This is a genomic window from Micromonospora sp. C28SCA-DRY-2, from assembly GCF_030519475.1.
GTDB lineage: Bacteria > Actinomycetota > Actinomycetes > Mycobacteriales > Micromonosporaceae > Micromonospora.
In genome coordinates, this window is record NZ_JAUMKD010000001.1 from 1019797 (window position 1) to 1074868 (window position 55072).

The window sequence follows — 55072 nt, forward strand, 5'->3', positions numbered from 1 at the left end:
CGGCGTCGACCGACCGCACACCCCTGGGCAGAGCCCGGTCGGCGCCGTCGGGGCCGGTCGCGGCACCGGCCAGGCCGGGCGTGGGCAGGCCGGCGACGTGCCGGGCCTCGGCCTCGACCAGTTCGGCGGTGGGCAGCACCCGGTAGACGACCTCGTCGTCGGCGAGGTCCACCGGCAGGCCGGTACGCGGCTGGGTGCAGCCGAGGAAGCTGGCCGCCTCTATTTGGAGCCGCACCAGTTGGTCGTGCCGCCGGAGCCAGGCAGCGGTCTCGGCGTCGTACGCGCGCCGCCGCCGGTCGTTCTCGCGCTCCGACCAGGTGGTGCGCCAGCGGGCTTCCGCCGGCGCCGCGTCCCGGATGGTGGCCGGTGATGTCGCCGTCACGTCTGGTACAACCGCTCGTCCCGTCGACAGGACACGCATGACGATCGATATATCCGCGTTGTTCCGGAAAGGAGAGAATTGGCCCCCGGCGACCGCGGAACCCGGGGCCGTCCCGGCTACGAGACGACGCGCCGGGGGTACGCCTCGGCCTCCCGCGCCCACTGCTCGGCGGCCGCGGCCAGCGCGTCGGCCGAGACCGTCAGCGGCAGCGGATACACCGCGCCGAGAGGCCGCCGCGGCATCCACGGGGGCAGCGACTCGTAGGAGAACTCGACGACCAGTTCCACCCGCCGGCGCCGGATCACCCGGCTCCGGAAGGTCAGGTTCGGCTCGGTGAACCGGACCACCGCCGGCGGCGCCGCCGGGTCGGCCGCGGACTCGGCACGCCACCGCAGCCAGCCGCTCAGCGCCGCCGCCTCGGCCACGGTCAGGCACGGCTCCAGGTGCGACCACGCCTGCCCGTCGGCGGTGCGGGCGTCCGTCTCGACGAGGAGCCAGTCGTCCCAGCCCTCGTCGGGGTGGACCGGCGGCGCCACACCCGGCTGGTAGCCGACCGGGCGGATCCTCACCCGGGCGCCGTCGTCGGAGCGGATCTCCATCCGCCCATCATTCCGGACATCAGGGCCGAATCGGAGCGAAATACTCTGGCCGGCCAACCCTGAGGAACGCCGGGTCCGGGGCCGGTACGGGAAGACCCCGATGCCACCACGCCGTCGCCCGGCAACGCTGGTGGACATGACGACCGTCCACCCCCGGACCTCCGCGAAGCTCGTCCCGGCCGCCGCCCTCGGGGCGCCGGCGCTCCTGCTCCTCTACGGCCTGCTGCGCCTGGTCGACGGGCTGGACGGCCACCATGGACCGGGCTGGGCGTGGAACGTCGGGCACACCCTCTTCCTGGTGGCGTTCGTGCTCTTCGCCGTACTCCTGGTCGGGCTGCGGCGGCTACTGCGCCGGGCCGCGCCACGGCAGCGACCGCTCACCGAGGTCGCGACGGCGCTCGGCCTGGCCGGCGCCGCCGGGTTCCTCTGGGTGATCCTCGGCGACCTGTTCCCCCGGCTCTCCGACGCCGCGCCGCTGCCGGACCCGGCGATGCTGCTCGGGCCGCTGCTGTTCCAGGTCGGCATCCTCACCCTGCTGGTGCAGGCGGCGAGCGTCCGGCCGCGTCTGCTGCCCGGCTGGAGCCCGGTGCTGGTGCTGCTCGGTTTCCTGCCGATCGCGGTCAACCTCGACCTGCTGCCGCTCGGCGCGGCCCTCATCCTCGTCGGCCTGCTCCCGCTGCAGCGGCTCACCGAGCCGCGCCCTGCCGAGCGTGATACCTGAGAGTCATGGCGATGCCTCAGGGTCTCACGGGCGGCGACAGGTGGCCGCTGACCCGACCGGCGGGAGCCGGCCGGCGGCCCGTTCAGGTCCAGACGGTACGGCGCACGCCCCGGTGCCCGGCGCAGGCGTCGCGCTGCCCGCCGGCCAGGCTGACCGCCCCGTCCCGGCACTGCACCAGGTAGCCCCGCCCGGCCCAGAACTGCGGCACGCAGTCGAACCAGTCGCAGACCTCGGCGTCCGGCTTGCGGATCCGGTAGCCGCCGCAGAAGTCGTACCCCATCGGGTTCGCCGGCGCGCCGCAGAGCCGCTCCCCGGAGGTCGTCCTCGACGGTGCCGGCGCGGGTGCCGTGGTGCGCTTCGGCTTCGGCTTCGCCGTCGGGCCGGCCGCGGCGACCGGCGGCACCGACGGGCCGAGCCGCGGCGCGGCGGTCGGCGCGGGGGTGGCCGCGGCCGCCACCTCGGGGCGGGTCGGGTCCGACGGGTCCGACTCGATGAGCGCGGCGGGCACCAGCACGGCGATGGCCGCCGCGACCGCCACGGTGCGGCGGCCGCCGGGCAGCATCGCGCTGAGCCGGGCCTGCGCCGGCGTGGCGATGCCCGGCCGGATCGGTTTGAGCTGCGCGTGCTCGGCGATCAGCTCGTCGAGCTGCGCGATGACGGCGTCGCGCTGCTCGATGGCGTCGGCGAAGGCCAGGGTCAGCTTGAACCGGAAGTCCGCGGCGGCGTCAGCGGGCAGCATCAGCCCGGAGGTGCGCCGGCGGTCCAGCACCTGGATCAGCGTCACCGGGGCCGCCGGGTCGTGGGCCAGGCCGGTCATCCGGCCGTACGCCCAGTCGCGCCGGCCGCGCCCGCCGAGCAGCACCAGCCGCCGGTTGGTGATCACCGCCATGCCGGCGTCGGCGACCCGGATCCCGTCGGGCCGGCGGGGCCGCAGCGGCGCGGCGTCGGCGGCGACCGTCAGGTCGGGGGCCGGGAGCACGCTGGTGTGCCGGACCTCGACCAGTTGGGCGGCGGGCAGCGCCCAGAGGACCACCTCGCCGGGGCCGAGCTCCAGCGGCAGCCCGGCGCCGGCGGCGGCCGATCCGTGGAACTCCTCGGCGAGGCTCCGCAACCGGCGCAGTTCGTCGTCGCGTCGCCGCCATGCGGTCTCGGCGCCTCGGTACGACCGCAGCCGCCGTTCGTTCTGCCGGTGCGCCCACCGGTACCGCCATGTGGAACCCGTCGAATCAGTCCTCGCCACGCCGACTCCTTCGCCGCGCAGACAACCAACCGGGGTGTCACACGTGTTAACTCCGGCGGCGTCCGGCCCGGACACGCCACTTCGGGCGAATCACCCGATCGGCGGACCAATTTGGACGACAAGTCGATTCTGGTGCGTGGCTTCTACCCCTTCGGGCGTGTCAGCGGTGGCGGCCCTCCGAGATCCGGTAGGTGCGCAGGTTCGGGTCGGCCCGCAGCTGCGCCTCGGTGTACTTGACGGTGTCCCAGCCCTTGCCCGAGTAGAGCCGGGTCTGGTCGGCGTACCAGGGCGAGTTCGGGTTGGTCGACTGCGAGTAGGTGAGGATCTGCCGGCCGGACGGCCCGTCCGGGCCCAGCTCGACGGCCATCACGAAGGAGGAGCCGTGCACCACCTTCGGGAAGCCGACGCCGGGGCGCAACGGGTTGATGATCATGTTGAAGATGCCGGCCTCGGCCGGTCCACCGTGGATCGGGATACGCTGGTCGCCGCGCGGCTCGGTCTGGACGTCGCCGAGCCGGGCGTCCAGCGGGATGCCGGCGAGCCGGCGGACGGCGTCGGCGAGCGCCCGCAGCACCCCCGCGTCGGCGGTGGCCAGCCGGGCCGGGGTGTGCACCGGATCGGCGGGGTCGAAGGCGTCGGCGAACCGGATGCCGCCGGCCAGGGCGAACTCGGTGAACAGGTGGGCGCCCCGGCTGCCGGTGTCGGCCCGCAGGTCCCAGCCCCGCAGCGCGGCACAGGCGTCGCGCAGGTCGACGGTGGTGCCGTCGGAGGCGGTCGCGGTCGGCTGGGCGGTGCAGAGCGCCACCAGGTCGTCGCGGACCAGTTCGCCGCCGTACACGCGGTTGCCGAACACCGTCTGCCAGAGCCGGCCGGTGGTGAACCGGGTGCCCGGCAGGTCGTCGGTGCCGGCCAGGCGCCGCTGCACCTGGTCGAGCCCGAGCCGGGTACGCAGGCTGCGCTGGCTGCCCTCGCGGCCGATGATCCGGGGGTAGCCCACCAGCGGCGCCTCCGGGTTGGCCAGCCAGTGGCTGTCGTTGGAGTTGGTCACGTAGTCGGTGCGGAACCGGATCGGCAGGTTCGCCGGGCCGAGGATGCCGGGCACCGCCGCGTCCGGGTCGGCGCCCAGCGCGCACGCCGACCGGGACCCGTCCAGGACGGCCTGCCCGCTGCTGGCGTAGAGCGGCTGGAACGGCGCCGGGATGCAGGCGGCGGCGAGGTCGTCGGTGACCCGGGGCACCACCGAGTGGTCGGCGTAGAGCGCCTCGCCGCGGGCGTCGGCGGCGATCACGTTCACCCAGGGCAGGAACTGGTAACGGTCCAGCACCCGCTTCAACTCACGGACCGTCTTCGCCCGGCCCATCTGCAACCAGCCGTCGAAGGCCCGGTTGTTGGTGGCGTTCACGTCGGTCACGGCGTACGCGGCCTCGGTCGTCCAGTCGAAGCTGCCGGGCACCACGACCACCGGCCCGTAGTGGGTGTCGTGGAAGGTGCGGCTGACCGGGACCGTGCCGCCGGCCGGGTTCGGCACCTGCACGGTGACCGTGCGGGTGGTCATCTTCCGCGGCCGGCCGTCGACGTAGTAGGAGGTCGGGTCGCCGGGCACCAGGGCGAGGCGGTGCCAGACGAAGCGGCGGGCGGTGGAGACGGTGTGGCTCCAGGCGATGGTGCGGTTGTGCCCGATCTCCACGATCGGGTCGCCGATCAGCGCGGCGCCCTCCACGTCGTAGCGGCCGGGCACCTTGAGGTGCATCCGGTAGAACCGCTCCGCCCCGTCCCAGGGGAAGTGCGGGTTGGCCAGCACCATCCCGCCGCCGTGCGTGGTGGCCCCGGCGCCGAGCCCGTAGGCGTTGCTGCCGACCCCGGCCGGCGCGCCGTCGACCGAAGCGAGCACGGCGGCGGCGCCCGGCGCGTCCTGGGCGGCGGCCGGGCCGGTGGCGGTCGGCGGGGCGGCGGCGACGATGCCGTCGAGCAGCGCGCGCGAGCCGGCGCGGATCATGCTGGCCCAGGTGGTCCGCCACAGGTCCAGTTCGGTCAGCGGGCGTACCCACGGCTTGGCCCGGCAGGCCGGGTCGGTGAGGTTCGCCGCGCCGCCGACCCGGCGCAGGTAGTGGTTGTAGCCGGCGACGAAGCCCCGGATCTGGTCCCGGACGTCGTCGGACGGCGAGTGCACGCCGTCGCGGCGGCCGTCGAGCAGCCGCTCGACCGCGCGGTCCTCGATCGCCTTGCGGAAGAACAGGTCACTGCGCACGTTGGCGTCGGTCGGGCCGCTCGCGCCGAACCAGCGGGACCGCTCGCCGCTGACCGTGACCACCTTCTCGGCGATCACGCAGAGGTTGTCCTCGGCCTGGACGTAGCCGACGCCGAAGCCGAGGCTGCCGAAGGTGTGCGCGGTGATGTGCGGGACGCCGTAGGACGCCCGGCGGATCTCGGCGGAGTAGCCCCGCCCGTCGCGCTGCTTGCCGGCGGCCGGCGCCGACCCGGCGACCAACCCGGACACGACCATGCCCAGGGCGGCCACCGCCGCACCGAGGCGAAGAGCTGGACCGGTCACGCCATCCTCCCCCGCCGGACGTCATCGTCCAGAAACATTCACGTTGCTCGGCATTCTCACCCCGGTCGGGCCCTCGCGTACACCCCCGATCGGGAGCCCGTCGCCGATTGACCGTGCCCGCGGCCGCCGTTCGCTTTCCCGGCACGGGGCGGCCCGGCGCTCGGTAACGTCAGCCACAGCCGGTGACGCCGGCGCGGGCGGAAGGGGTGAGCGCCGGTGACCGAGACGGGTGGCCGTCGCGACGCCGTGATCGCCGTCGACATCGGCACCGCCAGCGCCAAGGCGGTCGCCTACGACACCCAGGGCCGCCAGCTCACCCAGTACGGCTCGCCGTATCCGCTGGACGAGCCGCAACCCGGCTGGGCCGAACAGGACCCGCTGCGGATCCACGCGGCGGTGCTGGAGGCGATCGGGGCGGTGGTGGCCGACCTGGGGCGGCCGGTGGCCGGGCTGGCGTTCAGCACCGCGATGCACAGCCTGATCGGGTTGGACGCCGACGGCGAGCCGATCACTCCGTCGATCACCTGGGCCGACGCCCGGGCCAGCCGACAGGCCGAGCGGCTGCGCGCGGTCCCGTCCGGGCTGGCCCTGCACCGGCGTACCGGCACCCCGGTGCACCCGATGGCGCCGCTGCCCAAGCTGCTCTGGCTGGCCGAGCAGGAGCCGCAGCTGTTCGGGCGGTCGGCGTACTGGGTGGGGATCAAGGACTGGGTCCTGCTGCGGCTCTGCGACGAACTGGTCACCGACCACTCGGTCGCCTCCGGCACCGGGCTGATGGACATCCACCGGCTGGCCTGGGACGCCGAGGCGCTCGGCATCGCCGGCATCACCGACACCCAGCTTCCCCGGCTGGTCTCCACCACCGCCGTGCTGCCCGGCCTGACCCCCGAGGCGGCCGAGGCGACCGGGCTGCCCCGGCGTACGCCGGTGGTGGTCGGCGCCGGCGACGGACCGCTGGCCAACCTGGGCCTCGGCGCGGTGTCCCCCGGGGTGGTGGCCTGCTCGATCGGCACCAGCGGCGCGATGCGGGTGGTGGTGGAGCACCCGGGCGTGGACCCGCTCGGCGGGGTGTACTGCTACGCGCTGACCGAGCGGCGCTGGGTGGTCGGCGGGGCGATCAACAACGGCGGGGTGGTGCTCGACTGGGCCGGTGACGCACTCGCCCCCGAGCTGGGCGAGGACGCCGAGGACGAGCTGCTGGCGCTGGCCGCCCGCGCCCCGGTCGGCTCGGGCGGGCTGATCATGCTGCCGTACCTGCTCAGCGAGCGGGCCCCGCACTGGAGCGCGCTGCCGCGCGGCGCGTACGTGGGGCTGACCCACGGCCACCGCCGGTCGCACCTGGTGCGGGCCGCGATCGAGGGGGTCTGCCAGCAGCTGGCGCTGGTGCTGGCGTCGGTGCGGGCGGCCGGCAACGAGGTGCACGAGGTCCGGGCCAGCGGCGGCTTCGCCCGCAGCGGCCTGTGGCGGCAGATCCTCGCCGACGTGCTCGGCATGCCGGTGCGGTTCCCGGCCGGGCACGAGGGGTCCAGCCTCGGCGCGGCGCTGCTGGGCATGCAGGCGCTGGGCCAGATCGCCTCGATCGACGTGGCCGCCGACCTGGTCCGGATCGAGCAGACCGTGCAGCCCGACCCGGCGGCGGCCGCCACCTACGCGACGCTGCTGCCGCTCTTCTCCGAGCTCTACGACGCGCTGGTGCCGACGTTCACCTCGCTGCGCCGGCTGGCGCCGGGCCTGCCGCCCGAGCCGGCACCCACCCCGCCACCGCTGTGAGCGGCCGACGGGCGCGATGGCCGGGCGTCAGGTCGCCGGGTCGGCGTCGAGCAGCCGCTGCGCGGCCGCGCGGGCGTCGCGCGCCGGTTCCGGACTGCCGACGATGGCAGCGGTGACCATCGCGCCGTTGGCCAGCACCAGCAGTTGCGCGGCGAGCGCCGGGGACCGGCCGGCCGCGGCGACGAGGGCGGCGAGGTGGTCGGCGACCGCCTGCTTGTGGGCGCGGACGATGTCGACCACGTTCGCCGACGCCGGGCCGAGTTCGGCGAACGAGTTGATGAACGCGCAGCCGCGGAAGTCGGGCTGGCCGAACCAGTCGTACAGGTAGTCGAAGACCGCCAGGACGCGCTCCGCCGGCGTCGCCCGAGCCGAGGTGTACGCCGAGATCTGCTCCCGGATCGCCCGGTCCCGCCGGCGCAGCACCGCCTCGACGAGGTGCTCCTTGGACGGGAAGAGCTGGTAGGTGCGCTTGAGCGAGACCCCGGACGCCTGCCGGATGGCGTCCATGCCGACCGCCTGGATGCCGCGCTCGTAGAAGAGCGCGTCGGCCGCGTCGAGCAGGCGCGCCTCGGCCGTCGTGTGGTCCATGTCAAAGCCCCTTGCGCGGAGAACAGTCGTTCTCCTACGGTAGCAGGCAACCGGAGAACGAACGTTCTCTCGATGTCTAGGAGTTCGGATGTCCCCCTTCGTCACCCGTCACCGCACCGTCACCCTCGCCGGCCAGCAGGTCTTCTACCGGGAGGCCGGCGACCCGTCACGGCCCACGCTGGTGCTGCTGCACGGCTTCCCCACCAGCTCGCACATGTTCCGGAACCTGATCCCCGCGCTGGCCGACGAGTACCACCTCGTCGCTCCCGACCACATCGGATTCGGCCGGTCCTCGGCCCCGCCGGTGGACCGGTTCGAGTACAGCTTCGAACGGCTCACCGAGATCACCCTGGCGCTGCTCGACACCCTCGGCATCGAGCGCTTCGCCCTCTACCTGCACGACTACGGCGCCCCGATCGGCCTGCGGATCGCCAGCCGGAACCCGGACCGGGTCACCGGGCTGGTCGTGCAGAGCGGCAACGCCTACACCGACGGGTTCACCCCCTTCTGGGAGGTGCTCTTCGCGCACGCCAAGGACCGGGCGACCCACGAGCCGGCGGTCCGCGACCTGCTCACGGCGCAGGCCACCGAATGGCAGTACACCCACGGCGTGCCGGCCGACCGGCTGGACCGGATCGCCCCGGAGACCTGGACCCTCGACCAGGCCGGCCTGGACCGGCCGGGCAACAAGGAGATCCAGCTCCAGCTCTTCTGGGACTACCAGTTCAACCTGGACGCCTACCCCGACTTCCAGCGCTACTTCCGCGAGCACCGGCCGCCCACGCTGGTCGCCTGGGGCCGCCACGACGAGATCTTCGGCGCCGCCGGGGCCGAGGCGTACGCCCGGGACCTGCCCGACGCCGAGGTCCACCTGCTCGACACCGGCCACTTCGCGCTGGAGACCCACGGCGACGAGATCGCCGGCCTGATCCGCGGCTTCCTGCGCCGGGCCCGGTAGCCGGATGTCCGCCACCACCCTGCGCCCGCCGGTCACCGGTCGGCGGGCGGCCTGGGGCGCCGCGCTGAGCGCGGGCGCCATGCTGCTCGGGGCGACGGTCCTGCTGGCCACCGTGGAGGCAGTGACCGGGCTGGACGTCTTCGCGCTGCCCTTCGTCGCCTCGGCGGCGGTGCTCGCACTGGCGCCCGGCGCGCCGCTGGCCCGGCCGGCGGCGGTGCTGCTCAGCTATCCGCCGTGCGCCCTCGTCGCGGTGGCGGTCACCGCGGTCGCGGGCCCGTCGGTGTGGACGGCCAGCGCGGCGGCGGTGGCGTCGGTCGTCACCATGCTGCTGCTGCGGGCGCCGCACGCGCCGGCCGCCGTCTGTGCCGCCTTCATCGGCCTGACCGGCCCCGGCGTCGGCTACCCGCTGCACACCATGCTGCCGGCGGTGCTGATCGTGCTCGGCGCGGCCCTGCTCGCCGGGCGACTGCTGCCCGGCTACGGCTACCCGCCGTCGCGGCACTGACCTGCCGGCCCTCGGCCGGCCCCGACCGGGCGCTGGCCCGGCCGGGGCCGGTCAGGGGGCCTCGACGGCGGCGATCCGGTACTTGTGCACCTCGGCGCCGAGGATCGCCGCCACCTGCGCCTCGGCCGGACCGGAACCACGGAAGGCGAGCAGCAGCTCGTCGGAGTCCCAACGCTCGTAGACGTTGATCCGCCCCGGCTCGACCGGGTCGCCGCTGATCGCGAAGTCGACACAGCCCGGCGCGGAGCGCGCCTGCCGGATCGTCTCGACGCAGGACGCCAGGTAGGCGCCCCGCTCGGCCGGGTCGACGTACAGGCTGCCGGCGACGATGACCATCGTGGACCTCCTCGGAACGGGTGACGACCCCGGTGATGGTCCCCCGGTCCGACCCCACCGCGCCGCCGCCGCACCCGGACGGGTGACGCCACCGGCACCGGCGCCGGCCGGCTTGACCGCTCCTTATCGTGCAAACGTGAGCAAAACCGACAAAAGGGCTTCATCTACCCGATGGGCACGGCGAGCGCTGTCCGCCCTGGTGGCGCTGACTCTGCTCGGGCCGGTGGGGCCGGCGGCGGCCGACGGTGGGCCGGCGGTGCCGCCCACCGCACCGCCACCCCCGGCGGCCACGCTGGCCTGGCTCGCCGTCCCGGGCGGGGTGTTCTCGGTGGACACGGCGGCGCGCACGGTGCGCTACCGCGGCTGCGCCGGCGACACCGGCCGGATCCCCGACCCCGGCATGCGGGTCGCCCGCCGGGTGGCCAGCGGTGAGGTCACCGTCGGCGCGACGACCTACGCGTACGACATCCCGCTGGTCGGGCGCGTGCCCGGGGTGGTGGAGGTGTTCCGCCCCGGCGCCCGGCCGGCGGCGCTGGTCGGCGCGGTGGTCACCGACCCGCAGCCGCCCACCGACCCGGCCGCCGGGCGGCGGCTGCTCCCGCTCACCGGGCAACTGGCCCGGGTGGTCGAAGGGTCCACCGCCAACCCGGCCGGCGTCGCCGTCCGCGACCTCTCCGGCCGGTACGGCCACCAGCAGGTCGCGGTCAACGGCACGTTCCGCCCCAAGGCGGCCAGCGTGATCAAGCTGTGGATCCTGGTCGAGCTGCTGCGCCGGGTGGACTGCGGGCAGGAGTCCCTGGCCGACGGGGTGCTGGTCACCCCGGCCGACGTGGTCGACGGCACCGGCGAGTTGCAGTACGAGACGTTCCCCCAGGTGGTCACGCTGCACCGGCTCGCCGAGTACATGGTGATCTACAGCGACAACACGGCGGCGAACGTGCTGATCGACCACCTGGGCGGATTCGGCCCGGTCAACGCGCTGATCGACGCGATGAACCAGCGCGAGACCGTACTGGCCCGCAAGATGCTCGACACCGAGGCGGCCCGGCGCGGCGAGGAGAACTACACCAGCCCGGACGACGTGGTCTCGCTGCTCGGCGCGGTGTGGGACGCCGAGATCCTCACCCCGGCGTCCCGCGACCTGATGATCGGTTTCCTGCGGGCGCAGACCCTGAACACCAAGATCCCCGCCGCGCTGCCGCCCGGCGTGCCGGTGGCGCACAAGACCGGGGACCTGCCCGACGCGTCGCACGACGTCGGCTACTACCTGATCCCCGGCTCGCAGACGGCTGTCGCCTTCCTCACCGGCGGCCCGATGGCCACCGGCGACGAGACGGTCCGCCGACTCGCCCGTACCGTCTACGACTACCTGGTGCCGCCCGGCGACGGGGCGTACGAGGAGTAGCTCAGACGCCCGGGATGTTGGCCGGCGGGTCGTCGCGCACCAGCTCGGCGGCCGGCTTCTCCACCGAGACGGGCAGGCCGAAGTCGGCGTACGTCAGCTCCAGCGCCGCCGCCCGCCCCGGCTCGGCGGCCAGCTCGATCCGGTAGCGGACCAGCCGGCCCCGCTCGTCCAGGGCGGCGGTGAACGGCACCGCCCCGGCCCGGTCACCGAGCACGGCGCCGACCCCCTCTCCGAGCACGTCTGCGCTGCCCCGCAGGTCGAGGGTGCCGGCGTACTCGCGGTCACCGGTCTGCCGTACCCCGCTCGGGGCTCGCAGCGTGCTGGCCAGCCGGGTGTTGTCCAGGCCCCGGCCGCCGTCGACCGGCACCTGCCACCAGGTTCGGCCGTCCCACTCCGGCACCCGCCGGTCGGGAGCGCTCACCCGCACGTAGGCGTCCGTCCCGGTGACCAGCCGCTCGACCTTCACCTCACCGGCGGGCACCTTCAGCGAGGTGGTCTCCAGGCCCCGCCGGGCGCGCGGATCCCAGACCAGCACGGTGCCGTCCCCCGCGGTGCCGGAGCCGACGGTCAACCGGTAGGACTCCCGGTCGACCGCCGCGGCGGCGTCGACCAGCACGGCGGCCGGATCGGCGCCCGCCGCCGGCCGGTCGGTGGACGGCTCGGACCGGCCGAAGGCGGCCCAGCCGCCGACGACCGCGGCGACGGCCAGGACGGCACCGGCGGCGACCAGCTTGCGACGGTTCACGGCGGCTCCTCGGGGGGTGTGCAAGCCCGCCGGCGGATCACCGATCGACGCTCACGACAGTGCGGCCCGGCCAGCGTAGCCGGGACCGCACCGGCGTGCTCACGCCCGGCTGATCGCGTTGGCGTGGATCGCCTCGCTGAGGTACGCCGTCAGGCCCGGCGCGATGGCCTCGTAGTGCGCGGTGAACCGCTCGTCGGCCAGGTACATGTCGGCCAGCCCGGTGTGGATCTCGTACGAGCACTCGTAGAACGACCGGCTGATGAGCTGGCGGTGCTCCTCGGCCAGTTCCATCGCCGCCGGGCTGTCGGCCGGCGCGCCGGAGGACATCAGCGCCACGATCCGGCGGCCCCAGTCCTCGTTCTCCGCCTTGATCCGCAGCCAGTCCTCTTTGGTGTAGCGGGACACCCGCCGGTTCGACTCCCGGTACGCCTCGCTGCCGCCCCACCGCCGCTCCGCCTCCTCGGCGTGCGCCTCCGGGTCGAAGTCGCCGAAGACCTCGAACCGCTCCTCCGGGGTCAGTTGGATGTTCAACTTGCTCGCCTCCATCGCGAACTCGATCGCCGTGACCATCTCCTGCAACCGCTTGATCCGTACGGTCAGCAGCTCGTGCTGGCGGCGCAGGTGCGCCGTCGGGTCGCTCGCCGGGTCGTCCAGGATCGCGGCGATCTCCTCCAGCGGGAACCCCAGCTCCCGGTAGTAGCGGATGTGCTGCAACCGCTCCAGGTCCGCGTCGTCGTAGCGGCGGTAGCCGGTGCTGCTGCGACCACTCGGCGAGAGCAGCCCGATCTCGTCGTAGTGGTGCAGCGTCCGCACGGTCACCCCGGCCAGACCGGCCACCTGTCCCACCGTGTACGCCATGGTTTCCCTCCCTTCCGGAAACCAGGCTCCGGCCTGCCGTTACGTGAGGGTCAAGTCCGATTCTGCGACGCCGGTCACCCCGACCGCCGCGGCTCGCCCGAGCCGAGCCGGCCCACCCGGCCTGTCGGGCGGCCGGCCAGCTCCTGCGGGCGCGATCTCCGCCGCCGGCTTGAGCGCCTCGACCACCGGCATCGAGCGCGGCCGGCCGCTCAGGTCCGGGCGAGCGCCTTGCGCAGCTGGGCCAGCCCCGTGGGGCGGCCGTAGCGGTAGCCCTGGCCGTGCACGCAGCCGATCGCCGCCACCGCGGCGTGCTGCCGCTCGGTCTCCACCCCCTCGGCGACCACCGACAGCTCGAACGCGCCGGCGAGCCGGGTCACCATCTCCACCGTCGCGTACGCCCGGGCGTCGGTGTCGAGCCGGGCCACGAAGGACCGGTCGATCTTCAGCTCGGTGGCCGGGATCCGGTGCAGGTAGCTCAGCGCCGAGTACCCGGTGCCGAAGTCGTCGATGGAGATCCGGATGCCCAGCTCGCGCAGCTGGCGCAGCCGGTCCAGCACCGCCTCACTGCCGTCGATCAGCGCCGACTCGGTCAGCTCGAGGGTGAGCGCCCGGGGCGCCAGGCCGGCGCTCGCGGTCGCCGCGGTCACCGTGGCGATCAGGTCCGGCCGGCGCAGGTGCGCGGCGGCGATGTTCACCGCCACCGTCGCCTCGGTCCGCCGGCCCCGCCAGGTGGCCGCGGCCCGGCACGCCTCGTGGATCACCCACCGGTCGATCGGCACGATCAACCCGGTCTCCTCCGCCAGCGGCAGGAACCGGGCCGGGCTGAGCAGCCCCAGCCGGGGATGCCGCCAGCGCACCAGCGCCTCGGCGCTGCGTACCGCCCCGGTGGCCAGGTCGACGATCGGCTGGAACTCCAGGTGCAACTGGCCCTCGTCGACCGCGCGGCGCAGGTCGGCGATCAGCTCCGCCCGGGTCACCGCCGACTCCCGCAGCGCGGGCGTGCAGGTCCGGTACGCGGACTTGCCGGCGGCCTTCGCCGCGTACATGGCGATGTCGGCGTCGCGCAGCAGGTCGGTGTGCGAGGCGTGCTGTGGGCCGTACTCGGCGATGCCGATGCTGGCCGACGGGTGCAGCCCCAGGTCGCCGTCGTCGTCCTCGGCCGGCTCCAGCGCGGCCAGAAGCCGCTCGGCCAGCCGCTCCGGCGGCACCCGCCCCTCACCGTCGACCAGCACCGCGAACTCGTCGCCGCCGAGCCGGGCGATCGTGCCGTCGCCGTCGACCGCCGCCCGCATCCGCTCGGCGACCCCGGTCAGCAGGCTGTCCCCGGTGGCATGTCCGAACCGGTCGTTGACCTGCTTGAACCCGTCGAGGTCGAGGAGCAGCACGGCGACCGGCCGGCCGTCGCGCAGCGCGCCGCGCAGCTTCCGGTTGAACATCAGCCGGTTGGGCAGGCCGGTGAGCTGGTCGGCGTACGCCAGCCGGCGCAGCCGGACCACCAGCCGCAGGTTCTCGTTGGCGGCCAGCCCCTGCCGCAGCGCGAGCGCGGCGAGCAGCGCCATCATGCCGTAGAAGACCAGGTGCGGGGTCTGCCCGGTGGGTTGGCGGGCCAGCACCACCGCGGCGATCGCCCCACCCACCGGCAGGTACGGCAGCGCCACCCGCCACCACGGCGGCAGCGGCGACTCGGCCTCGTCCGCGTGGTCGCACTCCGGCGGCGGCGGATACCGGGTGGCCACGCCGACCAGCAGGTAGCTCAACGGCCAGCAGAGGTCGATCGGGTGGCCGGAGAAGTAGTCGCCGCGCACGGCGAGCGAGACGTAGACGGTGTCCGCCACCGCCCGCAGGGTGAGGCTGGCCCCGATCACCGTCATCGGCCGCCACGCCGGCCGGGCCACCGCGACCAGGATGGTCAGCTGCATCAGGTCGAGCATCGGGAAGAGCAGCCCGAGCGTACGCAGCGGATCGGCCAGGTCGGCGGCGGCCACGTCGCGGACCACCACGACCCAGCCGATCGGCACCAGGGCGAGCCCGACGATCACCCCGTCCAGCACCGTCCGGGCCCGCCCCACGGCGGTCCGCGGGGCGGCGAGCGAGCAGAGCAGCGCGCCGGTGCCGGTGAGGATGCCCGCGGTGAAGATCGCCCCGACCAGGGGGGTGTGCGGCAGGTCGCCGCCGAGCAGCCGGTCGACCGTCCACACCGCGCGGCCGAGCGCCGCGAGCGCCATGGTGACCGCCAGCAGCGTCCAGAACCGGCGCAGCGGCGCCGGGTGCCGGCGGGCCGCCTCGCGGCAGGCCACCGCCGCCCAGCCGGCGACCAGCAGCGCGCCGACGTCGCTGACCACGGCCGCGGCGGGCAGCGCGGCGAACAGCCAGAGCGCCTCGCCGACCAGCACCGCGCCCGCGCCGAGCAGGCCGATCCGAGCGGTACGTGCCGACATCGGGCGGGCCGGGCGTCCCCACAGCGTCGGCGGTGCGGCGTCGGCCGGCGGGCCGGAGTCCGCGGGGCGGACCGCGGCGGCCGGCGCGGGGACGCCCCCGGCGGCCTGCTCGACGTGCTGTCGCGATCCGATCGCTCCGGCTCTCTCTCGTGCGCACCCTCGACGGCGAGGACCGGCCCGGCAAACCCGGAAAGCGTAGCCACGCGCTCAGCCGCCCCGCCAGAGCCGGACGGCCATCGGCACGCGTCGCGTGGATCTGCCCGGAACCGGAACGGACGTGCTCGCCCGGCGTCCCAGCGAGTTGGAGGCTTCGGCGTCCCGCACCAGCGCCGGCGCCCGCTGCCCGCCGGCGCGACGGTCCATAGCACACCAGTCGGGGGTACGAACTCGACGCGGTGGTGCGGGCACTCGGCCGGTGGGCTGACCGCACCGGGCGGTCGGCAACGAACCCGGTGACAACGGCAGCCTTGACGTCGGTCTCGTCGTGTTAGCTGACAGCAGATTGATCATCAGCAGGTCGGCGGCCTACCGTGGTGGTCGTGCATGAGGTTCACACGGGGGACGGACGGATCCTGGCGGTCGAGGAGTGGGGCGTTCCCGACGGAGCACCGGTGCTGTCGGTGTGCGGTAGTCCGATGAGCCGCCTGGCGCGGTATCCCGACCCGGCGCTTTTCGAGCGGCTCGGCGTACGGCTCGTCACCTACGACCGGCCAGGGTTCGGTCGCTCGACACCGAGACCGGGCCGTCGGGTCGCTGACGGTGCCGACGACATCGCGGCCATCGTCGACGCGCTCGATCTGGACCGGCTTTCGGTCGTCGGGGTATCTGGGGGCGGGCCACACGCGCTGGCGTACGCCGCCCGGTACCCGGAGCGGGTCGTCCGGGTGGCGGTGCTGGCGAGCCTGGCGCCCCGCGACGCCGCCGGCCTCGAGTGGACGGCCGGCATGGCCGACGGCAATCGCCGCAGCGCGGCCGCAGCCCTACAGGGCCGGGCGGCCGTCGAGGCGCACCTCGCTGCTGTGGACCATGGCGGGCCGGCGCTGTTGCCCGCCAACGACCAGGCCGTGCTCGCTAGGCCGGAGATCAACGCCATGGTCAGGGCCGCGTTCGCCGAGGCCGTCCGGCCGGGCCTCGACGGCTGGGTCGACGACGTGCACGCCCTCTTCGGGCTGCCGTGGGGCTTCGACCCGGCGACCGTGTCGCGACCGGTGCGGGTGTGGCACGGCGCGCTCGACCAGGCCGTGCCCGCCGCGCACGGCCGGTGGCTCGCGGCGCGCATCCCCGGCGCCGAGCTCGAGGTCCAGCCGGATGCCGGCCACGCCGGTCACTTCGACGCGACACCGGCCGTCCTCGAAAGTGGCCGGTAGCGGCGCCCGTCACCGCAAACGCAATTCTGAATCCAACGACTACCCTGCCTCACCACCCCACCCCCGCCACGCCAGGACGCGAGGTTGGCGGCAGCAACGGAGACCGAGACCGCCGGTCAACCTCATGATCGCAACTGGGGTCGGGGGGTGGTGGGTGGCCGCCTGGACGGGCACCGGGGGGTTTCCTCGGCGGTGGGGAAGGTGGCGGGCGGCAGGAAGGCCTCCGAGAGGGTGGTGTAGCAGAGCCGCTCCCCCGCCTCCGGCACGCTGCCGGGCGCCGCCGCCAGGCCGCGGCCCATCCCGCCGGAGAGCTCCAGCACCACCTCGGTCTTGCCGTCGGCGGCCGGGGTCACGAACACCACCCGGGCCTTCTGCGCCGGCCGGGTCGGCGAGTACAGCACCGCGCCGACCGGCACCAGCACCGGCTCGGTGGTGACCAGCTGGATCCGGGGCCGCAGCACCGGCCGCTTGCCGCTGTCGTCCACCCGCTTCGGGTCGGCCAGCGTCACCTCGCCGACGAACGCCTCACCGGCCAGCCGGTGCTCGGCCATCACCAGCGGGTCGTCGTAGGCGCGCTGCACGGCGCAGGAGGTCAGCGCCCGCTCCAGCCGGTGCAGCCGCTGGGCCGCCGCCACCGCGCCGTCGCGCCGGGGCTGCGGGCCGCCGCCCGCGTCGAGGTGCTCCGCGTAGCCGGTGAACGCGTCCCGGTCGCCGGCCCACCGGCCCTCGACCCGGGCGCCGGGCGGCAGCGCGCGCAGCAACCCCACGCCGCGCCACATCAGCTCCCAGGTGGGCGCGAGCTGGTCGCGCAGCAGCCGTTCCAGCTCGGCGTACGCGGCCGCGCGGGCCGCCGGATCCGCCTCGGCGGCGGCGTACGCGGCGATCGCCGGGGCGAGCCACCGGTTGTCGAACTCGGGATCGGTGGCCGGCCCGGCCGGCGGGCAGCGCGCCGGGTCCTCGGCCAGGGCCGCCGCCTCGGCGCCGGTGTGCCCGGCCGGCGGGTCGATCCAGCCGAGCAGCGCCGGCAGGTGCAGGTCCTCCACCGCGCTCTGCCCGGTCGCCCAGTGCAGGGTCAGCGCGTCGGTCATCGCCACCAGCGCCGACGAGCCCGGATGCTCGGCGCGCTCGGCGAAGAAGGTCAGCCAGCGACCCAGCAGCGGCACCGACGGGTGCACCGGATGCTCGCCGTCGGTCCGGCGGAACCGGGTGGCGCGGCCGAGCAGCCGCAGGAAGGTGATCCCGGCCGGGTTCGGCACCAGCAGCTGCGGCGCGTCGACGTAGCGGTGGCGGACGTCCCGGCCCCGGTCCACCGCCACCGCCTCGGTGGCCCCCCGGTGCCCGTCCAGGTACGGCAGCAGCACCGCCGCCAGCTCGGCGGCGAACGCGAAGCGCTGGTCGCGGTTGCGGGGCTGCGGCACGATCAGCAGCCGCGTCTCGTCCGGCGCCGCGCCGACCAGCATCGCCAGCGGGGCGTTCGCCTCGCCGGCCATCGCCAGCGGCACCAGCACCAGCGGCCGTGGCGACAGGTGCAGGTGCCGTACGGTGGCCACCGGCTGCGCCACCCCGGCGGCGAGCGCCTGCGCCCGGGCCAGCGCGCGCAGCGTACTCATGCCGGCAGCCCGAGGGCCTCGGCGCGCAACCGGGCGGCGGCGCGCAACAGCGCGGCGGCCTCCGCCTGCTCCGGCTCGGGGGTCCGCTCGCCGGTGGCGAGCGCCAGCACCTCCGGCACCGTCGGCACGCCGCCGAGCGCCTCGCGCACCGGCCGGCCCAGCGCGGCGGTCTGCTCCCGGGCCTCGTGCCGGCAGAAGTACGCCAGCTCGCAGGCGGCCAGGCAGTCCGGCGCGTAACGGGCCTCCACGGTGGACAGCGCGGCGGCCAGCGTCGCCGGCTCGGCGGTCAGGTCGGCGGTGAAGTCCTCGGGCACGGCCGCCAGCAGCGCGTCGATCCGGGCCATCCGGTCCAGTTGACGGCGCAGCACCAGCAGCTGCTTGCGCACGTCGAGCAGGCTCGCCACCGGCTGGTTGGCGAAGTCGCGCGGGCAGACCAGCACCACGTCGTGCGACACCAGCTCCGGGTCGTGCCCCTCGGCGGTGAGCAGCTCGCGCAGCGCCAGCACGTAGACGGCGGACTGGATCGCCGCGGCGGCCACCTTGCCCGGGTCGGCCTGCCCGTCGATCACCGGGAACGACTTGATCTCCACGACGTGGAACCGGCCGGCGAGCCGGGCCGCGACCAGGTCCGGCTCCAGGTACACCCGCCGGCCGGCGACGTCCAGGCCGAGCAGCGGGTGGTCGAAGAGCGCGGCCGGCTCGTCCGGCCCGGCCGGTACGGCGGCGGCGAGCACCTCCCGGGAGCGCCGCTGCCGGTCCGCCAGGTCGTCGGCGCCGAGGTCGGTCCAGTCGGCCCGGTCGCCGGGCGGCACGCCCAGCCGCTCCGCCACCAGCCGCAGCAGCTCCACGCCGCCGTCCGCCTTGAGCTGCGCCTCGAACGCGTTGCCCCGGGTGATGGCGAACCGGGACTGCCCGAACCGGGCCGGGAAGCCGATCCGCTCGGCCAGCTTCGGCTTGTCCACCCCGGCGCCGTCGAGGACGGCCCGCCGGGTGCAACCCGGGTTGCCGGTCAGCGCGGCGATGGTGCGGGCGTTGTGCCGCCGGGCCGGCACCCCGCCACGGATCGCCGCCAGTCGCTGCTCGCTGCTCGTCATGATCCGCCCAGGATAGGCCCGGACCGGCTCCGCGCCACGCGCGCCGCGACCGGGGTCAGCGGCTGTCGGCGGTGACCGGCACCGGCGCCGGCACGCCCCGCCGCACCAGCACGGCGACGAGCGCGGCCGCCACCAGCGCGACCCCGGCCATCGACCAGAGCACGACGCGCAGCCCACCGGTGAACCCCGGGTCCGCGAGCCGGCCGGCCGTGGTGCTGGCGACCACCGCCCCGACCACCGCGATGGCGACCGTCTCGCTGGCCAGCCGGGCGGTGTTGATCATTCCGGCGCCGGTGGCCGCCCGGGCCGGCGCCACGCTGCCGATCGCCAGCGCGTCGAGCAGCCCCATGGAGAGCCCCACCCCGACGCCGATGGTGAGCAGCGGCCCGGCCAGCGCGCCGGGATCGCTGTCCGGGCCGAGCACAGTGGCCCAGGCCGCGCCGACGGCCACCACAGCGACCGACGCGACGATCACCGCCGGGGCCGGCACCAGTCGGGTCAGCACCCCGCTGAGCAGCGGCAGGACCAGCGTCGGCGCGGTGAGCAGGATCAGCGTCGCGCCGGCCGCGGCGGGGCTGAGCCCGACCACCGCGGTCAGGTACGACGGCAGGTAGACCAGCAGCGGCACCAGCACGGCGACGATGGTGGCCGCCGCCAGGCAGATGCCGAGGAACCGGGGGCTGGCCAGCAGCGCCAGGTCGAACATCGGCTCGGCACGGCCCCGCTCGACCCGGACGAAGACCACCAGCAGCGCCAGCGCGGCGGCGAACGCGGCGACGATGACGGGATCGCCCCAGCCGTGCTCCGGACCCTGCACGAAGCCGAAGATGAGCAGCAGCAGCGCGGCGGTGAACGACCCGGTGCCCGGCCAGTCAATCCGCCCGCCCTCCGGCTGCCGGGACTCGGGCAGCAGCGGCACCAGGGCCAGCACCACCAGACCGGCCAGCGCCGGCGCGGCGAAGACCGACCGCCAGCCGAACGCGTCGATGAGCAACCCGGCGATGGACGGGCCGAACGCCAGGCCGACGCCGATCGCCGTGCCGAAGACGCTGAACGCGCGGGCCCGGGCCCGGCCGTGGAAGGTGCCGGCGAGGATCGCCGACGCGCTGGTGGCGGCGGCCGCCGCGCCGATGCCGGCGAGCGCGCGGAGGCCGTCGAGCAGCACGATGTCGTCGGCGACCGCGGCGAGCAGCCCCGCGCCGGCGAAGATCCCGACGCCGGTGGCGAAGACCCGACGCCGGCCGAGCAGGTCGGCGAGCGCGCCGCTGGCGAGCATGAAGCTGGCGAAGGTGGCGTTGTAGCCGTTCACCACCCACTGCACCCCGGCCAGCCCGGCGTCGAGGTCGCGACCGATGTCCGGCAGGGCGACCGAGGCGCCGGTCAGCGACACCGGCAACGAGAGCGTGGACAGCAGGACGGCGACCAGCACGACGGCCGGATGGTTGCGCACGATTCCCCCGTTCGGACGGCCGTCTCAGCCTAGTTGCCGTGGCCGGGGGCGAGATCCGCGCCGGGTCGAAGATCACACGCGGCCGGTCACCGGCCGGCCGAGCGGTTCCAGGGGGAACGGGGCAGCGCGGTGCCGGCCAGCGGACGGCGCTCACGCCGGCGCCGCCGACGGCCGGGGGTGCAGGGCGGCCGGGAGAGGGAGTGCGCGGGGGCCTCCGGGCACCGGCCGATCAGCCAGCAGAGGAACCGGACCATCGCCGACGCTCAGCCGACCGGAAGGCGCCGGGCCTCGGCCTTGGGGACCTCGTAGTGGGCCCCGCAGTACGAGCACTGCTGGAGGTAGCGGGTGCGGATCGGGATGATCGGGATGAAGAACAGGCTGAACTTCGTCGACCGGCGGGTGATCACCTGTGCCGCGTGGTTCCCGCAGTTGCGGCAGACCTGCTGCACGACGCCCGATCGGGTGACCTTGGTGCGCAGCCCGAAGATGAGGAACATCCCCCGCCACTACCCACCCCGAGGCACCCGACACACCCCCACGACCATGATCGTCTGTTGCGCGGCAGGCCGATCCGGTCCTCGGTGACCCGCCGGGCAGCGGACGATCACCGGTCCGCGCGGCCGAACGCCCGCCCCGGGATGCCGGGACGGGCGTTCAGGGTTCGCGGGTCGGCAGGGTCACCCCTCGGAGTTCATCCACCCGTCCCAATGGTCGCCACCCTTGTCGTGGTCCCGCTTCTCGTCGCGACCCGACTCGTCGCCCTTGCCGTGGTCCCGGTCCTCGTCGCGACCCGACTCGTCGCCCTTGCCGTGGTCCCGGTCCTCGTCCCGCTCGTCCCGGCTCCAGTCCGAGTCCTTGTGGTCCCGGTCCCGGCCCTCGTCGCTGGCGTCCCAGCCCCAGGACTCGTGGTCCTTCTTCCGGTCGTCGTCCTTCTTCCGGTCCTCGTCGCTCTTGATCTGGCCCCGGATTTCACCGTTCGGGTACTTCTTGGTGTGCACGTTGACGTAGGTCACGCCGGCCTCGATCGCGTCGACGAGCTCGTCGAACTCGCCCGGCTCGATGCCCTGCTCGGCGGGGCCGACGACGTCCTCGGGCTTGATGGTCCCCTCGACCTTGGCCGGGGACTTGGGGCAGTCCGGGACGTGCTTCGCCGCCCCGCCCTTGGCGTCCTTCAGGTTGGAGCAGAGGAAGGCGGCGATCCCGCCGCTCTGGTGCCGGCCCCCGAAGTGGATGTGCGCCTGCTGGACGTCGTTGAGCTCGTCGTAGGTCAGCTGGTACTTGATTTCCTTGTTGCGTTCGTCGATGTGCGCCACGAACCGGCCGAAGCCGGGCGTGGAGATGGTCAGCGGGTCTTCCTCGTAGCCGCTGAGCTTCGCCCGGACCACCTCCTTGCCGCGTGAGTCGCTCCAGTCCCACGAGTCGCGGGAGTCCCGCTGGTCGTGCGACTCACGCTTGTCGCCGGAGTCGTCCCGGCCGTCGCCCATGGCCGCGGTACCCAGGGCGGTGGCGGCGACGGCCGCGCTGGCCGCCACCGCCACCGTCCACAGTCGAGTACGTCGCATGATCATTGCTGTTTCCTCCTAGACGGGGATCCCAGCCCGCGACCGACGACACAGAATGCGCGTCCGTCACGGGACGCGGGCACGCGAAGGCACCGCGTGCCGGAGCGACGTGGTGTCGGAACCTCCGGCACTCGGGATCGATTGGCACCCTATGGTGAAATTGTCCCATGTTCGGGGGAAACCGGAGCCATCTTCACTGATCCGACCGTCAGCGATCTTCGAGTGCTATGCCGCAGGTCGGGAGGTCTACGGCGACCAGGGGTGGGTTGGGTACCGACAACACCAAAAGTGCCCGACCGCCGGTCCGGCGGTCGGGCACTTCTGGTGCGATGGCGGCGGCTCAGCCGGCGTCGGCCGGCTGGGGCTCCATGCCGGGGATCTCCGCCGGCAGCCAGATCGGCTGCCAGCCCGCCACCTCGTGGAAGCGGCGCAGCTCGGCCAGGCCCGACAGCGACCCCGCCCAGGCCGCGTACGGCGGGTTGGTCTCGTCGAAGCCGCTCTGCACGAAGGTCAACTTGGTCTTCCCGGCCGACTCGGCCAGCTCCCAGGTGGTCACGCCGGTCGGGCCCCAGTCCACCGACATCTTCCGGCCGGGCTCCAGGTCGATCACCTTGGCCGCGTAGCCGGCGTCGAAGCCGCCCATCGCGTAGCGGCCGCCGACCCAGGGCTCGATGCCGATCGGATAGCCGAACCAGGCGCTGGCCTGCTCGGAGTCGGTCAGCGACTCGTACACCCTGGCCATCGGCGCGTCGATGAGCAACTCGCCGCGCAGTTCCGCGGAGGTGAAGTCGACCTTGGGCACCAGCGGCGCACCCTCCACGTGGGCGGCCAGGTTGGCGATGGACAGGCTCCAGAACGTCTGCAGCACGCCCCGGATGCTGCTGCCGCTCATCATCTCGTTGACGTCGAAGTGGCTCTGGGTCAGCGTGAGGACCGTCGTCTCCGGGCCCTCGGCACGCAGCGCGAACTCGGTGGTGGTCTCCACCCCGTCGAGCAGCCAGGCGAAGCGGAGGGTGTCGTCGTCGACGTGCAGCAGCCGCTGGTGCGGGGCGTCGCCCTCCGGGGTGAACCGGCCCCAGAACTCGTACCGGCCCGGGAGGTCGACCTCGGCGTGCTCGGCCAGCCAGACGCGCAGCTCGGCGGGGTCGGTCAGGGCGCGGCGGACGGTCTCCACCGGCGCGGCCAGGCGGGCGTGCAGCTTCATCGGTTCACTCACGGTCGTTCCCCTTCGGGTAGCAGGCCACGGCGAGCTTGAAGGCGTCTCCCTCGGCGCCCCCGTAGCGGGTGAAAAGGCCCTGCAGGGCGGTCTGCAGGTCGTGCAGGAACTGCTGTCGTTGCGCCGCCGGCACCCGGATCTCGCCGGACACCCCGACCGAGGGGAGTTCGGGGGCGGCGCGGTCGAGCCCGGCGATGTCGGCCTGGACCTCCTCCATCAGGTCGAGCAGGTAGCCCAGGCTCAGCTCGTCCCGCGCCCGGCGCAGACCGATCCGGCCGACCAGCCGGGGCGAGAGCCAGTACGACCGGGCGGCCGCCTGGTAGATGCCCTCGGTGATGCCGCGGACCCGGCGCTCGCTGACCCGCTCGACCAGGCCGGCCGCCACCAGTTGCTTGACGTGGTAGTAGACGCGCTGCGGCGTCTGCTCCAGCCGGGTCGCGACCTCGGTGCAGGTGCGAGGCTCGGCCAACTGCCGCAGCACCTCGACGCGCTGCGGCTTGAGCAGGGCTTCGGCCTGCTCGATCTGCTCCAGGTACAGGACTTCTCTCATGGCAAAATCAGTTTGTACGTACAAAACTTCTTTGTCAATGGGTTCGACGAAAGGCCGCGCGATCGGCGCGGCCTTTCGTCAGCGGGCGGGCAGGACCTTGGTCTTCGTCCGCGACCTGCGCCACCCGCCGGAGGCGGTGTGGGTGCTCAGGGCAGCCAGTCCGGGCGCAACGGGTAGCTGTTCGACCCGTCCGGCCCGTTGCGGGTGGCCAGCACCTGGTGCAGCTGGATGCCGTTGCGCTCGAACGCCAGGCGGGAACCGGCCATGTAGAGCCCCCAGACCCGGGCCGTGCCCACCCCCACCTCGCCCACGCAGAAGTCCCAGTGCGCCACCAGGTTGCGGCACCAGCCGGCCAGCGTCAGCGCGTAGTGCTGGCGCAGGTTCTCCTCGTGGTGCACCTCCAGCCCCACGTCGTGCAGCTCGCTGATCAGCCGGCCGGGGCCGGCCAGCTCACCGTCGGGGAAGACGTACCGGTCGATGAACGCGCCCGACCGGTGCGGGGCGTGGTTGTCCGCGCGGGTGATGCAGTGGTTCAGCAGGCGCGCGCCCGGCCGCAGCCGGTCGCGCAGGAAGCCGAAGTAGGCCGGGTAGTTGCGCACCCCGATGTGTTCGGTCAGCCCGATCGAGGAGACGGCGTCGAACTGCTGCGGCGGCACGTCCCGGTAGTCGAGGTGGCGCACCTCGGCCAGCTCGGTCAGCCCCTCCCGCTCGATCGCTGCCTGGGCCCACTGCGCCTGGGCCCGGGACAGCGTCACACCGAGCGCCTTCACGCCGTACTCGCGGGCCGCGTGCCGGACCATGCCGCCCCAGCCGCACCCCACGTCGAGCAGCCGCATCCCCGGCTTGAGCGCCAGCTTGCCGGCGACCAGGTCGTACTTGGCCGCCTGGGCCTGCTCCAGGGTGTCGTCCGGGCTGCGGAACAGCGCGCAGGTGTACGTCATCGAGGGGCCGAGCACCTTCTCGTAGAAGGCGTTCGACACGTCGTAGTGGTGGGAGATCGCGTTGCTGTCCCGGGTACGGGAGTGGCGCAGCCCGTTCACCACCCGCTTCCACCGCGGCAGCGCCTCCTGCGGCGGCGGGGGTGGCGGCAGCAGCCGTTCCCAGCCCAGCCGGCGGACCAGGCTCAGCCCCTCGGTCAGCGACGGCACCCGCAGGCGCATCTCGTCCTTGAGCACCCGCAGCGCCTCGTACGGGTCGCCCGGGTGCACCCCCTCCAACGCCAGGTCCCCGCTGACGTAGGCGCGCGCCATGCCCAGGTCACCCGGGGCGGTGAGCAGGTAGGACAGCCCTCGCTCGGAGCGGACGGCCAGGGTGATCCCGGCGTCGGTCGGGCCGAGCGCGCTGCCGTCGTAAGCGGTGACCCGCACCGGCAGCGGGCCGGTGGTCACCGCGCGGATCACGTCGGCCACTGTCGGGCCGATCCGCCGGCCCCCCGCCGGCGGGGTGGCGGGAGTGCTCGCCGCTCCCTGGTCTCGATCGGTCAGGCTCATTGTCGTGCAACCGCCTTCTCGTACAGTCCGGTCAGCCGGTGATCCGGGTCGTAACGGTCCTTCACCGCGCGCCAGGTCTCGCCCCCGTAGAGCCGGTCGAAGGACGCCCGGTCGTAGTACGCGTCGGAGTAGAGCGACTTGTGCCCGCCCAGCTCCGACACCTCGCGCTCGATCGACCGGTTGACGTCGCCGTCGGCGGCGCCCTCCGTGATCGGCACGCTCCCCCAGAATCCGATGTTGACGTAGTCCTGCCCGGGCCGCAGGGGATACAGCGGCCAGGCCCGGGCCGATCCGGGGCCGGTCGGCTCGCGCAGCCGCAGCGGGCAGAGCCAGACCGGGCTCATCCCGACGGTGCGGGCGAACCAGCGCAGGAACTCCGCCGTCCGGTCCAGCGGGATCTCCACGTCCTGCACCACCCGCTCGCGGGCGGGCAGGCCCCGCAGCCGGTCGATCCGGGCGGCCACCCCGTGCCGGTGCTCCAGCCGCACCAGCCGGTGGTAGACGTCGCTGCGCCGCCACCGCGCCGGCCAGATCCGGCGGACCACCGGGTGCTGCACCCCGAAGGCCGCCGAACACCAGAACCAGTCGGTGTCCCAGCGCCACAGATAGTCGTACGCGGTCAGCGCGTCCCGGGTGCGCCGGCGCAGCGAGCGGTAGTAGATGTCCTGCCCGGTGTAGTCGCTGACCTCGCCCGCGTCGGCGGTGAACGTGCCCAGCACCAGGTACGCCTCGCCCGGGCTGAACATCACCCCGTCCATCGCGTCCACCTCGACGCCGCCGAAGGAACGGGTGGCGCTCACCTCGGCGATCGCGTCGACCAGTTCCTCCAACCGGGTGAACCGCACGTTGCGCAGCGCCACGTGCCGGCGGACCGGCTGGAGTTCGATGCGCAGCCGGGTGGCGTAGCCGAGGCTGCCCAGCGAGTTGGGGAACGCGGCGAACAGGTCGGCGTGCTCGCCCTCGGGCCGGGCGGTGACGATCTCGCCGGCGCCGGTGAGCACGTCGAGTTCGAGCACCGACTCGTGCGGCAGGCCGTTGTGGAACGAGGTGGACTCGATGCCCAGCCCGGTCACCGCGCCGCCGAGGGTGATGGTGCGCAGCTGCGGCACCACCAGTGGCATCAGCCCGTGCGGCAGGGTCGCGTCGACCAGGTCCTCGTACGTGCACATGCCCTGCACGTCGGCGGTGCGGGCGGCCGGGTCGACGGCCAGCACCCCGGTCAGGCCGCTGACGTCCAGGCCCGGGATGCGGGGCGCGGATCGCGGGCGGAACAGGTTGGAGGTGCGTTTGGCGAGCCGGACCGGCGCACCGGCGGGCACCGCGGCGTAGGAGCGCCGCAACTGGGCCACCGCACTCTCGTGGTCGACCGGATGATGATCCACACGGACCGCGCACATGAGATCACTTTACGCGCCGAGACGCCTTCGGCGTGGGATGTCCACGGTGGCCATTTCGCATCCCGGAAGGATCGGCCGGGTTACCGTGGCCGGCATGCCCTCTCCCGCGTACGCCGCCCTGGACGCCACCGGCCTGCCCTACCGGGTGATCCGGCACGGGCCGGTACGCAGCCTGGCCGAGGCCGCTCAGGCGCGCGGGGTGGCCGTACCGGACGTGGTGAAGACCATCGTCGTCCGGCGCGGCCCGGACGACCACCTCTTCGTGCTCACCCCCGGCGACCGGGTGATCTCCTGGCCGAAGCTGCGCGCGCTGCTCCACGTCAACCGGCTCTCCCTGCCCGACGCGGCCACGGCGAAGGCGGTGACCGGCTACGAGCGGGGCACCATCACCCCGTTCGGCGCCAGCACCGCCTGGCCGGTGGTCGCCGACGAGCGGCTGCGCGGCCGGCAGATCACCCTCGGCGCCGGCGAGCACGGGGCGGCCGTGGCGGTGGACGCGGACCGGGCACTCGACCTGCTGGCGGCCACGGTCGCCGACGTCACCGACCCGGAACCCGCCCGCTGACGCGGGGCCGGCGGTCCGGCGCGCCGACCGCCGGCCGGCCGTTGCGCTCAGCGCCGAGGGCCGGATCGCGCGGTGGCCGCGGGCCGGCCGCCGGCATAGCGTGGGAGCCATGCCGAAAGCCGTCTGGAACGACCTGGTCGTGGCCGAGAGCGACGACACCGTGCTGGTGGAGGGCAACCACTACTTCCCCCGGTCCGCGCTGCGCGACGACCTGATCCGCGAGTCGCCGACCCACACCGTCTGCCCATGGAAGGGCACCGCGTCCTACTACAACCTGGAGCACGACGGCCGGCGAAGCGCCGACGCCGTCTGGTACTACCCCGACCCGAAGCCCGAGGCGGAGCTGGTCCGCGACCGGGTCGCCTTCTGGAAGGACGTCCGGGTCGTCGACTGAGCGCCGCGGGGTCACCCCCGCGGGGGCCGGCTGGCCGCCGGCGGCCGGAGTGGGCCAGGATGCCGGTATGACCGAAGAGCGCAACGACCCGGCCGGCACGGTCTACGGCGGCCGGCGCGCGTCGCGCCCGGGGCTGCCCCGCGATCCGCTGATGCGCACGGCGCTCGGCGTCGGGCTGGCCGGCGTCCTGCTCGGGGTCTTCTTCGCCACCGGTGTGCTCGGCGGCGGCGATGCCGAGCCGGTGGTGCCGGCGTCGGCCGGCACGCCGTCCGCGGCGCCGGAGAGCGCCCCGGCGGCGAGCGAACCGGCGCCGAGCAGCCCCGCCGCCCCGCCGACGGCCGCCCCGACCACCCCGGCCGCGCCGACGGCCGGCCCCCGGGTGTTCCGGGCCGCCGCGTCCGGGCTCTGCCTCGGCCTGGACGGCACCGGCGAGCGGGCGCCGGCGCAGCTCGCGGTCTGCACGGGCGGACCGGAGCAGCAGTGGGTGGTCAACCCGGCCGGCCCGGACGTGGTGACGCTGACCAACGCCGCCACCGGGCAGTGCCTCGACGTCGAGGGGGCCGGCACCGACGACGGCACCAAGCTGCTCCAGTTCCCCTGCCACGGCCAGGCCAACCAGCAGTGGCGGCTGACCCCGACCGGCACCGGCCCGGTGCTGCTGGTCGCGGTGCACAGCGGCCGCTGCGGGCAGGTGGACGACGGCGGCACCGAGGTCGGCGACGACGTCGAACAGGCCGCCTGCACCGGCACGGTCGAGCAGCAGTGGACAGTGGCCTGACCGGTCAGCCCCGGTAGCTCCACGCCCGCCGGCCGGTCGCCGCGACCGGCACGGCCAGCGGCGCGACCGGGGCGCCCGGGCGGCGCCGCAGCAGCAGCGACAGCCCGGCCGCGCCGATCGACAGCGCCCCGGCGGCGAACCAGGCCAGCGCGTAGTCACCGAGCTGGTCGCGGACCAGCCCGGCGCCGGTCGCGGCGAGCGCGGCGCCCACCTGGTGCGCGGCGAACACCCAGCCGAAGACGACCGCCGCGGAGGCGCCGAAGTACTCCCGGCACAGCGCCACCGTCGGTGGCACCGTGGCCACCCAGTCCAGCCCGTAGAAGACGATGAACACCAGCATGCTCGGCTCGGCGGTGGCCGCGAAGAGCCCGGGCAGCACCAGCAGCGAGCCGCCGCGCAGCGCGTAGTAGGCGCCGAGCAGCAGCCGGGGGTCCACCCGGTCGGTCAGCCAGCCGGAGGCGATGGTGCCGACGATGTCGAAGAGCCCGACCAGCGCCAACAGCCCGGCCGCCGTGGTCTGCGGCATGCCGTGGTCGTGCGCGGCCGGCACGAAGTGGGTGCCGACCAGCCCGTTGGTGGTCGCGCCGCAGATCGCGAAGCCGCCGGCCAGCAGCCAGAACGGTCGGGTGCGGGCCGCCTGGGCCAGCGCGCCGAGAGCCCGCGCCGCGGCGCCGCCGGCCGGCGGCGCCGGGGGCGTCACCTCGGTCGCGCCGTAGGCCGGCAGCCCCAGGTCCGCCGGGTGCTCGCGCAGCAGCCAGACCACCAGCGGTACGACCGCCAGCGCGGCCCCGGCCACGACGAGCGCCGCCGACCGCCACCCGTACTCGCCGACGAGGAGGGCGACCAGCGGGAGGAAGACCAGTTGGCCGGTCGCGCCGCCGGCGGTGAGCACCCCGGTGACCAGCCCGCGGCGGTGCACGAACCAGCGTCCGGTGACGGTCGCCACGAAGGCCAGCGCCATCGACCCGGTGCCCAGCCCGACCAGCACGCCCCAGCAGAGGATGAGCTGCCAGCTCGCCGTCATGAAGACGGTCAGCCCGCTGCCGGCCGCGACCAGCAGCAGCGCGGTGGTGACCACCCGCCGGATGCCGAACCGGTCCATCAGGGCGGCGGCGAACGGCGCGGTGAGCCCGTAGAGCAGCAGGTTGACCGAGACCGCGGCGGAGATGGTGGCCAGCGGCCAGCGGAACTCGGCGTGCAGCGGGTGCAGCAGCACCGACGGGGCGGCCCGGAAGCCGGCCGCGCCGACCAGCGCGACGAAGGCGACCGCGGCGACGGTCCAGGCCGGGTGCAGGCGACGGGATCGGGTCACGTGTCGAGTCTCGGGATCCACGCCCGCACCGACGAGTGGCCGGAAAGCCATCATGCGCAATAATCGGGCCATGACTCTGCGCCGGCACCGGATCGCGGTGCTCGCCCTCGACGACGTCGTCGGCCTCGACCTCGGCACCCCCGCCCAGGTCTTCGGCACCGCCCGCGACGCCGACCTGACGCCGCTCTACACCGTGCAGGTGTGCACCCCGGGCGCCCGGCCGATCCGCAGCAGCGGCGGCTACCGGGTGCTTCCCGACCACGGGCTGGAACTGCTGGCCACCGCCGACACGGTGGTCGTGCCGGGGATTCACGGCGGGACGCCGCTGACCGACGGCACCCTCGACGCGGAGGTGGCCGAGGCGCTGCGCGCCGCGTACGAGCGGGGCGCCCGGGTCATGTCGATCTGCACCGGGGCCTTCGTGCTGGCCGCCGCCGGCCTGCTGGACGGGCGCCGGGCCACCACCCACTGGGCGTACGCCGAGCGGTTCCGCCGGCTGCACCCGGCGGTGGACCTCGACCCCGACGTGCTCTTCATCCCCGACGACCGGCTGCTCACCTCGGCCGGGGTGGCCGCCGGGCTCGACCTGTGCCTGCACGTGATCCGCACCGACCACGGCAGCGAGGTGGCCAACCGGGCGGCCCGGCGCTGCGTGGTGCCACCGTGGCGGGACGGCGGTCAGGCCCAGTACATCGAGCGGCCGGTGCCCCGGGCCGCCGACGCCAGCACCGCCGCCGCCCGGGAGTGGGCCCGGCAGCGGCTGCACGAGCCGGTCACCCTGCGCGACCTGGCCGAGCAGGCCCGGATGAGCGTGCGCACCTTCACCCGCCGGTTCCGCTCGGAGACCGGCCTCAGCCCGGCCCAGTGGCTGCTCCAGCAGCGCACCGACCACGCCCGGCTACTGCTGGAGACCACCGACCTCACCGTCGACCAGGTGGCCCGCCGCTGCGGCTTCGGCACCGCGGCGGCCCTGCGCCAGCAGTTGCACCTGCGGATCGGGGTGGCCCCGTCGGCGTACCGCCGCGCCTTCCGCCGCCAGCCCGAGCCGGCCTGACCGACGCCGGCCGACCGGCGGACCGGCCGACGCCCCGCCCCCGGCCGGCGAGCGGGGGCCGCCTCCGTCAGCCGGCGCGGAGCATCCGCAGCTGGGCCAGGTGCTTGGGCAGGTGCACCCGGGTGTGCAGGTCGAGGGTGCGGCCCCAGGGCAGCGGCTCGTCCACGTTGAGGTCGTAGCCCTCGCGCAGGTGGGTGTCGACCGGGGTCTGCGCCGCCGGGCCGAGCCGCTCGGTGAGCGCGCAGAGCTTCTGGCTGGTGGCGCGCAGCAGGGTGGCCAGGGCGTCCAGCCCGCCGCACTCGGCGACCAGCGCGTCGACCTGCGGGCGGTGGATGGTCTCCAGGTCGTAGTAGGCGAACGGCGCCCCGGCCAGCACCGCCTCGGTCGCCTCGACCATCAGCTCGTCGTTGGCGGCCAGGTGGGCGACGATCTGCTCGGCGCTGAGCTGCCCCTCCGGCGGCGGTCCGAATCCGCCGGCGTCGACCTCGGCCAGCACCTGCGCGTACGCGTCCCGTAACGCCCCACTGTCCATACGCTCAGTGAAGCCCGGCCCGCGCCGGCCGGTCCGGCGTTCCGGTGGTCGGTTCACCCGGACGGGACCCGGCGCCGCCGCCGTCGGCGGTGGGCGCGGCCGGCATCCCGGCACCGCCAGGCGGGGTCCCCGCGCCGTCAGCCGGATCCGGGATCGGCCGGTGGAACGACTGACGGGACGCTGTCGAGCTGCCCCACCGGTAGGACCAGGGGCAGCGACTGCGACAGCCGGGCGGCCGGCGACCCGGGACAACCGGGCCCGCCGGCATCAGAGGCGGCAGGTGCCCGCCCGGCGAGGGCTGCCCGACCGAGCGGCACTCCGACCGGCGAGGGCTGCTTGATCGAGCAGCACTCCGACGGGCGGTGGCTGCCCGAACGACCGGCACCCCGACGGGCCGGCGCCATGGCCGGGCGCCCTCACAGATGGGGCAGCTCCACAGGGCCCGAACCCCCGGAACCGCGCCGGGCTGCCCGCCACGCCGGCCACCGCGCCGGGCCGGCCGCGACCAGCGCCGCACGGATGCGGGCGGCGGGTCAGCGGCGGCCGTGGCGGGCGCGCAGATAGTCGGAGACGACGTACTCGCCCAGGTCGTCCAGGTCCGGGGTGAACATCCGCCCGCGCGAGCGGCGGGCCACCGCGTCGACGAAGCGCCGCAGCCCGTCGTCGTCGCCGAGCATGAACAGGTTGAGCGTGGCGCCGTAGCGGGTGAGCCGGTCGACCTCGCCGATCGTCGCCTCGATGGTCTCCGGCAGCGGCGGCCAGTGGAACAGCGCCTCCCCGTCGTCCGGGTCCAGGTGCGCGGTCGGCTCCCCGTCGGTGACCACCAGCACCACCGGCTCGGCGTCCGGGTGCCGGCGCAGGTGCCGGCCGGCCAGCCGCAGCGCGTGCTGGAGGTTGGTGCCCTGCTCCATGTCCGGCTCGACGGCGGCCAGCTCGTGCTGGCTCAGCGGCAGCGCCTGCCGGCCGAACCCGATGATCTGGAGCGCGTCCTGCGGGAACCGGGTCGCCATCAGGTGCGCCAGGGCCAGCGCTGTCTGCTTCATCGGCCCCCAGCGCCCCTGCGAGATCATCGAGTAGGACAGGTCGACGCAGAGCGCCACCGCCGCCGAGGCCCGCCGCTCGGTCTCCACCACCTCGAAGTCCTCGACCGCCAGCTGCACCGGCACGCCCGGCCCGGCCCGGCGGACCGCCCGGGTCAGCGTCCGCACCACGTCCAGCGGCTGCTCGTCGCCGTACTCCCAGGGCCGGGAGCCGCCGCTGACCTCGCCGGCGGCGCCCGCCGAGCGCAGGTCGTGCTGGCCGCGGGGCCCGGCGGTCAGGTCGGCGAAGACCCGCCGCAGCGCGGTGCCGCCGAGCCGCCGCAGCGCCTTCGGGCTCAGGGTCAGCCCGTCCGCGTCGCGGCTCACCCAGCCCTGCCGGCGCAGCTCCCGCTCCAGCTCCCGCAACCGGCGTACGTCGTCGGCCGCGTCCCGGCCCAGCGTCCGGGCCACCGCGTCGACGTCGACGTCGTCCAGGGTCGCCCCCGGATAGTCCTGGTCCAGGGAATCCAGCAGCTCGTCCAGCTCGGCGATCTCGCCGAGCGCGCCGGCCGCCTCGCCGTAGCCCAGCGGTCGCTCGCCGCGGACCCGCTCGCCGCGCCCCCAGGCCAGGTCGGGGCGGAGCGCGCGCAGGTGGGCGTCCAGCGCGGACAGTTCCCCGGCCAACCGGTCGCCGAGCGACTGGCGCATCAGCCCGGCCAGCTCCTCGCGCTGCCGGTCCGACAGCGACCGCATCAGCCGCTCACCCGCCGCCGCCCGCCGGGCCAGCACGTCCACCAGCTCGTCGACGTCCTTCGGCTGTTCCGGGAAGAAGTCGCCGTGCCGGCGCATGAACTCGGCGAACGCGTCGGTGGTGTCCTCCGCGCGGGCGTGCCGCGCCAGCAGGTCGTTCAGGTCGCGCATCATCTCGGCCAGCCGCTGCTGGGCCGCCGGATCCGCCGACGCCCGTACCGCGTCGCGCAGCCCGGCGAACCGCTGTCCCAGCACGTCGTCGCGCAACCCGTCGAGGATCTGCTGGTACGACCGGCGCGCCTCGTCGCTGGCCCACTCGTAGCCGGCCAGCTCCTCCACCGCCCGGGCGGTGGAGCGGGGCAGGTTGTCCAGCACCGCCTCGGCGAAGCGCGCCGCGTCGTCGTCCCGGCCGCGCAGCTCGTCCCGCTCGGCCGCGAGCGCCTGGTCGAGCAGCGCCCGGGACCGGGTCACCGCCCCGTCCAGGTCACCCCGGCGCAGCGCCTCGCGGCGCAGCCGCCGGGCCCGTGCCGCCAGGTCGTCCAGCCCGCCGCGACCCTGCGGGCCCCGGCGCAGCAGGTCGCGCAGCGCCTCCCGCAGGCTGCCGCCGGCCAGCACCTGCGCGCCCACCGCGTCGACCGCCGCCCGCACGTCGTACGGGGGCGCCAGCGGGTCGGGCCCGCCGCGCCACTGCCCGTACCGGAACCGGTTGCCGGCCACGCTCAGCCCCGGCCGCCGTAGCGGGTGCGGCCGGAGTCGGTGACGTCCTTGCCGAGCCGGCGGGTCAGGTGCAGGCCCTCCAGCACGAACTCGACGCCGGCGGCGGCCTCCTCCGGAGTGGGCGCGTCGCCCATGCCGAGCCGGTCCAGCGCCTTGGCCAGCCCCGGCACGGTGCCCACCTGGCGCAGCAGCTCGGCCGAGCTGACCAGCTCACCGGTCTCGATCACGGTGCCCTCGGCGACCAGCCCGGTGAACCCGGACAGGTCCAGCCCGGCCAACCGGGCCCGGAACGTCTCGGCGGTGGCGGTCCGCAGCAGGTGGCCGAGGATCTCCACCTCCCGCCCCTCCTCGCCGCTCTCGAACTCCACCTTGCCGCGCAGCGTCGAGGTCACCGACACCGCGTCGCCGACCCGGGCCACCGGCGCTTCGGGGCGTACCCCCTCGGGGGTGTCGGCGGCGGCCAGCAGGCCGGCGCGGCGCAGCGCGGCCGCGGCGACCGTCTCGGCGGCGGCGATGGCGAACCGGGCGGAGACCCCGGAGCGCGGGTCCACCGACGGCGACTCGCGCACCGCCCGGGCGAACCGGGCGAGCACCTCCAGCACGTGCTCCGGCACCTCGGCGACCAGGTCGGCCTCCTGCCGGATCAGGGCCAGCTCCAGCTCCAGGTCGACCGGGTAGTGGGTACGCACCTCGGCGCCGAACCGGTCCTTGAGCGGGGTGATGATCCGGCCCCGGTTGGTGTAGTCCTCCGGGTTGGCGCTGGCCACCAGGAACAGGTCCAGCGGCAGCCGCAGCTGGTAGCCACGGACCTGGATGTCCCGCTCCTCCAGCACGTTGAGCAACGCCACCTGGATCCGCTCGGCCAGGTCGGGCAGTTCGTTGACCGCGAAGATGCCCCGGTTGGTACGCGGCACCAGGCCGAAGTGGATCGTCTCCGGGTCACCGAGGCTGCGCCCCTGGGCCAACCGGATCGGGTCCACGTCGCCGATCAGGTCACCGACGCTGGTGTCCGGGGTGGCCAGCTTCTCGCCGTAACGCATCGAGCGGTGCAGCCAGCCGACCGGCAGGTCGTCGCCGGCCTCGGCGACCAACGCCCGGGAGGCCGGGGTGATCGGGTGCAGCGGATGCTCGTTGAGCACCGAGCCGGCGATCACCGGGGTCCACTCGTCGAGCAGGCCCACCAGCGAGCGGATCAGCCGGGTCTTGCCCTGGCCACGCTCGCCGAGCAGCACCATGTCGTGCCCGGCGAGCAGGGCCCGCTCGACCTCGGGCAGCACTGTGTCGTCGTAGCCGACGATGCCCGGGAAGCGGTCGGCGCCGGCCCGCATCCGGGCCAGGAGGTTGTCGCGGAGTTCCTGCTTGACGCTGCGGTGGCGGTGGCCGGCGGCGCGCAGCGCGCCGAGCGTGCCGGGCAGGTCGGCCGGTGGGGCCGGGATTACCGGGTTGGGCGCAGTCACCCGCCCACGCTAGCTCGGGTCGGGCGGGGGTGCCCGTTCCTTGCCGGGTACCCCCGCTCCCACCCTCAGTCCCGGCCGCAGCGCGGGCAGCCGCCGCGGCGGCGCAGGTGGTACGCGTACGCGGCCGCGCCGAGCGCCGGCCCCCACGCCGGCCAGAGCAGCATCGGCGCGCTAGCCAGGTTGAACCCGTCACCGGTCAGCGCCCAGAAGTCCGGGTTGGCGACCAGGCCCAGGGTGGCCGCGGTGACCGCCACCGCGACCAGGGTGGCCGGCACCACCGCCAGCTTCACCGGCACCGGGCGCCCGCCCAGCACCGGCACCCAGCCGGGGAACCGCTCGCCCCAGCGTTGCACCAGTCCGAGGGTGAGCACCGCGCCGACGGTGGCGAAGGCGCCCAGCCCGAACCCGGCCCAGACCATGCCGTTGCCCTGCATCTCGGTGAGGAACTCGCGGGAGATGCCGAGCGGGATGCCGGCGGCCCAGGCGAACCGGGTCAGCGCGTAGGCGAAGGGGATCGCGGCGGCGATGCCGGCGGCCCACCGGCCCCAGCGGGCGGCGGCGGCCGGGGTGGTCCAGTCCCGGCCGGCGCCGCCCCGGCCGCAGCCCGCGCAGGCGCCGGCGGTCCGCCGCTGCCAGGTGAGCACCGCGCCGGCCAGCAGCACCCCACCGACGACGGCGGCGAACCGGGCGGCCAGCGGCCAGGTGAAGATGTCCGCGTAATCCACCGGCGGCCAGCCGAACGGCGCCCCGAGGATCAGCATCGGCGCGTATCCGAGCATGATCAGCACCTGGGCGTCGGGCACCACCACGGCCAGCAGCGCGGCGACCGCCCAGGCGTACCCGGCGAGCAGCGTGCGCAGCGGCCGGGAGGCCCGGGCGGCGGGCCCGGTCATGGCCAGGGCGGCGACCGCCGCGCCGAGCAGCAGCGCGGCGAACAGCGGCGGCCCGACGTTCGCCGGGACCAGCCGGAGCAGGCTGGTGCCGGTGTCCGGGTCGTCCGGGCCGAACGGGTAGCCGGCCCCGGTGACGGTGGCGACCAGGGCGAGCACGCCCCAGAGGCCGAGCCAGCCGGCGGCCAGCGGGGCGAACCGGCCCGGCCAGCGGGAGGTGGTTCGGTGGCGGGAATCGGTGATCGTCGTCATGGCTCCAGCCTCGGCCGGCGGCCCCCGCGATCCCTCCCGTACGTCGGTGAACCCGCTCCCCCGCCGGGGGGAGCCGGTCAGCCGGTGGGCGTGACGAACCCCGACTCGTACGCGGCGATCACCGCCTGGGTGCGGTCGCGCACCCCGAGCTTGGCCAGCACGTTGCCGACGTGGGTCTTCACCGTCTCCACCCCGACCACCAGGTGCTCGGCGATCTCCGGGTTGGACCGGCCGGTCGCCATCAGCCGGAGCACCTCGGCCTCCCGGTCGGTGAGCCGGGCCGCCGCCAGCCGGTCCCCGCCGCGCCCCCCGTACGCCCCGACCAGCCGACGGATCGCGGCCGGGAAGAGCAGCGAGTCGCCCCGGGCGACCACCCGGACCGCCTCCACCACCTCGGCCGGCCGGGCCCGCTTGAGCAGGAAGCCGCTCGCCCCGGCGCGCAGCGCGTCGTAGACGTACTCGTCGTTCTCGAAGGTGGTCACCACCAGCACCCGGGGCGGGTCGGCGGACGCGGCGAGCAGCGACCGGGTGGCCTGGATGCCGTCGATGCCCGGCATCCGCACGTCCATCAGCACCACCCGGGGCCGGTGCCGGGCGACCAGCGGCAGCACCTCGGCGCCGTCGGTGGCCTCGGCGAGCACCCGCAGGTCGGGCTGGGCGTCCAGGATCGCCCGCAGGCCGATCCGGACCAGCTCGTCGTCGTCGACGATCAGCACCCCGGTCACCGCGTCGTCGGTGGTTCCCCCGGTCATCGCGTTCCCTCCAGCGGCAGTCGCACCCGGATCCGCCAGCGGTCCCCGTCCGGCCCGGCGGTCAGCCGGCCGCCGAGCAGCAGCACCCGCTCCCGCATCCCGTCCAGGCCGCGCCCGCCGCGCCGCGGGTCGGCCGGCACCACACCGGCCAGCTCGTTCACCAGCTCCAGCTCCAACGCCTCGGGGCCGACGTCGAGCCGGAGCGTCACCGGCCCCCGACCGTACCGGGCGGCGTTGGTGAGCCCCTCCTGCACGATCCGGTAACCCTCCCGGGACACCACCGCCGGCAGCTCGGCCGGATCCCCGGCGCACCGCACGGCGACCGCCAGCCCGGCCGCCCGGGTGTCCGCCACCAGCCGGTCCAGGTCGGCGAGCGTCCGCTGCGGCGCCGGCCCGGCCCGGCCGGCCTCGCTGTCCCGGAGCAGGCCGAGCACGTGGTCCAGGTCCTCCGTCGCGGCCCGGGCGGTCTCCTCGATCGCGGTGAGCGCCCGCCGGACGAACTCCGGATCCCGGTCCAGCACCTCGCGGGCCGCGCCGGCCTGGAGGGTGGCCACGGTCAGCGCGTGGCCGACCGAGTCGTGCAGTTCCCGGGCCAGCCGGTTGCGTTCGGCGAGCCGGGTGGCCCGGGCCTCCAGGGCGGCGATCCGTTCCGCCGGGGCGGGGCCGAGCAGCACCGGCGCCATCGACGCGGCCAGCGCCCCCAGCCCGGCGACCGCGTAGCCGAGCGCCACCAGCATCACCACCCCGGCCAGGGTCAGCCAGCCGGTGTCCCGCCCGTCCAGCGGCCCGTACCGCTCCCGGCTGAGCTGCTCGGCGCCCAGCCCGAACTGCTGGGCGATGAACGCCAGCGCCATCGGCAGCGCGCTGATCAGCGCGAACATCACCAGTCCGCCGATGGTCAGGTGGGTGGCGATCCAGAGCGCGGAGCGCAGCCGGGTCTCCCGGTCGGCCCGGTGCCCGGGGGTCGGGTCCGGCAACGCGACGCCGAGCAGCGCCCGGGCCGCGGCGATCTCCAGCGCCCGGCTGCCGTCGAGGAAGACCGGCACCACGGCGATCGCCGCCGCCACCACCAGCAACCCGAGCGCCAGCGGCCGGGGCACCTCGGCCTGGCCGAGCAGTTGCGCGAAGACGACGGCGAGGAGCACGTACGGCAGCACGAGCACCCCGCCCAGCAGGAGGAACACGCCGCGTCGCCAGGTGCTGCCGGCGACCAGCGGGGCCAGGGCCGCCCGGGGGGTCATCCGCCCATTCTGCCGGCGTCAACCGGCCGGGCGACTCCCCCGTGCCGGGGAGATCGTCAGCGGTGTTCCCGCACGTAGCGCTCCGGGTCCTTGTCCCGGAACGGCAAGTCGCGGCCGTTCTTGTGCTCGCCGTAGAAGGTCAGCCAGCGCCGGCCCAGCTCCGCGCGCAGTTCGGTGCCGGCGTGCCGGCGGAAGTCCGGCAGCGCCTCGTCCTCCTCCTCGGCGAGGTGTTCGCTGTTCTCCCGCCGGGCCTGCCAGACCGCCGCCCACCACTGCTGCGAGCCGACCGGGTGCAGCTTCGACTCGGCGATCGCGTCGCGGATCTTGTTGTGGTCGCCGACCGCGTCCACCGTCTCGGCCTCGCCGTCGTCGCCGTGCCGGACCAGGTGGGGATAGAGGATCGCCTCCTCGGCCTCGGCGTGGATGTCCAGATGCAGCGCGAGCGCCTCCCAGATCGCCAGCAGCTCCTGCTCGTCGCGGGCGTCGTCGAGGCGGGCGAAGCCGCGCCGGAACGCGGCGTGGTCGTCGAGGATCAGCGCGGTGATGTCGTCCATCTGGTCATTCCCCCGTTCGGATGTCGGCGACGGCCTCGGCGTCGAGGGCCCGGCCCGTGCTGGTCAACTCCCCGGCTCCCGGCCGGGTGACGCGCTCCGCGCCGCGCCGGCCGGGCGCGTCGCACCCGGGCGACTAGGCTCATGATCGTGACCTACCTCGCCGCGGACGACCGCTACGACACCATGACCTACCGGCGCAGCGGGCGCAGCGGCCTGCGGTTGCCCGCCATCTCCCTCGGCCTGTGGCACAACTTCGGGCCCGACCGGCCCTTGGAGCGGCAGCGGGACATCGTCCGGCGCGCCTTCGACCTCGGGATCACCCACTTCGACCTGGCCAACAACTACGGCCCGCCGCCCGGCGCGGCCGAGGAGAACTTCGGCCGGCTGCTCGCCACCGACCTGGCGCCCTACCGGGACGAGCTGGTCATCTCCAGCAAGGCCGGCTATCTGATGTGGCCCGGCCCGTACGGCGAGTGGGGCTCCCGCAAGTACCTGATCTCCTCGCTCGACCAGTCGCTGCGCCGGATGGGCCTGGACTACGTCGACGTCTTCTACTCGCACCGCTTCGACCCGGACACCCCGCTGGAGGAGACGATGGGCGCGCTCGACGCCATCGTCCGCTCCGGCAGGGCTCTCTACGTCGGCGTCTCGAACTACACCTCGGAGCAGACCGAGCGGGCCGCCGCCATCCTGCGCGACCTGGGCACGCCGCTGCTGATCAACCAGCCGGCCTACTCGATGCTCAACCGGTGGACCGAGTCCGACGGCCTGCTGGACACCCTGGAGCGGGTGGGCGCGGGCTGCATCGCGTACAGCCCGCTGGCGCAGGGCCTGCTCACCGACCGCTACCTCGGCGGGATCCCGGCGGACTCCCGGGTACGCACCAGCGTCTTCCTCAACGAGAGCGACCTGGACGAGCAGCGGATGGCGACCATCCGGGCGCTCGCCGCGGTCGCCGAGCGGCGCGGCCAGTCGCTGGCCCAGCTCGCGCTCGCCTGGGCGCTGCGCGACCCGCGGATGACCAGCCTGATCATCGGAGCGAGCAGCGTGCCGCAGCTGGAGGCGAACGTCGCCGCGCTGGGCAACCTCGACTTCACCGCCGAGGAGCTGGCCGAGATCGACCGGCACCTCGGCTGAGCGTCACCAGGTGCGGGGCCGGTCGGCCCGGTGGCTGCGTACCGCGCAGGGCCGGCCGACCGGGGCCCGGTCGGCGCGGCGCCACCGCGTCCCGGCCATGCTGAGCAGCAGCACCGCGAGCGCCACGGCGGCGCCGGCCAGCAGCGGCCGGCCGCCGCCGTGGCCGTCCCGCACCGAGGCCACCGCCACGCCGGTCCCGGTCGCCGCCGGCTCCGCCCCGGCCGGTGCCGCCACGGCGGTACGCGGCGCGGCCGGGCTGGCGGGGCCCGGGGCGGCTCCGCCGGGGTCCGGGGCGGCTCCGCCGAATCCGGCGGTGCCGGCCGGCGGGCGGAACTCGACGTCGGAGCAGGAGTAGTAGGTGTCCGGCGTGTCGGAGTTCTGCCAGATCGTGTAGATCAGCTGGCGACCGGTCCGGTCCGCCGGCAGCCGCCCCCGCAGCTGGTACGCCCCGTCGCGCACCGGCGGGTCGGTCACCCGCAGGAACGGCACCCTCTCCAGGTCGTCCCAGGTCAGCGGGGTGGTGGGGGCGTAGTCGGGGCGGGTCAGGTAGAGCCGGAAGGTGCCCCGGTGGGGGATGGTGGTCCGGTAGCGGAAGGTGACCGTGGCGCCCGCGGTCAGCTCGGTCGCCGGCCAGTCGGCACGCGCCAGGTCCAGCCCCCGGTACGCGGAGAGCCCGCCGCTGCACAACTCCCCGTCGGCGATCCGCTCCCGGTCCCGCCCGTTCACCGCGGCCACCCGGACGTTGTCCCACTCGCGCACGGCGGCGCCCGCCTCGACCGCCGCCCGGCAGGGCGCGGTGGCCGCGTACCGGCTCCCGGGGGCGCAGGCCGCCGCACGGCTGAGCGGGTCGGTCGGCGCGCCGTGCCCGGCGGCGGGTGCGGCGGTGACCGGCACGGTCGCGACAGCGACCAGCACGGCGACGGCGGCGCGACGTACGGTCATGGCTTCGACCTCCCGCGCACTGGTACGAGCGCCGGACGGCAAAGGTTCGACGGCCCGCCCTCCCGCCCCGCCGGTTGGGTCGTCGGCGCGGGCCGGCCGGGAATCCCGGTGCCGGCCGGGGCGTTCCCACCACCGGAACCCCCGACGACACCGAGAAGAGGCAGACATGAAGGTACGCAGCTCGCTGCGGGCGCTGAAGCAGAAGCCGGGTTCGGTGGTGGTCCGCCGCCGTGGCCGGGTGGTCGTCGTGAACCGCGCCAACCCGCAGTGGAAGAGCCGCCAGGGCTGAACCACCGACCGGGCGCCGGCGCCGGCGCCCGGTTGCCCGTCCGACGAACCCCCCTCGGGTTTCGAGGCGCGCGGGCGGGCGGCCCGGGCGGCGCGTGGTTGACTATGGAGCCATGCCGCTCAGTCCTCACGAGGTCGCCCAGTTCGAGGACTCCAGGGCCCGTCTGGAGGCGATCGCCTATCGCCTGCTGGGCTCGGCGAGCGACGCCGAGGACGCCGTCCAGGACACGTTCCTGCGCTGGCAGGCCGCCGACCGGGAGCGCGTCGAGACGCCCGAGGCGTGGCTGACGAAGGTGCTCACCAACCTGTGCCTCAACCAGCTCACCTCGGCCCGGGCCCGGCGGGAGACCTACGTGGGCACTTGGCTACCCGAGCCGGTGCTCGCCGGGGACCGGATGCTCGGCCCGGTCGACACCGCGGAGCAGCGCGAGTCGGTCTCGATGGCGGTGCTCACCCTCCTGGAGCGGCTCTCGCCCAACGAGCGTGCGGTGTACGTGCTGCGCGAGGCCTTCGGCTACCCGCACGGCGAGATCGCCGGGATCCTCGACCTCACCGAGTCGAACTGCCAGCAGATCTACCGGCGCGCCAAGCAGCACGTCGCGGCGAACCGGGCCCGCGCGGAGATCGACGTGGCCGCCGCGCGCGGGGTCGTCGAGGAGTTCCTCGCCGCGGCCGCCAGCGGCGAGATTGAGCGGCTGGTCGAGCTGCTGACCGACGACGCGGTGAGCGTGGGCGACGGCGGGGGCAAGGTCCCGGCCGGCACCGCGCCGGTCGTCGGCGCGCTGGCCGTGGCGAGATTCCTGCGCGGCCTGTTGAAGCCCACCGACGCCAAGCGGGCCATGGTGGGCGGCAACCCCGCCCTCTACGTCGAGGTCGTCAACGGTGTGCCCGCGGTGGTGGCCGTGGTCGACGGCCGGGTCGCCGCGATCATGTCGCCGGAGGTGACCGCCGCGGGCATCGTCGCCATCCGCAACCAGGTCAACCCCGACAAGCTGGAACGCGCCACGCGGCAGTGGTCCGCGTCCGAGCACGGGGAGCCCGTCGTCGGCTGGTGACCCAGGTCATAGCCCGCTCCTGTCAGGAATCGCGTCGCTGCCCGGTTCAGGTAGCGAACCTCCCGAGACAGGAGTAGGACCATGAAGCACCGCATCGTCGTCCTCGGCGCCGGATACACCGGAGCCAGCGCCGCCGGCCGCCTCGCCCGTCGGCTGCACCCCGACGACACCGAGATCACCGTCGTCAACGCCGACGACGACTTCGTCGAGCGGGTCCGCATGCACCAGTTCGCGACCGGGCAGGACCTCAAGCGCCGCCGGCTGAGCGACATGTACGCGGGCACCGGCGTCAAGCTGCGGCTGGCCCGGGTCACCGCCGTCGACGCCGACCGCCGGACGGTCGCGCTGGTCGACGAGCACGGCGCGGGCGAGATCGCCTACGACACCCTCGTCTACGCCCTGGGCAGCGGCGCCGCCGACCACGGCGTCCCCGGCGTCGCCGAGCACGCGTACGACATCGCCGGCAAGCGGTCCGCGCAGCGGCTGCGCGAGCGCCTGGCCGGCCTCGCCGCGGGCGGCACGGTGCTGGTCGTCGGCGGGGGCCTCACCGGCGTCGAGGCGGCCACCGAGATCGCCGAGGCCCGGCCGGACCTCGACGTCGCCATGGCGACCAGCGGCGGCCTCGGCGACTGGCTCGACGAGAAGGCCCAGCGGTACCTGCGCGGGGTCTTCGACCGGCTCGGCATCGCCGTGCACGAGCACACCGACGTCGTGCGGGTCGAGGCCGGCGGCGCGGTCACCGGCGACGCCCGCGTGCTCCCGGCCCAGGTGACCGTCTGGGCGACCGGATTCGCCGTCCACCCCATCGCCGCCGCCAGCACCCTGGAGGTGGCCGAGACCGGACAGATCGTCGTGGACGCCACGATGCGCTCGGTCTCGCACCCCGACGTGTACGCCGTCGGCGACGCCGCACTCGCCGAGGGGCCGGGTGGCAAGCCGCTGCGGATGTCCTGCGCCTCGGGGATCCCGATGGCCTGGCAGGCCGCCGACGCCATCGCCGCGCGGCTGACCGGCCGGAAGATCCCGCGGACCCCGATCCGCTACGTCAACCAGTGCATCAGCCTCGGCCGCCGCGACGGCCTCATCCAGTTCGTGACCGCCGACGACCGGGCCAAGCCGTCGCTGCTGAGCGGGAAGCTGGCCGCCCGCTACAAGGAGGTGGTCTGCAAGGGCGCGGCGTGGGGGGTCGCCCACCCGACGTTGCTGCTGCCGACCCGCCGCCGGCGCCTCGCCACGAACCGCGCGGAGATCAGCCCGGCCACCGCGTGACCGGACGAACGCCAGGCGAGTGCGGCCGACCGGCTCGTGACACCAGAACTCGGACCACGCGAACGATCAAGGGCTGGCCGTGGGCCGGCCCTTGATCGACCAGCTGCCGCCTCGGGTGGCCCCAGCGGAGGGTCGGACAGCTAGCCCTGATCGTCGAGCGGCTTGCGCCAGACCGAGACGTGGCTCTCGCTGTCCGAGGTGAACGGCGCCCCGGTCCAGTCCGCCACCCGCCGCTCCAGCGTCAGCCCGGCCAGCCGGGCCATCAGGTCGCACTCGGACGGCCAGATGTAGCGGAAGTTGCTGTAGCCGTAGCGGACGCTCCCGTCGTCCAGCCGCCGGTAGTGGTGCGAGGTCCCCTGCTGGGTGACCATGTCGTAGGTGTCGAAACCGACGTGCCGGTCGGTCACCTCGAACGGCACCGCCGACTGCCCCGGCGGGAAGCGCCGGATGCCCGGCACCCACAGCTCCACGACGAACCGGCCGCCCGGCGCCAGGTGCCGGGCGGCGTTGCGGAAGCACTCCACCTGCTCGTCCTGGGTGCGCAGGTTGCCGATGCTGTTCCACACCACGTACACCAGCGAGAACCGGCCGGGCACGGCGGTGGTGGCCATGTCCCCGACGATGACCGGCAACTCCCGTTCGGGCACCTTGCGCCGCAGCCGGTCGACCATCGGCGGTGACAGCTCGATCCCGGTCACCGGGATGCCCCGGGCCGCGAGCGGGATCGCCACCCGCCCCGTACCGACGGCGAACTCCAGGGCGGGGCCGTCACCGGCGAGCCGCGCCAGGAAGTCCACGGCGGGGTCCAGCACGTCGGGTGCGAACATCTCGGCCGAGAGGGCGTCGTACCGCTCGGCGGTGTCCTCGTCCCACAGGTCACTGCTCGTCATGATCCGTGAAGCGTGATCGACGCCCGGGACTCCCGCCACCCATTAACGGGCGGGGCGGGCCGGATCGCCCGGCGGCGGGATCCGCCGAACCCGCCGCCTGCCGGGTGCCGCCGGCGCCGTTCGCCGGGAATCCTCGGGGACGTACGGTCGACGCATGACGGTTGCCCGGTCGATCCTGCTGTTCGTGATCGCCGCGCTCGCCGAAATCGGCGGGGCCTGGCTGGTGTGGCAGGGCTGGCGGGAAAACCGGGGACTGCTGTGGATCGCGGCCGGAGTCATCGCGCTCGGCGGGTACGGCTTCGTCGCGACGTTCCAACCCGACCCCAACTTCGGCCGCATCCTGGCCGCCTACGGCGGCGTCTTCGTCGCCGGTTCCCTCGCCTGGGGCATGGTCGTCGACAAGTTCCGCCCCGACCGCTACGACGTCGTCGGCGCGGCGATCTGCCTGCTCGGCGTCGCCGTCATCATGTACGCGCCGCGCGCCGGCTAGCCGCCTTGCCGGGAACATCCGGTTGAGCGCAACCGGGGGTTCACCTCCGCGGTCGCGGGAGAGGGCTAGGGCCAGCGGGTGTCGGGGTCGGTCGGGAACGTGTGCCGGCGCGGAGAAACCAGTGCACGGCGACCAGCGGGACGACGCCGACGGGGTACCAGGCGACATCGACGAGGTCGAACTGCGCGCCCAGCAGCTGGCGGACGAGCCAGGCGCGTTGGGAGAGTGCCGCGGGTATGGGGGTGAGCTGTGCGAACTCGATGAACCAGCAGTACGCGACCGCGGCGCCGGCGGCGCGCAGTGGGGAGATCAGCGGCCGGATGAAGATCACTATCAGGTAGACGATGGCCCCGGAGAAGGCGGCGCCTGAGTACTGTTCGACGGGCCCGTCCATCGCGGCCCGGATCGCGTAGGCCGCGCCCGCGAAAGCGGCTGCCGAGACCACCATCAGCAGCCGGGTCGAACCCGCTGTGATCGACATCGCGCAATCATAGGTGGCGGCGCGGCCAAGGCGGCGGCTGCGCTGCCGGGCTCGGACGAGCCGCGGCTCGCCTGAGGCGGAAGCCCCACTCCCGCGCCCTACTCCCTGGTGCGCTCCGGGTGCGCACCACCGACCATGTCGTGCCCCGGCACCTGGATGCAGCTCGCTCCCGGCTCTGCCCCGCACACCGGGCAGGGCCGCCAATCCTCGATCGGGCCCGGATCGTGTCCCAGTTCCCGAGCCATGCGGCTGATCTCCAGCGCCGCCCGGTGCAGACCCTCGTCCCGATGCCGGGTGGCGGCCCGATGGACGTCGCGCACCGCCTCCTTGGCACGCTCCTCCGCGGGCTCTGACATGGCAGCCGTCGTTCCCGGCAGGCGCGACCTGAAACCGACCTCTGAGCTGCCGGGCCGTGGTGGCGACTGGCGCCCCGGAGAGATCGGAAACGACAAACGCCCTGGCCCGGGAGATCTGTCCCGACCAGGGCGTTTCGCTCGGGTGGAGCCGAGGGGACTCGAACCCCTGACCCCCACACTGCCAGTGTGGTGCGCTACCAGCTGCGCCACGGCCCCTTGCTGCGTCCCGGTCGCCCGGGCACTGGGAGAACTATACACACGCCCGCCGGCATGGTCATCTCGCGGGGGTCCCCTCCCCCGCACCGCCCGACCGGCCCGGCTCGGTCAGTTGAGCGCCACGTCCGGCGGGAAGTGGGCCACCGCCGCCATCATGCCGCCCTGCCGGCGCAGCACCATCGGCCAGAGGTCGTCCGGGCGGTCGACGAAGGCGTCGCCGGGCAGCGCGTCCAGCACGAACCAGGAGCCCTCCTCGATCTCCTGCTCCAGCTGGCCCGAGCCCCAGCCGGAGTAGCCGGCGAAGACCCGGATGCCGGTGACGCTCTCCCGCAGCCGCTCCGGATCGACCGACAGGTCCAGCGTGCCGACCGCGCCGGAGACCTGGTGGAACCCCTTGAGCCGGCGTACCGGGTTGCGCATCCGGGCCAGGCAGATCGCCGAGTCGGGCTGCACCGGACCGCCCTCGAAGAGCACCGCCGGGTGGCGCGCCAGGTCGCTCCAGTCGCCGAGCACGTCGGCGACCGGCACCTCGGTGGCCCGGTTCAGCACCACGCCGAGCGCCCCGCCCGGCTCGTGGGCGACCAGCAGCACCACCGTACGGTCGAAGTTCGGGTCCTTGAGCGCCGGAGTCGCGACCAGCAGCCGCCCGGTCATCGACTCCATCGCTCGCCCGCCGATCGCCTGTCCCTCTCCCTGCATGCCGTACACCCGTCAGCCGTGCGGCCGGACGTGGTGCCCGTCACTCGCCGGGTGGGCGAGGCACTCCAGGACCGTCCCCGCTGTCAACGCCATGCCTGGCACCATAGCCTGCGCCCGGGGCGCTGGTTAAGGTCTGACCGGCGCGTGATCGACGGGAATTGGGGAGGACCGATGGGCCCGACGGCGGAACTGGCGGTGATCGGCGGATCAGGTCTCTACGCCCTGCTCGACGGCGCCACCGAACACGAGGTGGAGACGCCGTACGGGCCGCCGTCGGACGTGGTCACCATCGCCGAGGTGGCCGGCCGCCGGGTGGCGTTCCTGCCCCGGCACGGCCGGGACCACCGGCATCCGCCGCACCTGATCCCGTACCGGGCGAACCTCTGGGCGCTGCGGTCGCTCGGGGTGCGGCAGGTGCTCGCCCCGTGTGCCGTCGGCGGGCTCCGGCCGGATCTCGGGCCGGGCACCTTCGTGGTGCCGGACCAGCTCATCGACCGGACCAGCGGCCGGATGCAGACCTACTACGACCGGGGCGCGGTGCACGTCTCCTTCGCCGACCCGTACTGCCCGAACGGCCGGCGCACGCTGCTCGCCGCGGCGGCCGGCCGGGACGTCCCGGCGGTGGACGGCGGGACGGTCGTGGTGGTGGAGGGGCCGCGCTTCTCCACCCGCGCGGAGTCCCGCTGGTTCGCCTCGATCGGCGGCACGGTGGTCAACATGACCGGCCACCCGGAGGCGGTACTGGCCCGCGAACTGGCCCTGTGCTACTCGTCGATCGCCCTGGTCACCGACCTGGACGCGGGCGTCGAGGGCGGCGGCGCGGTGACCCAGGAGGAGGTCTTCCGGGTCTTCGGGGAGAACACCGACCGGCTGCGCGGACTGCTGCTGGCGGCCCTCGCCGAGCTGCCCACCGAGCGGGACTGCGACTGCGGCCGGGCCCTGGACGGGATCAAGCTGCCCTTCGCGCTGCCCTGATCCGGCGGGCGGGCGAATCGCCCGACACACCCGGTCTGCGCCGATAGATTGGGTGGCGATGGCAACGGTCCGCGACACCACGTACGGCCTGCTGCGCGCCCTCGGCCTGACCACCGTCTTCGGCAATCCCGGCTCCACCGAGGAGCCGTTCCTGACCGACTTCCCGGACGACTTCCACTACGTGCTCGCCCTGCACGAGGCGTCCGCGGTCGGGATGGCCGACGGGTACGCCCAGGCCACCGGCCGGCCGGCGCACGTCAACCTGCACACCGCGCCGGGCACCGGCAACGGCATGGGCAACCTGGTCACCGCCTGGCACAACCGCACCCCGCTGATCGTCACCGCCGGCCAGCAGAACCGGGAGATGCTGCTGGCCGAGCCGCGGCTGACCAGTCGCCGCGCGACCGAGCTGCCCCAGCCGTACGTGAAGTGGAGCCACGAGCCGGTCCGCGCGCAGGACATCCCGGCGGCGCTGATGCGGGCGTACGCGACCGCCGTGCAACCACCCTCCGGGCCGGTCTACCTCTCGCTCCCCCTCGACGACTGGTCGCAGCCCGCCGGCCCGCCGCCGCCGGTGCGCACGGTGGCCACCCGGTACGCCCCGGATCCGCAGCGGCTGCGGGAGTTCGCCGCCGTGCTGGCCGACAGCCGGGCGCCCGGTCTGGTGCTCGGCGCGGCGGTGGACCGGGCCGGCGGCTGGCCCGCCGCCGTGGCGCTGGCCGAGCGGCTGGCCGCGCCGGTCTGGTCCGCGCCCGCGCCGGAGCGGGCCGGCTTCCCCGAGGACCACCCGCACTACCAGGGGGTGCTCCCGTTCGCGATCGGGCCGCTGGCCGAGAAGCTGCGTGGGCGGGACACCGTGCTCGTCGTCGGCGCCCCGGTGTTCCGCTACTACCCGCACGTGCCGGGCGACCACCTGCCCGAGGGCACCCGGCTGCTGCACGTCACCGACGACCCGGACGAGGCGGCCCGCGCCCCGGTCGGCGACAGCCTGCTCGGCGACGCCGGACTGACCCTGGCCGCCCTGCGCGACCTGCTGCCCGCGACCGACCGGCCGGCTCCGCCGCCGCGCGCCGAGCCGGCGCCGCCCCCGGACGAGCAGCCGCCGAGCGCCGACGCGCTCTTCGCCGCGCTGGCCCGGCACTGGCCGGCGGACGGGGTCCTGGTCCAGGAGAGCCCGTCCAACCTGCCGGCGCTGCGCCGCCGGCTGCGGATCACCAGGCCGGCGTCGTACTTCACCATGGCCAGCGGCGGCCTCGGCTACGGCCTGCCGGCGGCGGTCGGGGTCGCGCTGGCCGAACGGGACACCGGGCGGCACCGGCCGGTGGTGGCGGTGATCGGCGACGGCTCGTTCCACTACTCGGTGCAGGCGCTCTGGACCGCCGCGCGGCTGCGGCTGCCGCTGGTGGTGGTCGTCCCGGTCAACCAGCAGTACGCCATCCTCAAGGCGTTCGCCGAGTTCAAGCACACGCCCGGGGTGCCCGGGCTGGACCTGCCCGGGGTGGACGTCACCGCGCTGGCCCGCGGCTACGGCTGTGCCGCGCGGGTGGTCGGGACGCCCGACGAGCTCGGCGAGGCGCTCGCCGCCGGGCTGCGGTCGGACGGGCCGACCGTGCTGCCGGTGCCGATCAGCACCGACGTGCCGGCGATCATCTGACGCGTCAGTTCGCGGTGAGTCGCAGCGGAGCGCCGGAGAGCACGTCGAGCACCGGGCGGGCGCCCAGCGGCGCGGCCAGCGTCACGGTGACCGGTTCGAGCTTGAGCATGGCGGTGCAGACCCCCTCGGCGGGGACCACGCTGCCGCCGACCACCACCACGTCGTCGCGCTCCTGCACGAGTGGGGTGATGCCGGTGTCGCACGCACCCACGCCGAGCCGGTAGGTGACAGTGGCGCCGTCGACCGACTGGATGTCCTGCGCGCCGACCATCCCCTCCGCCGCGGGCCGGGCCGGGGCGGTCGGCTCCGGCAGCGCGCCGGTCGCGTCCGCGGCGACGGCCACCCGGGCCACCGGCGCGGTCAGCTCCGCCACGGTGAACACCCAGGCCGGCACCTGCGCCTCGCCCCGGCTGGTCCGCACCGGGGCGGTGCCGAGCTTCACCTCGGTGACGGTCAGCGGGACGCACGCGGTCTGCGGGCTGCTGCTGACCGGGCCGTCCGGGCCGGGTTCGACGGTCGGCCCGGACTTCGGCCGCGCCGGCCCGGTCGGCCGCCCCGGACACGGCGGCGGGTCCCCCTGGTCGAGCTGCCGGTACGCCTCCGCCGCGCCGATCAGCGGGACGGTGAGCGTGCCGTCCGGGAACCGGATGGTGCCGTCCGCCGGACGGGTGGTCGGCAGGTCGAGCTGGTCCCGGTACCAGCCCGCCCGGAAGGCCGCCTCGGTGTCCGGGGTGAAACCGGGATCGCCGAGCAGCACGGTCGGCTCCTGCAGCGGCAGGTATCCGGTGCGCCACGCCGGGCCGGGTCGCCACGCCTCGGCGACCTCGGTGGCCCGCTGCGCGAAGGCCTCCCGCCGGTGGTCCGGCGCGGCCGGCCCGCCGGGTTCGGCCGCGGCGCAGCCGGCGAGCATCACCATCAGGGGCAGCCCCAGCAGGGCGACTGATCGACGCATACCGGTTCGACGCGGCCCCGCCCGGCCCGGTTCCCGCCATCCCCCCGGCCGGCCCGGCTCAGCCGGCCGCCGGCGTCGGTCAGGTCTCCCCGCCGAGATCGGTCTGGTACGCCTGCCAGAGCAGGTCGGCGCCGCGTCGCCGGTGCCGGGCCAGCGCCCGCAGCAGGAGCGCGGCCCGGTCCAGCAGGGCGTCGACCGGCATCCCGGGCAGCTCGGCGGCCTCCTGGAGGCCGGCGAGGGCGGCCGCGATGAGGTCGTGCTCGCGGGTCAGCAGGCGGACGCCCCGGTACAGCCGCGGAGCGTGCGCGAGCAGTTCGGCGTACAGGCCGCTCGGCCCCTCGGTGAGCTGGACGTGCTCGGCGAAGCCCTGCCGTACCGGAGCCAGCCGCAGCGCCACGAGTTCCCGGAACCGGGGCTCCGCGGGCGGGCCGGCCAGCGCACAGGCCAGGGCGTGGACGTCGGCGGCCAGACCGGCCCGGTGGGCGACATGCGGGCGGACCGCCTCGAAGACGGTTGACGGTTGCTGGATCGGACCGGTGACCATGGGGCACCTCCCCGCGCTGCGTCTGACCGCGTACAGCGATGGTGGACCCGGCGGGGGCCGGTGTCCAGGGTGCGGGGTCGCCTCATCCGCCCCGGCGGCCCCGCTGTTCCCGCAGGTCACAGCGGCCCCACTGGGAACACCCGAGGACGGAGCCGGAGACGACTGTGCGCCCCGGTCCGGTGGACCGGGGCGCACAGGTCAGGTGGTGGAGGTGCCGGGAATCGAACCCGGGTCCTTCGCCGCCTTGTCAGGGCTTCTCCGAGCGCAGCTCGCTGTGCCTCTACTCGGCCCCTCCGATCACGCGAGCGAGTCGGTGTGACGGGCCCAGTCGCTGATTGATCTCGCCGCACGGACCCCGCGACCGGGTCCGATTGGCCAGCCTCCTAGCTGATGCCGGCTAACTGGGTCGAAGGCACTCCCAGGCCGACAGACTTGCTACTCGCCTCAGGCGGCGAGAGCGAAGTCAGCGCGATTCTGCTTGGCGCTTATTGTTTTCCGACGAACGATTCACGAGACGACGTCGGCTTCCTCGGCTCGCTTCCCCTGCCGCAACGTACGAAGTCGAAACCAGTCACCCCCTCGAAGGGCCGCCCCTGTCGGCGGCACCATCAAGACTAACGCCTGCCGCAACCGGATTCATCCCGAGGCCGGGCCGGCACGCCGACCCGGACGAACGGGTACAGATCACTCACCCATGCCCTTGCCGCGCCGGCCGACGGCCCGGGCGATCTCCCGGTCCGCGTCCCGCCTGGCGAGGTCCTGCCGCTTGTCGTACGACTTCTTGCCCTTGGCCAGAGCGATCTCCACCTTGGCCCAGCCGTCGGAGAAGTAGACCTGCAACGGCACCATGGTCAGGCCGCCCTCGCGGGTCTTGCCGATCAGCCGGTCGATCTCCAGCCGGTTGAGCAGCAGCTTGCGGGTACGCCGGGGCTCGTGGTTGGTCCAGGTGCCCTGGGTGTACTCCGGGATGTGCATCCCGTGCAGGTAGAGCTCGCCGTTGCGCTCCTGGGCGAACGCGTCGACCAGCGACGCCCGCCCGGCCCGCAGCGACTTGACCTCGGTGCCGGTCAGCGCCATGCCCGCCTCGTAGGTGTCGAGGATCGAGTAGTCGTGCCGGGCCTTCTTGTTGGAGGCGACGACCTTGCGTCCCTTTTCCCGTGGCATCGGCGCCACCCCCTTTCCAGGTGACCCGTGACCGGTCCGGCCGGCCGCGGGGCGGAGATCATGCTACCCGAACCACAAGGGCCCTCCCGCGCCGTTTATTCCGGCGCGGGAGGGCCCTCGGAGAGCCGTACGGTAACTAGACCCGCAGGTAGAAGCGGAGCGTGACCCAGGCGGTGACCGCGCTGACGACGCCGCCGACGCCGGCCATCAGCGGGAACATCAGGGCGATGTCGCCCCACGAGATCGGGGTGATCAGGCCCTCCAGCGCGGCCAGCGAGCCGCCGCCGGCGGCGAACTTCAGCGCGGCCAGCGCGACCAGGCCGAAGATCGAGCCGATCAGGCCGGCGACCACGGCCTCCAGCACGAACGGTGCCTGGATGAACCAGTTGGAGGCACCGACCAGCTTCATGACCGCGACCTCACGCCGCTTGCTGTAGGCGGCCACCTGGATGGTGTTGGCGACCAGGAGCAGCGCGGCGACGGCCATCACGACAGCGATCGCCAGCGCGAAGTTCTGGATCCCGGTGAGTACCCCGAAGACCTTGTCCAGCAGGCGGCTCTGGTCGACGATCTCGTCGACCCCCTCGGCGTCCTTGTACTGGTCGTAGATGTTCTTGTACTGCTCCGGGTTGTTCAGCTTGAGCCGGAACGACTCGGGAAGGCTGTCGGCCTTGACGGCGCTGAGCAGGTCGGGAGCGTCCTGGAACATCTCCTGGAAGCGCTTGTACGCCTCGTCCTTGTTGACGTAGAACGCCTCCTTCACCAGGGGGTCGCTCTTCAGCTTCGCGTCCAGCGCGTCCCGCTGCTCCGGGGTGACCTCCTGGTCCAGGAAGATCGAGACCTCGACGTTCTCGTAGTAGAGGTCCTTCATGTCGCCGACCTTCTGGTACAGCAGGCCGCTGGCGCCGAGCATGAACAGCGACACCGCCATGGTGATGATCATGGCGATCGTCATGGTGACGTTGCGCCACAGTCCGACCAGTACCTCGGACAGGACGTACTTCATCCGCATCGGGAATTCCTCCGGCTCTCCGGCGTGAGGTGTTCGTCGTCAGGTCGTACGGCTGAGGGTGGTCGGTCGGCTCACCCGTAGACGCCGCGGGCCTGGTCGCGCACGATGCGGCCGCTCTCGATCTCGATGACCCGGCGGCGCATCTGGTTCACGATGTTGGAGTCGTGCGTGACCATCACGACGGTCGTGCCGGTGCGGTTGATCCGGTCCAGCAGGCGCATGATCTCGATCGAGGTGTCCGGGTCCAGGTTTCCGGTGGGCTCGTCCGCCAGCAGGATCAGCGGCCGGTTCACGAACGCCCGGGCGACGGCGACCCGCTGCTGCTCACCACCGGAGAGCTCGTGCGGGTAGCGGTGCTCCTTGCCACCGAGCCCGACCAGCTCCAGCACCTCCGGCACCACCCGGCGGGCGACCGCCTTGGTCTTGCCGATCACCTCGAGAGCGAACGCCACGTTCTCGTAGGCGGTGCGGTTCGGCAGCAGCCGGAAGTCCTGGAAGACGCAGCCGATCGAGCGGCGGAAGTGGGGTCGCTTCCAGGACCGCATCGAGGTGACGTCCTTGCTGTTCACGATGACCCGGCCCTTGTTCGGGGTGACCTCGTGCAGCAGCAACTTGATGATGGTGGACTTGCCGGAGCCGGATGGACCGATGAAGAAGACGAACTCGCCCTTCTCGATCGAGACGGACACGTTGTCGAGCGAAGGCCGGGACGCCTTCGGGTACGTCTTCGTCACTTGCTCAAGCTGAATCACGGGTGGTGAGTCTACGCGGTGTAACCAGAGAGCCAAGCCCCACGCCCCGCGGTTGCGAGGCGAGTCATCAATCTAGGGCGTATCGGGAAGATCGACGAAGCGCTCCGCCCGCGACCGATCACGCACTGTCGCCGGCGAGCTGCTGCTGCTTACGCCACCGGATACCGGCCTCGATGAAGTCGTCCAGATCGCCGTCGAAGACCGACGACGGATTGCCGGTCTCCTGCTCGGTTCGGAGATCCTTCACCATCTGATACGGGTGCAGGACGTACGACCGCATCTGGTCGCCCCACGAGCCGGCCGCGTCCGTCTTCAGGCCCTGGAGCTTGGCCTGCTCCTCCTGCCGCTTGCGCTCCAGCAGCCGGGCCTGGAGCACCCGCAGCGCGGAGGCCTTGTTCTGCAACTGGGACTTCTCGTTCTGGCAGGTGACCACGATGCCGGTCGGGATGTGGGTGATCCGCACCGCCGAGTCGGTGGTGTTCACGCTCTGCCCGCCCGGGCCGGAGGAGCGGTAGACGTCGATCCGCATCTCGTTCTCGGGGATGTCGATGTGGTCGGTCTGCTCCACCACCGGCAGCACCTCGACGCCGGCGAAGCTGGTCTGCCGCCGGCCCTGGTTGTCGAACGGGCTGATCCGGACCAGCCGGTGGGTGCCCGACTCGACGCTGAGCGTGCCGTAGGCGTAGGGGACCTTGACCGCGAAGGTGGCCGACTTCAGGCCCGCCTCCTCGGCGTACGAGGTCTCGTAGACCTCGGTCGGGTAGCCGTGCCGCTCCGCCCAGCGCAGGTACATCCGCAGCAGCATCTCGGCGAAGTCCGCGGCGTCCACGCCACCGGCACCGGCCCGGATGGCGACCAGCGCCTCCCGGGAGTCGTACTCGCCGGAGAGCAGGGTGCGGACCTCCATCTCCTGGATGGCCTTGGTCAGCCCGGTGATCTCGGACTCGACCTCGGTCAGCACGCTCGGGTCGGACTCCGCCTCGGACAGCTCCAGCAGCACCCCGGCGTCGTCGAGCCGGGAGCGGAGGCTGGAGAGCTTGCCGATCTCGCCGTTGACGTACGACAGCTGCGAGGTGACCTGCTGGGCCCGGGCCTGG

At 74.3% G+C, this 55072-nt stretch carries 54 protein-coding genes, 1 tRNA gene and 1 other RNA gene (2 of these 56 running past the window's edge); 17 read left to right on the forward strand and 39 right to left on the reverse strand.

The genetic code is table 11. From position 1 onward, the window contains the following. Together Q3W71_RS04710 and Q3W71_RS04715 are read right to left on the reverse strand one after the other, a co-directional pair. On the reverse strand, window positions 1–382 hold the beginning of the coding sequence (locus Q3W71_RS04710; RefSeq protein WP_302918029.1) for a hypothetical protein. 863 nt of this gene lie to the left of the window's left edge; the window shows 382 of its 1245 coding nt (coding positions 1–382); the start codon lies at window positions 380–382; its stop codon lies beyond the left edge, outside the window. Between the two features lie 116 nt (window positions 383–498). Next, window positions 499–981 (reverse strand): hypothetical protein, encoded by a 483-nt coding sequence (locus Q3W71_RS04715; RefSeq protein WP_302918030.1) that lies wholly within the window; start codon window positions 979–981, stop codon window positions 499–501. Window positions 982–1117: 136 nt separating this feature from the next. Between Q3W71_RS04715 and Q3W71_RS04720 the strand changes: the two genes are divergently transcribed. Continuing rightward, a complete protein-coding gene (locus Q3W71_RS04720) occupies window positions 1118–1702 on the forward strand; it encodes a hypothetical protein (protein WP_302918031.1) in 585 nt (194 codons plus the stop codon). Window positions 1703–1784: 82 nt separating this feature from the next. On the opposite strand, the gene Q3W71_RS04725 is transcribed toward Q3W71_RS04720, so the two are convergent. Next, window positions 1785–2942, reverse strand: coding sequence for a hypothetical protein (locus Q3W71_RS04725; protein WP_302918032.1), 1158 nt, complete (start codon window positions 2940–2942; stop codon window positions 1785–1787). Between the two features lie 160 nt (window positions 2943–3102). Continuing rightward, entirely contained in the window at window positions 3103–5445 is a 2343-nt protein-coding gene (locus Q3W71_RS04730; protein WP_302918723.1) for an acylase, read from the reverse strand. Window positions 5446–5709: 264 nt separating this feature from the next. Here Q3W71_RS04730 and Q3W71_RS04735 point away from each other — a divergent pair, with 264 nt between their 5' ends. After that, complete coding sequence (locus tag Q3W71_RS04735) at window positions 5710–7263, forward strand: gluconokinase (protein WP_302918033.1); 1554 nt, start codon at window positions 5710–5712, stop codon at window positions 7261–7263. Window positions 7264–7290: 27 nt separating this feature from the next. Here Q3W71_RS04735 and Q3W71_RS04740 read toward each other — a convergent pair whose 3' ends face one another. Continuing rightward, on the reverse strand, window positions 7291–7851 hold the full coding sequence (locus tag Q3W71_RS04740; RefSeq protein ID WP_302918034.1) for a TetR/AcrR family transcriptional regulator: 561 nt from the start codon (window positions 7849–7851) through the stop codon (window positions 7291–7293). Window positions 7852–7939: 88 nt separating this feature from the next. On the opposite strand from Q3W71_RS04740, the gene Q3W71_RS04745 reads away from it, so the two are divergent. After that, window positions 7940–8809 (forward strand): alpha/beta fold hydrolase, encoded by an 870-nt coding sequence (locus Q3W71_RS04745; protein WP_302918035.1) that lies wholly within the window; start codon window positions 7940–7942, stop codon window positions 8807–8809. Window positions 8810–8813: 4 nt separating this feature from the next. After that, entirely contained in the window at window positions 8814–9314 is a 501-nt protein-coding gene (locus Q3W71_RS04750; protein ID WP_302918036.1) for an HPP family protein, read from the forward strand. Between the two features lie 51 nt (window positions 9315–9365). Here the strand turns inward: Q3W71_RS04750 and Q3W71_RS04755 are convergent, their stop codons facing one another. After that, window positions 9366–9650 carry a putative quinol monooxygenase gene (locus tag Q3W71_RS04755; RefSeq protein ID WP_302918037.1) on the reverse strand — a complete coding sequence of 95 codons (285 nt, stop codon included), beginning with the start codon at window positions 9648–9650 and terminating at the stop codon, window positions 9366–9368. A gap of 136 nt (window positions 9651–9786) precedes the next feature. Between Q3W71_RS04755 and Q3W71_RS04760 the strand changes: the two genes are divergently transcribed. Next, entirely contained in the window at window positions 9787–11055 is a 1269-nt protein-coding gene (locus Q3W71_RS04760) for a serine hydrolase (protein WP_302918038.1), read from the forward strand. 1 nt (window position 11056) lies between these two features. On the opposite strand, the gene Q3W71_RS04765 is transcribed toward Q3W71_RS04760, so the two are convergent. The 3 genes from Q3W71_RS04765 to Q3W71_RS04775 all read right to left on the reverse strand — a co-directional run bounded on the left by Q3W71_RS04765 (window position 11057) and on the right by Q3W71_RS04775 (window position 15096). Then, window positions 11057–11800, reverse strand: coding sequence for a hypothetical protein (locus tag Q3W71_RS04765; RefSeq protein WP_302918039.1), 744 nt, complete (start codon window positions 11798–11800; stop codon window positions 11057–11059). Window positions 11801–11899: 99 nt separating this feature from the next. Then, a complete protein-coding gene (locus Q3W71_RS04770) occupies window positions 11900–12658 on the reverse strand; it encodes a MerR family transcriptional regulator (RefSeq protein WP_302918040.1) in 759 nt (252 codons plus the stop codon). Between the two features lie 209 nt (window positions 12659–12867). Further along, window positions 12868–15096 (reverse strand): bifunctional diguanylate cyclase/phosphodiesterase, encoded by a 2229-nt coding sequence (locus Q3W71_RS04775; RefSeq protein WP_302918041.1) that lies wholly within the window; start codon window positions 15094–15096, stop codon window positions 12868–12870. 530 nt (window positions 15097–15626) lie between these two features. Between Q3W71_RS04775 and Q3W71_RS04780 the strand changes: the two genes are divergently transcribed. Then, window positions 15627–16463: an alpha/beta fold hydrolase gene (locus Q3W71_RS04780; RefSeq protein WP_302918042.1), complete on the forward strand. Its 837-nt coding sequence runs from the start codon at window positions 15627–15629 to the stop codon at window positions 16461–16463. Between the two features lie 122 nt (window positions 16464–16585). On the opposite strand, the gene Q3W71_RS04785 is transcribed toward Q3W71_RS04780, so the two are convergent. The 9 genes from Q3W71_RS04785 to Q3W71_RS04825 all read right to left on the reverse strand — a co-directional run bounded on the left by Q3W71_RS04785 (window position 16586) and on the right by Q3W71_RS04825 (window position 26832). Next, window positions 16586–18073, reverse strand: a complete 1488-nt coding sequence (locus Q3W71_RS04785) for a hypothetical protein (protein WP_302918043.1) — start codon at window positions 18071–18073, stop codon at window positions 16586–16588. Then, window positions 18070–19167, reverse strand: a complete 1098-nt coding sequence (locus Q3W71_RS04790; RefSeq protein WP_302918044.1) for a hypothetical protein — start codon at window positions 19165–19167, stop codon at window positions 18070–18072. The genes Q3W71_RS04785 and Q3W71_RS04790 overlap by 4 nt, the downstream gene beginning before the upstream one ends. 55 nt (window positions 19168–19222) lie before the next feature. After that, complete coding sequence (locus tag Q3W71_RS04795) at window positions 19223–20617, reverse strand: MFS transporter (RefSeq protein WP_302918045.1); 1395 nt, start codon at window positions 20615–20617, stop codon at window positions 19223–19225. 263 nt (window positions 20618–20880) lie between these two features. Further along, a complete protein-coding gene (locus Q3W71_RS04800; protein WP_302918046.1) occupies window positions 20881–21114 on the reverse strand; it encodes a zinc-ribbon domain-containing protein in 234 nt (77 codons plus the stop codon). A gap of 180 nt (window positions 21115–21294) precedes the next feature. Then, window positions 21295–22185 (reverse strand): CHRD domain-containing protein, encoded by an 891-nt coding sequence (locus Q3W71_RS04805; RefSeq protein ID WP_302918047.1) that lies wholly within the window; start codon window positions 22183–22185, stop codon window positions 21295–21297. A 334-nt stretch (window positions 22186–22519) separates the two neighbouring features. Next, window positions 22520–23395: an SRPBCC family protein gene (locus tag Q3W71_RS04810; protein ID WP_302918048.1), complete on the reverse strand. Its 876-nt coding sequence runs from the start codon at window positions 23393–23395 to the stop codon at window positions 22520–22522. After that, window positions 23388–23945, reverse strand: coding sequence for a helix-turn-helix domain-containing protein (locus tag Q3W71_RS04815; RefSeq protein WP_302918049.1), 558 nt, complete (start codon window positions 23943–23945; stop codon window positions 23388–23390). The genes Q3W71_RS04810 and Q3W71_RS04815 overlap by 8 nt, the downstream gene beginning before the upstream one ends. 146 nt (window positions 23946–24091) lie before the next feature. Then, on the reverse strand, window positions 24092–25435 hold the full coding sequence (locus Q3W71_RS04820) for a class I SAM-dependent methyltransferase (protein WP_302918050.1): 1344 nt from the start codon (window positions 25433–25435) through the stop codon (window positions 24092–24094). Continuing rightward, window positions 25432–26832 carry an FAD-binding oxidoreductase gene (locus tag Q3W71_RS04825; RefSeq protein WP_302918051.1) on the reverse strand — a complete coding sequence of 467 codons (1401 nt, stop codon included), beginning with the start codon at window positions 26830–26832 and terminating at the stop codon, window positions 25432–25434. Before Q3W71_RS04825 ends, Q3W71_RS04820 begins: the two co-directional genes overlap by 4 nt. Before the next feature lie 94 nt (window positions 26833–26926). On the opposite strand from Q3W71_RS04825, the gene Q3W71_RS04830 reads away from it, so the two are divergent. The 3 genes from Q3W71_RS04830 (at window position 26927) to Q3W71_RS04840 (ending at window position 28569) form a co-directional block, all read left to right on the forward strand. Next, entirely contained in the window at window positions 26927–27397 is a 471-nt protein-coding gene (locus Q3W71_RS04830) for an aminoacyl-tRNA deacylase (protein WP_302918052.1), read from the forward strand. Between the two features lie 109 nt (window positions 27398–27506). Continuing rightward, on the forward strand, window positions 27507–27791 hold the full coding sequence (locus Q3W71_RS04835; protein ID WP_302918053.1) for a DUF427 domain-containing protein: 285 nt from the start codon (window positions 27507–27509) through the stop codon (window positions 27789–27791). 67 nt (window positions 27792–27858) lie between these two features. Beyond that, entirely contained in the window at window positions 27859–28569 is a 711-nt protein-coding gene (locus Q3W71_RS04840) for an RICIN domain-containing protein (RefSeq protein ID WP_302918054.1), read from the forward strand. A gap of 4 nt (window positions 28570–28573) precedes the next feature. Here the strand turns inward: Q3W71_RS04840 and Q3W71_RS04845 are convergent, their stop codons facing one another. After that, window positions 28574–29881, reverse strand: a complete 1308-nt coding sequence (locus Q3W71_RS04845; RefSeq protein WP_302918055.1) for an MFS transporter — start codon at window positions 29879–29881, stop codon at window positions 28574–28576. A 52-nt stretch (window positions 29882–29933) separates the two neighbouring features. Between Q3W71_RS04845 and Q3W71_RS04850 the strand changes: the two genes are divergently transcribed. Continuing rightward, window positions 29934–30935: a GlxA family transcriptional regulator gene (locus Q3W71_RS04850; RefSeq protein ID WP_302918056.1), complete on the forward strand. Its 1002-nt coding sequence runs from the start codon at window positions 29934–29936 to the stop codon at window positions 30933–30935. 67 nt (window positions 30936–31002) lie between these two features. Here Q3W71_RS04850 and Q3W71_RS04855 read toward each other — a convergent pair whose 3' ends face one another. The 7 genes from Q3W71_RS04855 to Q3W71_RS04885 all read right to left on the reverse strand — a co-directional run bounded on the left by Q3W71_RS04855 (window position 31003) and on the right by Q3W71_RS04885 (window position 39099). Then, complete coding sequence (locus Q3W71_RS04855) at window positions 31003–31467, reverse strand: hypothetical protein (RefSeq protein WP_302918057.1); 465 nt, start codon at window positions 31465–31467, stop codon at window positions 31003–31005. 533 nt (window positions 31468–32000) lie between these two features. Further along, window positions 32001–33953 (reverse strand): VWA domain-containing protein, encoded by a 1953-nt coding sequence (locus tag Q3W71_RS04860; RefSeq protein ID WP_302918058.1) that lies wholly within the window; start codon window positions 33951–33953, stop codon window positions 32001–32003. 2 nt (window positions 33954–33955) lie between these two features. Continuing rightward, window positions 33956–35410 (reverse strand): magnesium chelatase, encoded by a 1455-nt coding sequence (locus Q3W71_RS04865; protein WP_302918059.1) that lies wholly within the window; start codon window positions 35408–35410, stop codon window positions 33956–33958. A gap of 65 nt (window positions 35411–35475) precedes the next feature. Next, entirely contained in the window at window positions 35476–36552 is a 1077-nt protein-coding gene (locus tag Q3W71_RS04870; protein ID WP_302918060.1) for a hypothetical protein, read from the reverse strand. A gap of 77 nt (window positions 36553–36629) precedes the next feature. Continuing rightward, window positions 36630–37304 (reverse strand): response regulator transcription factor, encoded by a 675-nt coding sequence (locus Q3W71_RS04875; protein ID WP_302918061.1) that lies wholly within the window; start codon window positions 37302–37304, stop codon window positions 36630–36632. Next, complete coding sequence (locus Q3W71_RS04880; protein WP_302918062.1) at window positions 37301–38545, reverse strand: sensor histidine kinase; 1245 nt, start codon at window positions 38543–38545, stop codon at window positions 37301–37303. Before Q3W71_RS04880 ends, Q3W71_RS04875 begins: the two co-directional genes overlap by 4 nt. Window positions 38546–38601: 56 nt before the next feature. Next, a complete protein-coding gene (locus Q3W71_RS04885) occupies window positions 38602–39099 on the reverse strand; it encodes a hemerythrin domain-containing protein (RefSeq protein ID WP_302918063.1) in 498 nt (165 codons plus the stop codon). A gap of 141 nt (window positions 39100–39240) precedes the next feature. On the opposite strand from Q3W71_RS04885, the gene mgrA reads away from it, so the two are divergent. Beyond that, a complete protein-coding gene (gene mgrA / locus Q3W71_RS04890) occupies window positions 39241–40236 on the forward strand; it encodes an L-glyceraldehyde 3-phosphate reductase (protein ID WP_302918064.1) in 996 nt (331 codons plus the stop codon). Window positions 40237–40239: 3 nt separating this feature from the next. On the opposite strand, the gene Q3W71_RS04895 is transcribed toward mgrA, so the two are convergent. Beyond that, window positions 40240–41178 (reverse strand): lytic polysaccharide monooxygenase, encoded by a 939-nt coding sequence (locus tag Q3W71_RS04895; RefSeq protein ID WP_302918065.1) that lies wholly within the window; start codon window positions 41176–41178, stop codon window positions 40240–40242. Between the two features lie 166 nt (window positions 41179–41344). Between Q3W71_RS04895 and Q3W71_RS04900 the strand changes: the two genes are divergently transcribed. The 3 genes from Q3W71_RS04900 (at window position 41345) to Q3W71_RS04910 (ending at window position 43790) form a co-directional block, all read left to right on the forward strand. Next, a complete protein-coding gene (locus tag Q3W71_RS04900; RefSeq protein ID WP_030490864.1) occupies window positions 41345–41467 on the forward strand; it encodes a 50S ribosomal protein L36 in 123 nt (40 codons plus the stop codon). A gap of 112 nt (window positions 41468–41579) precedes the next feature. Then, a complete protein-coding gene (locus Q3W71_RS04905) occupies window positions 41580–42521 on the forward strand; it encodes an RNA polymerase sigma-70 factor (RefSeq protein WP_302918066.1) in 942 nt (313 codons plus the stop codon). 81 nt (window positions 42522–42602) lie between these two features. Beyond that, entirely contained in the window at window positions 42603–43790 is a 1188-nt protein-coding gene (locus Q3W71_RS04910) for an NAD(P)/FAD-dependent oxidoreductase (RefSeq protein WP_302918067.1), read from the forward strand. Window positions 43791–43930: 140 nt separating this feature from the next. Here Q3W71_RS04910 and Q3W71_RS04915 read toward each other — a convergent pair whose 3' ends face one another. Continuing rightward, window positions 43931–44680 carry a class I SAM-dependent methyltransferase gene (locus Q3W71_RS04915; protein ID WP_302918068.1) on the reverse strand — a complete coding sequence of 250 codons (750 nt, stop codon included), beginning with the start codon at window positions 44678–44680 and terminating at the stop codon, window positions 43931–43933. Window positions 44681–44834: 154 nt separating this feature from the next. Between Q3W71_RS04915 and Q3W71_RS04920 the strand changes: the two genes are divergently transcribed. Beyond that, window positions 44835–45170, forward strand: coding sequence for a YnfA family protein (locus Q3W71_RS04920; RefSeq protein ID WP_302918069.1), 336 nt, complete (start codon window positions 44835–44837; stop codon window positions 45168–45170). A gap of 40 nt (window positions 45171–45210) precedes the next feature. Here Q3W71_RS04920 and Q3W71_RS04925 read toward each other — a convergent pair whose 3' ends face one another. From Q3W71_RS04925 to Q3W71_RS04940, 4 genes are all read right to left on the reverse strand, one after another. Next, on the reverse strand, window positions 45211–45651 hold the full coding sequence (locus tag Q3W71_RS04925; protein WP_302918070.1) for a DUF2809 domain-containing protein: 441 nt from the start codon (window positions 45649–45651) through the stop codon (window positions 45211–45213). Between the two features lie 98 nt (window positions 45652–45749). Then, window positions 45750–46007, reverse strand: a complete 258-nt coding sequence (locus Q3W71_RS04930; RefSeq protein ID WP_302918071.1) for a hypothetical protein — start codon at window positions 46005–46007, stop codon at window positions 45750–45752. A gap of 143 nt (window positions 46008–46150) precedes the next feature. Next, window positions 46151–46223: transfer RNA gene (locus Q3W71_RS04935), tRNA-Ala, on the reverse strand. Between the two features lie 108 nt (window positions 46224–46331). After that, window positions 46332–46922 (reverse strand): YqgE/AlgH family protein, encoded by a 591-nt coding sequence (locus Q3W71_RS04940; protein WP_302918072.1) that lies wholly within the window; start codon window positions 46920–46922, stop codon window positions 46332–46334. Between the two features lie 171 nt (window positions 46923–47093). Here Q3W71_RS04940 and Q3W71_RS04945 point away from each other — a divergent pair, with 171 nt between their 5' ends. Both Q3W71_RS04945 and mdlC read left to right on the forward strand, forming a co-directional pair. Then, entirely contained in the window at window positions 47094–47897 is an 804-nt protein-coding gene (locus tag Q3W71_RS04945; RefSeq protein WP_302918073.1) for an S-methyl-5'-thioadenosine phosphorylase, read from the forward strand. 58 nt (window positions 47898–47955) lie between these two features. Next, window positions 47956–49551, forward strand: a complete 1596-nt coding sequence (gene mdlC, locus Q3W71_RS04950; RefSeq protein WP_302918074.1) for a benzoylformate decarboxylase — start codon at window positions 47956–47958, stop codon at window positions 49549–49551. Window positions 49552–49555: 4 nt separating this feature from the next. Here mdlC and Q3W71_RS04955 read toward each other — a convergent pair whose 3' ends face one another. The 7 genes from Q3W71_RS04955 to prfB all read right to left on the reverse strand — a co-directional run. Next, the gene (locus Q3W71_RS04955) at window positions 49556–50503 is read right to left on the reverse strand and encodes a hypothetical protein (RefSeq protein ID WP_302918075.1); all 948 of its coding nucleotides are present in this window, start codon (window positions 50501–50503) and stop codon (window positions 49556–49558) included. Between the two features lie 79 nt (window positions 50504–50582). After that, window positions 50583–51047 carry a hypothetical protein gene (locus Q3W71_RS04960; RefSeq protein WP_302918076.1) on the reverse strand — a complete coding sequence of 155 codons (465 nt, stop codon included), beginning with the start codon at window positions 51045–51047 and terminating at the stop codon, window positions 50583–50585. Window positions 51048–51250: 203 nt separating this feature from the next. Continuing rightward, window positions 51251–51626, reverse strand: a transfer-messenger RNA (tmRNA) gene (ssrA, locus tag Q3W71_RS04965). A 105-nt stretch (window positions 51627–51731) separates the two neighbouring features. Further along, the gene (smpB, locus tag Q3W71_RS04970; protein WP_302918077.1) at window positions 51732–52211 is read right to left on the reverse strand and encodes an SsrA-binding protein SmpB; all 480 of its coding nucleotides are present in this window, start codon (window positions 52209–52211) and stop codon (window positions 51732–51734) included. 136 nt (window positions 52212–52347) lie between these two features. Beyond that, window positions 52348–53223, reverse strand: a complete 876-nt coding sequence (ftsX, locus tag Q3W71_RS04975) for a permease-like cell division protein FtsX (protein WP_302918078.1) — start codon at window positions 53221–53223, stop codon at window positions 52348–52350. A gap of 71 nt (window positions 53224–53294) precedes the next feature. After that, window positions 53295–53975: a cell division ATP-binding protein FtsE gene (ftsE, locus tag Q3W71_RS04980; RefSeq protein WP_109904753.1), complete on the reverse strand. Its 681-nt coding sequence runs from the start codon at window positions 53973–53975 to the stop codon at window positions 53295–53297. A gap of 118 nt (window positions 53976–54093) precedes the next feature. Further along, window positions 54094–55072: the 3' portion of a peptide chain release factor 2 gene (gene prfB / locus Q3W71_RS04985; protein WP_302918079.1), read on the reverse strand. 143 nt of this gene lie beyond the right edge of the window; the window shows 979 of its 1122 coding nt (coding positions 144–1122); its start codon lies off the right edge, out of view; it ends in the stop codon at window positions 54094–54096.

Excerpts from the sequence above, each read along its gene's own strand:
- mdlC (WP_302918074.1), top strand. The coding sequence starts at position 47,956 with ATGGCAACGGTCCGCGACACCACGTACGGCCTGCTGCGCGCCCTCGGC.
- Q3W71_RS04875 (WP_302918061.1), bottom strand. The coding sequence starts at position 37,304 with ATGACCGGGGGAACCACCGACGACGCGGTGACCGGGGTGCTGATCGTC.
- Q3W71_RS04785 (WP_302918043.1), bottom strand. The coding sequence starts at position 18,073 with ATGAGTACGCTGCGCGCGCTGGCCCGGGCGCAGGCGCTCGCCGCCGGG.
- Q3W71_RS04925 (WP_302918070.1), bottom strand. The coding sequence starts at position 45,651 with ATGTCGATCACAGCGGGTTCGACCCGGCTGCTGATGGTGGTCTCGGCA.
- mgrA (WP_302918064.1), top strand. The coding sequence starts at position 39,241 with ATGATCGTGACCTACCTCGCCGCGGACGACCGCTACGACACCATGACC.
- Q3W71_RS04820 (WP_302918050.1), bottom strand. The coding sequence starts at position 25,435 with ATGAGCCTGACCGATCGAGACCAGGGAGCGGCGAGCACTCCCGCCACC.
- Q3W71_RS04805 (WP_302918047.1), bottom strand. The coding sequence starts at position 22,185 with ATGATCATGCGACGTACTCGACTGTGGACGGTGGCGGTGGCGGCCAGC.
- Q3W71_RS04800 (WP_302918046.1), bottom strand. The coding sequence starts at position 21,114 with ATGTTCCTCATCTTCGGGCTGCGCACCAAGGTCACCCGATCGGGCGTC.
- Q3W71_RS04835 (WP_302918053.1), top strand. The coding sequence starts at position 27,507 with ATGCCGAAAGCCGTCTGGAACGACCTGGTCGTGGCCGAGAGCGACGAC.
- Q3W71_RS04815 (WP_302918049.1), bottom strand. The coding sequence starts at position 23,945 with ATGAGAGAAGTCCTGTACCTGGAGCAGATCGAGCAGGCCGAAGCCCTG.
- Q3W71_RS04940 (WP_302918072.1), bottom strand. The coding sequence starts at position 46,922 with ATGCAGGGAGAGGGACAGGCGATCGGCGGGCGAGCGATGGAGTCGATG.
- Q3W71_RS04730 (WP_302918723.1), bottom strand. The coding sequence starts at position 5,445 with ATGGTCGTGTCCGGGTTGGTCGCCGGGTCGGCGCCGGCCGCCGGCAAG.
- Q3W71_RS04920 (WP_302918069.1), top strand. The coding sequence starts at position 44,835 with ATGACGGTTGCCCGGTCGATCCTGCTGTTCGTGATCGCCGCGCTCGCC.
- Q3W71_RS04945 (WP_302918073.1), top strand. The coding sequence starts at position 47,094 with ATGGGCCCGACGGCGGAACTGGCGGTGATCGGCGGATCAGGTCTCTAC.
- Q3W71_RS04870 (WP_302918060.1), bottom strand. The coding sequence starts at position 36,552 with ATGACGACGATCACCGATTCCCGCCACCGAACCACCTCCCGCTGGCCG.
- Q3W71_RS04930 (WP_302918071.1), bottom strand. The coding sequence starts at position 46,007 with ATGTCAGAGCCCGCGGAGGAGCGTGCCAAGGAGGCGGTGCGCGACGTC.
- Q3W71_RS04755 (WP_302918037.1), bottom strand. The coding sequence starts at position 9,650 with ATGGTCATCGTCGCCGGCAGCCTGTACGTCGACCCGGCCGAGCGGGGC.
- Q3W71_RS04960 (WP_302918076.1), bottom strand. The coding sequence starts at position 51,047 with ATGGTCACCGGTCCGATCCAGCAACCGTCAACCGTCTTCGAGGCGGTC.
- Q3W71_RS04775 (WP_302918041.1), bottom strand. The coding sequence starts at position 15,096 with ATGTCGGCACGTACCGCTCGGATCGGCCTGCTCGGCGCGGGCGCGGTG.
- Q3W71_RS04880 (WP_302918062.1), bottom strand. The coding sequence starts at position 38,545 with ATGACCCCCCGGGCGGCCCTGGCCCCGCTGGTCGCCGGCAGCACCTGG.
- Q3W71_RS04915 (WP_302918068.1), bottom strand. The coding sequence starts at position 44,680 with ATGACGAGCAGTGACCTGTGGGACGAGGACACCGCCGAGCGGTACGAC.
- ftsX (WP_302918078.1), bottom strand. The coding sequence starts at position 53,223 with ATGCGGATGAAGTACGTCCTGTCCGAGGTACTGGTCGGACTGTGGCGC.
- Q3W71_RS04825 (WP_302918051.1), bottom strand. The coding sequence starts at position 26,832 with ATGTGCGCGGTCCGTGTGGATCATCATCCGGTCGACCACGAGAGTGCG.
- Q3W71_RS04715 (WP_302918030.1), bottom strand. The coding sequence starts at position 981 with ATGGAGATCCGCTCCGACGACGGCGCCCGGGTGAGGATCCGCCCGGTC.
- Q3W71_RS04850 (WP_302918056.1), top strand. The coding sequence starts at position 29,934 with ATGCGCAATAATCGGGCCATGACTCTGCGCCGGCACCGGATCGCGGTG.
- Q3W71_RS04830 (WP_302918052.1), top strand. The coding sequence starts at position 26,927 with ATGCCCTCTCCCGCGTACGCCGCCCTGGACGCCACCGGCCTGCCCTAC.
- Q3W71_RS04910 (WP_302918067.1), top strand. The coding sequence starts at position 42,603 with ATGAAGCACCGCATCGTCGTCCTCGGCGCCGGATACACCGGAGCCAGC.
- Q3W71_RS04840 (WP_302918054.1), top strand. The coding sequence starts at position 27,859 with ATGACCGAAGAGCGCAACGACCCGGCCGGCACGGTCTACGGCGGCCGG.
- Q3W71_RS04770 (WP_302918040.1), bottom strand. The coding sequence starts at position 12,658 with ATGGCGTACACGGTGGGACAGGTGGCCGGTCTGGCCGGGGTGACCGTG.
- Q3W71_RS04955 (WP_302918075.1), bottom strand. The coding sequence starts at position 50,503 with ATGCGTCGATCAGTCGCCCTGCTGGGGCTGCCCCTGATGGTGATGCTC.
- Q3W71_RS04750 (WP_302918036.1), top strand. The coding sequence starts at position 8,814 with ATGTCCGCCACCACCCTGCGCCCGCCGGTCACCGGTCGGCGGGCGGCC.
- Q3W71_RS04790 (WP_302918044.1), bottom strand. The coding sequence starts at position 19,167 with ATGACGAGCAGCGAGCAGCGACTGGCGGCGATCCGTGGCGGGGTGCCG.
- Q3W71_RS04740 (WP_302918034.1), bottom strand. The coding sequence starts at position 7,851 with ATGGACCACACGACGGCCGAGGCGCGCCTGCTCGACGCGGCCGACGCG.
- Q3W71_RS04900 (WP_030490864.1), top strand. The coding sequence starts at position 41,345 with ATGAAGGTACGCAGCTCGCTGCGGGCGCTGAAGCAGAAGCCGGGTTCG.
- Q3W71_RS04905 (WP_302918066.1), top strand. The coding sequence starts at position 41,580 with ATGCCGCTCAGTCCTCACGAGGTCGCCCAGTTCGAGGACTCCAGGGCC.
- Q3W71_RS04855 (WP_302918057.1), bottom strand. The coding sequence starts at position 31,467 with ATGGACAGTGGGGCGTTACGGGACGCGTACGCGCAGGTGCTGGCCGAG.
- Q3W71_RS04885 (WP_302918063.1), bottom strand. The coding sequence starts at position 39,099 with ATGGACGACATCACCGCGCTGATCCTCGACGACCACGCCGCGTTCCGG.
- Q3W71_RS04720 (WP_302918031.1), top strand. The coding sequence starts at position 1,118 with ATGACGACCGTCCACCCCCGGACCTCCGCGAAGCTCGTCCCGGCCGCC.
- smpB (WP_302918077.1), bottom strand. The coding sequence starts at position 52,211 with ATGCCACGGGAAAAGGGACGCAAGGTCGTCGCCTCCAACAAGAAGGCC.
- Q3W71_RS04745 (WP_302918035.1), top strand. The coding sequence starts at position 7,940 with ATGTCCCCCTTCGTCACCCGTCACCGCACCGTCACCCTCGCCGGCCAG.
- Q3W71_RS04895 (WP_302918065.1), bottom strand. The coding sequence starts at position 41,178 with ATGACCGTACGTCGCGCCGCCGTCGCCGTGCTGGTCGCTGTCGCGACC.